Origin of the sequence: Saccharicrinis aurantiacus, assembly GCF_001660705.2 — a bacterium.
Lineage (GTDB): Bacteria > Bacteroidota > Bacteroidia > Bacteroidales > Marinilabiliaceae > Saccharicrinis > Saccharicrinis aurantiacus.
In genome coordinates, this window is sequence record NZ_LYBV02000031.1 from 1 (window position 1) to 57,671 (window position 57,671).

A 57,671-nucleotide genomic window follows, 5' to 3' on the forward strand; every position below is an offset into this window, starting at 1 on the left:
CTTTCTTTTCCGTAAAATCTAATAATTTCAATGAGGTCATTAAAAGTGCCTCTTTCAATGATTCTAATGGTAAGATACGCACTTGAAGCTTCCCAATCTATTAAGTCAAAATTAGTGTCCCAGAAAGCTCTTTTTGAAATATTGGGCTTGTCTTTTTTATCTTCCATGAGTATAAAAATACATGCGTTTGATGAGACTATAGTCAACTTAATTTTTCACGTAGTATCTAAAGCCTTTCTTTTTAATCTTTTCTTTCGATTTTTTTATCCACATAGGTTCGTTTTCCCAACCATTAGTAAAACCTAGAGCATTTTTATCGATAAGAGGATATTTGTTAAATAAGCTATGTAGTTTTTCTTGAAATGTATTATTCGTATTAATTGATTGCAGAAGATACTGGATCATACAAATTGCAAAGTAGGTTCTATTTTTAATTGACGACGTACTTCCTGTTCTGGTATCAGAAATCTCTAAATTTTCTATCCATGGGTACTTTGTTTTTCTGGGAAATTCTGCTTTAATAGATAACTTTTTATTGGTCTCAATAGTAGTTAAAACTATGCACTTTAGTGCATCTCGCTTTTAGCTTCTAAAAATGTATCTTTGTTATATGGTACAAAGAACTAATGGTCATACGGTTTCAGAAATGACTGCTCACATAGTTTGGTCAACAAAATATCGCTATAAAATACTTCAAGGTGACATCAAAGTTCGTTGTCGGTCATTGCTAATTCAAATCTGCGAGGCCGAAGATGTTATCATTCAAAAGGGAGTTGTCTCATCTGACCATATTCACATGCATATCAATTACCGTCCCTCTCAGAATATAAGTGAGTTGGTAAAAAAGTTCAAAGGAAGAACATCTAGAAAGCTACAGCAAGAGTTTCCAGCCTTAGGTAAAAAGTATTGGGGTCGTCACTTTTGGGCCATTGGTTTTGGGTGCTGGAGTTCAGGTAATATTACAGATGAAATGGTAGATGCATATTTGGAACATCACCGAAAACCAAATGATCAAGATGAATCCAATTTTATATTGGAATAGTTGAGAAACGAGCCAGAGAATGACTTTCAGTCATTCTGTTTAACGCAAACCTATGGACTTTCAGTCCATAGTGGTTTAGTCCATAATCGACTATGATGAGCACATGTATTCCTAAGATACACAAGTGAATGAAGCCAGGATTGAAAAACTTTATCGTTAAGACCATATGATTTGACAATATTTCGTTTTGTTTGTCCAGGTTTTATTATACTATATACCCAAGATAAGTTACCAAACGAACAAACTTCCAAAGTAATCCAACTTGGAGGAGATTCTTCAATATAGGTATTTTGGTATTCATCTAAAAATAATTCCTGACTCCTTTTGATTTCGCCAAATATTTTGCTTATGTAGAAGTATATTTTGAAAAACTAACGAAATTGTTTTTGTCAGATAACCAGAAGGTTCCCCAATTCAAAGAAGGTTCATAGGATAATGCTGCTCTAATGGATACTTCTATTTTCTCAATTTGATTTAGTAATAGCAACCTCAATTCTCTATCAAAGCAATATAATCTAAAAGCCTGATCGAAAGTGGCTCCATCTTTAAAAAGATGTTCTTTTTTAGGTTCTTTTAGAAGAGTATGCCAATATCCAGATAGTCTATAAATAGCTTAATTGTTGCAATAAGTGTAATGACTTTTCCTCGCATTCAACAATAAGATTTCGATCTTTTAATAAATTAAGTTGTTGGCTGTAAGTAAGAGGTTTTTTGTGTAGTTCCTTTTATCCATAAGGAGAATTTAGGGCAAAAAAAAACTTACCCTAAGCGCGCTTTTCAATGAAGGAAGCGGGGTAAGTATGTTGATGCAACATATAACGTATTATAGCGCAACTAATATACTTGTGATATATGTTATACAACATATATTTATGCGATGATTCAAAAACAAAAAAACTAGTTCTGTCGCATTAATCTGCCTACGGTTTCTTTAAATTCATTCATATTTCAAGTTTGCTAATCACAAACTAACAAAAATTTGCGATTAGCGAATGAAATTGTCTTAGTAAAAGATACAAATAATATATCTTAACTCATAGTGTAATTGGTATAAAATCAGTAATATGCTTATTATTTCGGATGTAAATGGGATACCAATCGCTTGTAGTGAACCTATCGCAGGTAATCACAATGATGCTTACGAACTTGTAGAAAACTTTGAAAATATGGCTCAATCGCTAAAGAAATCAAATATCTATATTGACGGTCTTTTCCTAAATGCAGATGCTGGTTTTGATACTAAGGCATTTAGAGAAAGCCTATGCAAATATGATATTACAGACAATATTGATAAAAACAAACGTAATGGATATGATGACGATCTATTGTTTGATAATATACTATACCTGAGACGATTTGTTATTGTAAGAACGAATGCTTGGTTAGATGCCTTTAAAGCTATATTAGTCAGGTTTGAAACAAAAAAATCTCATTGGAAATATCTTAATATCATAGTATTTTACGTGGTTTTACTTAGACAACTTTAAACAACTTCTACTAAATGATTTCCTTGTATTTCTATCATTGTAGAAAAACTAAACAGTCCTTCTTTACTAAAATTATCCACTATTAATTTGCTAGATTCCTCCTTGTATATATTGCAAAATACTTATGGTTAGGTGTTGTATACCTCTATAGCATTTCTAGCATGTATTTTACCAATTCTTATTAATTCTCTAGCTTTATTAAAATTGAATATACTATAACTACTTCCTGGTAGTTCAATAACTAAATCAGGTTTATACTTCTCAATATTTAATTGGATAATCTGTTGTACCATTACTGTTAAAGATTTCATTAATATATTTTGCTTACCTAGAGCAGAATTAATTTCAGAATACTTATTTATAGCACCAGCTATACAAGCTATAATAATATCACCTTCTGTTCGCTTAACATGATTAATAGGAAGAGGATTTATAATACCTCCATCTATTAATCTTTTAAAATTATATTCATAAGGTATAAAAATTAAAGGTAATGAAATTGATGCACGTATTGCATTATGTAAACTCCCCTCCTTAAAAACAAATTCTTTATTATTATTGATATCCGTCGTCACAATCGAAAGAGGTAAAGGTAAATCTTCAATAGCAACATCAGGAACAATTTTGCTAAAAATACGCATTACTTTGTTTCCTTTAATAATACCCTGTCGAGAAAAACTGAAATCAACTAGGTCCATAAATCGGTGCTTGTTTAGTACTAACATAAGTTCATTACAAGCTTCTATATTACCATAAGCGTATGCCGCGCCAATTAATGCACCCATTGAACTTCCTGCAATTGCACTTATCTTAAATCCTGCATTAACTATCTCCTCTATAGCTCCAATATGACCAAACCCTCTTACTCCTCCAGTAGAAAGTACTAAAGCAACTTTCTTTTTACTCATAATTAACTTATTTTTATTTAAATCCTGTATAGGCAACCTCTATAAATTAGGAGGAAACAACTTGTACATAATTGGTGTTACTATTCGTGAAAACATTGTTGAGGTAATTAACCCTCCAATAATTACTAATGCCAAGGGAGAATACAAAGGACTAAACTTTATAACTAAAGGTATTAACCCTACAATTGCTGTCACAGCTGTAAATAAAATAGGAACAAACCTTACTTCTCCTGCAAGCAATATAGCTTTATCTAAAGCATGACCTTCGCTTCTTAACTGATTTGTAAAATCTACCAATAAAATTGAGTTTTTAATTTCAATCCCTATCAACGCAATAAACCCAATTACAGCGACAAATGATAAAGGTAGATCAGCTATATACAAAAGAAAGATAGCTCCAATAATACCTAGTGGTATTACAGATAAAACAATAATTAAACTTCTAAAATCCCCAAACTCCAATATTAATATACCCAAAAATATAAATCCACATATTATAAGAATGGAACTAAACCCTTCAAATGAATCCTTAGTATTTTCAACCTCGCCGGCCATTTTAAAATGATAATTCTCGGGGAGTTCAAGTTTTTTTAAAGACGACTTTATAGTCTTATTTACATCATTTGGCATAAATCCATCATGAATATAAGCTGTAATAGTTGTAAATCTATTTTTATCTAAATGATTAATTACAGGAAAAGAACGAACTAATTCTATTTCACAAATTGCACTTAGTGGAATGAATTCACCATATCTAGTGCCAATATATATATTGGTTAAAGTTGAATATGTGGCTTTCTTTTCTTTTATTGAGCTAAGCCGTATCTTATATTCATACCCATCCTCCGCTGTAATTGTACCAAGAGTTAACCCAGATACAGCTAGGCGCAATGTTTTATTAATATCATATGTAGAAATACCCAACAGTGAAGCTACTTCCTTATTTACCTTGAATTGAATCTCAGTTTTTGATTCATTAATAGAGTTAATTACATGAGTAGTGCCCTTTACTTCACCTATAATTTGCTCAAAATTCATAGATATTTTTTTAAGACTATCTAGGTTATCTCCAAAAATTCGAACAGCAACTGGAGCTTCCAAAACTGAACCCTGCTCAAAATCCTTTACAGTAATATCTGCATTAGGAATACTGTCTAAATCTTTTTGTAATTGCTTTATAATTTGTGTTTTTCTTTTTGTGGAAACATCTTTGAGAAGCTGTACAAATATTTGGGAATAATTTTCTGCAGTTTCTAATTGCATTTCATTATAATATATTCGAGGATTTCCTCGTCCGATATTTGTAGAGTAATATTTAACTTCTTTATTACTCGATAATATATTCTCAACTTGACGTACAATCTGATCTGTTTCATTTATATTACTAGCTGATCCTGATTTTATATTGATAGAAAATTGTGGTTTCTCTGATTTTGGAAACAATCTAAAACCTATTTTATAAGCAAGAAATAGGGAACCTATAAAAAGTACACCTGTCAAAAGTAACACTCGGATAGGATGCTTAAGAGACTTCATTAATATTTTACTGTATGTAAAGTGAATCCCTTTTTCCATCAACTTGAGAAGCTTGTTAGATTTTGATTCGTCTTTACTTTTGAGAAGTAATGTTGACAGAAAAGGGACAATAGTCAATGAAACTAATAAAGAAGCAAAAACGGTGGACATAATTGCTATAGGTAAACTTTTAATAAATTCACCAGACTCACCAGGCATAAAAGTTAAAGGAACAAAACAAACTATCAAAATAGCAGTACACCCTATTATTGCTTTCGTAATCTGTTTTGTTGCTTTAATAGCCGCAACATCTTTGTTATAACCACCTCTTAACCAACGTTCTATATTCTCAACGACAATTATATTGTCATCTACAACGAGACCTAATGTCATAACAAAACCAACAATACTTAATTGATTTAAGGTGTAGCCAAAAAAACTTAGAAATGCTATACCAATTGAAAGAGAAATAGGGATAGAAAGCATTACTACAAATGATGCTCTAAAACCTAACGGTAACAATGTTATCATAACAAGTGAGATTGCAAAAATAAAATCAATTCCTAATCTATTCAATCTTTTAGAAACATTTTGTGCTTGATCAAAATTCTGAATAAGTTCTATATCTGGAGGTAACTTTTGTTTATAGTTAGATATAATATCATTATATTCTTCACTTACATCAATTATATTTTTATTGGCTTTTAAACCTGCTGTTAGAAAAACAGATCTTTCCCCATTATGCCTACATATATGCTTAGCTGGAGCATCCTCATATTTTATTGTTGCAACATCTTTTAATCTAATAAAATTTTCTTTTGAACTACTAATTATTACATTCTCTATATCCTCCATAGTATGGAGATTGCCAGATGATAAGACACTAAATTGATTCATTCCCATATTTACACTTCCTGCTGGAATGTTGATATTCTCAGATTGAACAATTTGAATTATCTGACTTATTTGCAGCTTAAGTTGGGTAATTAGCTTGTAATTAAGAGAGATATTTATTATTTGATTAGGAATACCCCAAACTTTAACATTTTTCAAACTCTTAATGTTATCTAATTCATTTTTAAGATCATCGGCATAGTTTCTAAGATCTCTAAATGACCTATCTTCTGACAGAAAAGCTAACTGAATTACATTAACATCAGAGGGTGCTACTTTCCTAATTTCAATATCATGAATATCTTGAGGAAGATCCTTCTTTAAGGCATCAATTTCGGTTATTAATTCCTGTTTTTTTTTATCATAATCAGCCTCAAAATTAAACTGAACTCTTATCAGGGCATGTCCATTATATATATTTGATCTAATTTGCTTTATCTCATCTAATTCATTGATGCGTTTTTCAATAGGTTCTACCACTAGTTTCTCCATATCAGTTGTAGAAGTGCCTGGATATAATATTACTATTGGGAATATTCTTGCCTGAAATTCAGGATCTTCAGATCTTGGCATGGTTAGTAAGGAGTTTATTCCTATAACTATAACCATAACAAGCATTAAAAGAGAAAATTGCCAGTATTTGACAGAAAAGTGGGTTATATTCATATGTGTTAATTTTTCCTTATATTACAATTAGTTTTACTAGCGTATTAAGATTCTGGAATTTTTATTTAAAAATGCACCTCCTCTTGCAACAATTCTATCATTGTTACATATTCCCTTTGTTATATATAGAGTATCATTTTTTATATAATCAATAGAAACTTTTAATTTTCTAATCTTTTTTGAATTATTGGGGTCTAAGGAATATAAGAATCCTGTCTTACCTTCACCCCCCATAAGTGCATCTGCAGAAACAGTATAATATTCTTTCTTTCGATTAGGAAATATTGTTAATTGTGCTTTAAAGCCATGGATTATCATTTCATTTTCAATTTCATCTAATACAACTTCAACTTTATATAAACCTGTAATTCTATCGGGGTAGGAACCAATCATATCAATTTTCCCTATAAAACTCTTATCTTCATATACATCAAATACAACCTTCACTGAATCATCATGCTGAATATTGATTATATCTTTCTCGCTTAAAAAAGTATGAATACATAATCTATCATCTTCAGATGCAAAAATAATTACAGGGGAAAAAGGAGAAATAACATCACCTTCTTCAACCATTTTCGTCACTATTTTCCCGTCATATGGTGCAATAATAAATGATTTTTTCATTTTTTTTTGTGCAATAAGAACATTCTGTTTTGATAAATCATTTAAGGATTTCATAGTTTCTAGATATTCACTGGTTATTGCAGAATCATTAATTAGAACCAACGCTCTTTCATAGTTATGTTTACTTTTATCATAATCTATCAAAGTCTTGTTTAGTTGATATTTCATCTCTTCTGAATTAATTCTAGCACATATACCACCATGTTTTATTAAGGTTCCTTCTTTATAAATTTCATCAATTTGTCCTCCTATCTGAAAGGAAAGTTTACTTTCTTTTTGAGCCATTACAGTTCCATATGATACAATTGGAAAAGACCTATTTACTTTTCTAATCTCGGATAGCTCAACCATAACACTGTCCTTTTCTTGTAAACTTTTATGCTTACATCCTATAACTAAAAAGAATAAGATTAAGATACTACATAACTTCATTACCATAAATTATAGCTTTTCTACCTTACTTAGGTATTCCGTATATTTAATTAATATTAAAAACTTAGATATTGAAAGACTTGTTTGTGCAGATATATATTTATTTTGCTTATCAATCATTTCAACCCAAAGCAGCTTACCACTTGAATATTGTGTTAATGCTATTTCGTAAGACTCTTTAGTATTCCTTAATAAGGCAAGAGTACTTTGATACTTCTGCAATAACATATGGAGTGACTCTTTGCTACTCATAATATCTAAATCCACTTTGTTTTTAATTGATATTAATTCATTATTGGCTTGTTCCTGCTCATACTTAGTGTATCGTATTTTTGAATTCTTTATATTTCCAGAATAGAGATTCCAAACTAAATTTAGTCTTGCAAAATTAAAGAACCTATCTTGATTAAATTGATACCCATACCCCTGAAATCCGATTCTATTTTCCAAATAAATCTTTGGTAAATAAGCATCTCTTTTATTCATTTCAATAATAATTCCCTTTAAATTAACAACCTCTCTCTGAAGTATAATATTTGAATTTTTTGCTGGCAAATATTCTGATTCAAGTTTAACTAAAGAATCAGGTTCAAAATTAAATAACGTACTATCTATTACAATAGGTTCAATTAGATCTCTATTAAGTAATTGGTTAAAATAAGCTCTGCACATATTAATATTTTCATCAACATCTGCCATACGATTCTTTATTAATTCAGACTCATAATCGACATCATTTATCGCTAGTTTTGTTTTGACACCTGCTTGATATTGTTTTAGTGTAATATGAGAAAGTTCCTTTAGTGTTGCCATATTTAGATTGAAGATATTTCTAGTTTGGATCAATAAGAGATATCTGTAATATGCAATGAAAATTTCTTGCTTAAGATTACATAAATAAGACTCATACTGAATGCCTTTTATTCTATTCTCACTTTCTAATATCTTATGCTTATAATGGATATTTGTATTTAACAAAGCTTGTTCTAGAAATAACTCATTATTTGCAAAATTATTAGGAACAAATTTTTCAACAACGTTATCAATATGAGGATATTTGTTTGTCCCTGTAATTTGATTCATCGCATCATACACAGGATTTATTAAATCTCCAGCAGGTACCACAATTTCTCGTCCTCCATATGATAATAAGTAGGAGCTTCTGAAGCTAATTTTAGGAAGATATAACCCCTTAGCCTGGTTAAGTCTCTCAACTGATTTCTTAATATCAATTTCTTTATTTTTTAAATCAACATTATTAGCAATAGCTAAACTATAGTAGTCGTTTAAAATATCCGATTTTTGAGCAGTAACATTACTATACAATAAATATAGCATTATAATAACTATACTCCTATGTCTAACAATTACTTTTTTAGGTAAAGCATCATTAATGATATCCATAATTTAGTTTTTTTGTAGTACCGGATATATATTGATCCAAAGTGATCGCACAGTTCATTTGATAATTTTTATCTTTTTTCCCCAACACATCAATCACGGCTCCTGACCTTCCACATTTACAATTAACACTATTACTTACAAGACCAATATCTTTCGTCTCTAAAAAACATGGATAGGTTAAGACGGTAGGGTCTAGTACACATATTGTTCCTTCTTTTCCTTCGTCTTTACATTTTCCTTTGCCATTAGCTGCCATAATATATGTATGTACATGTGATGGAACATGTTTTAAATTCTGATCACATTCAATAGATATTTTATTAGTTTCAATAAATCCATAAATATCACGGCACTGTTCCTTACCTGCATTCAGTGATCGCATGCATTTCCTTACGAAAGCATCTTTAAGTATAAGTTCTCCATTTGCTTTATTCCATCCACCTATCGTTACAACACGATCCTGACTTTTAAACATGTGAGTTCTATTATTTGCATTCAAGTATTCCATATAATAGTTTATAATAAATGGAGGCCCTACAAAATAAATCGGAAGTTTATCAATCCATTTATTTACAAATTCCTCTGTTTCCTTGAAACGAAAATCATTATTTTTATTCATTACAAAGAAGCGATCTGCATATATTGCACCAAGTACGCCTAAACCCCTCAGCATACCAAGGTTAGGGGCATCTACAATTGGAGGTGTAAAGTATACAACAATTGGAGACGCATCAAACCTGTTATCTAACATTTCAATAAAGAGTGAGGAAATACTTGATATTGCTAACTCATTTGTAAATGAATCTCGGTATGCTTTGGTATGTACTCCATTCGAACCTGTTACGTGAAATTCTACCTGTTTCGTTGATTTTGGGAGAGTCATTATTTCTTCCATACGTGAGTCAGAAAAATAATCTACAGGAATTAATGGAATATTATGAATATCATCATAACTAACAATATCCTCGGGACTAAATTTATTTGCTTCGCATAGACTTTTATAAAACTCATTTTGATGATAATGAAAATTAAATACCTTCCTTATAGCATCAAACTGAATTGCCTTTTGCTTTTCAACAGGATAATAAAAAGCATAAGTACATGTATTTACAGTCTTAGCTAACTCTTCAATTTCGTATTTAAATAGTAAATCTCTTAATTCTTTAGTAATCATGTTATTATATTCTTATTAATAGGATTAATTAACATCTTGAACCGCAGATACTTTAAATAATGCTTTTTACAAGATCCAAATTAACTAACTCATTAGGTATGTAACCTAATTGGTTCAAATGTTTAAAATTGATATTCTTTATATAATCTTTCAGAGGTTTAATTCCTCGAGCTTGTTCTCTAGGATCAAGTTAATACCACCCTACTCTCAATATGCTCTAATATCTTTTGATACTCTGTGTTTATAAAAAAATGTCCTCCTGAAAACTTTACATACTCACAGTCACAATTTGTATAATTACTCCATTTGAAGAACTCATTTTGATCTACACTATTATCGGCATCACCATAGAGAACACTTATATTACAGTTTGCCTTCCTATAATTAGGAACGTCATAAGTTTCATATATCTCAAAGTCTGCTCGCAATTGAGGTAACAAGTATGCAAGGATTTCCTTATTGTTATAAATCTCAGTAGGAATACCTTGATAGCTATATATCTTATCTATAAAATCTTTATCCGACAGATAACTTATACGTTCAAAATTAGAATTAGGGGCTTCACGTGCTATAATTACAATACGCTCTGGTTCTTTATAACCATTTGTCATCAGCCTATTATAAATTTCAAATGCAATCAATCCTCCCATACTAAAACCTAATAGTACGTATGGTTCTAAACCTATTTGAAGAGATACTATGGAGTACATATCTTCAATTAAAGATGAGAAATTAGGATAAAATGATTCATCAACCCTTGTAGTTCTACCTTTGAGTTCTATTGGAATGATTTCAATATTTGAATTAACATTTTTAGTCCATTTAGTAAACATATTAGCAGAGCCACCTGCACAAGGGAAACAAAATAGTTTAACTACCATCACTATCGCTTTCTATTATGATTACTACTAATTTCTTCAAATGAAATTGGGTTACTAGTTTTAAGTCCTATTTCCATGCTATGTAAGAATTTCTCACCATTCATAAGCTTAAAGTAATCTTTAATTTTATCAAAATCCATTTCTCCAATAGAGCAAATACCGAGACTATTTTCCTCACAAACTTGAGTAATTGTGCCAATCATTATGCCGGAATCAATTATAGCATAATAATATCCATGTCCTCCATAAATAGGCATACTAACTGTAGGGTTGAATAAATAGTAAGCAGTAATGGCAGAACTCTTAAATATCTCTTTATTCTTGTAAAGTGATGACTTTTCATCAATCACACACGAATTAACTAACTTTAAAGAGTGAGTAGGCGGATGATAATAGTATAAACCTTCCTTAAGGTTTTCCACTCTATCTTTTTTTACATTCAGATAAACATCTATCGGATATAAACCACCAGCACTGGCATAATTATAAGTGTACTTTTCCCCAATATTATTTTGTTTAAATGTTGCAAGTATCTTTGATAACGCATCAAACGATATTAATTGCGATTCATCAAAATTTCTATATGATCTACGTTTTGATATACCATTTAAGGATCTCTGCTTTAATGGTATATTTTTATTACCATCTACAACTGTCCTTTCCATTATATGTTTCTTGAATACACTATATTTATGAGGATTAATTAATAATTCTTGGTCTAGAGTATCCCTTGAGAATCCTCTTAAAGGTTTGAATAGATCACTCCAATTTGGTAATTCGTTTATCAGTATACCCACAGATATAAATGTATCTATCAGCTCACTCACCTTGTCTGTATCCTCAGAGTTAAAGTTATTGCATAAGTCATCAATACATATACCTTCCTGTGTTAGGAAATAGAACTCTGGAAACAGATTAATTCCCTGAAAATAGGAATTATTAATATATAGTTTATTATTATCTTTTCTCCATTGACAAGTAGGGTTCCAGAAGTATATCATATTTACTGGATCTTTTGTTGATGAACAACCTTTTACTCCATGACCAATATTTGTTTTTATATAATTAGTGATTCCGGATATTGTAGGATTTTTGTAAAAATATTCAACTGGTAATTTTATATTATACACATTTTCAACTCCCACAATAACGCGATAGGCTTGCAGTGAATCACCTCCCAAATCAAAAAAGGATTCGTCTGTATCAAAATCACTAGTTTCTAATAACTCACTCCATATCTCAATAAGCTTATTTTCAGTAGATCCGAGATTTCGTAAAGTAGCACCTTGTTTTTTTTCTTTTGTGATATTAATTTTTGGCAACCTATTTTTATCAACCTTTTGGTTTTGAGTTAACGGCAATTCTTCTAAAAAAAGATACGAAAGAGGAATCATATATTGAGGTAGTCTTTTAGAAAGATTAGTGTTAAGATATTCTTGACTGACCTCTATTTTTTCATTCTCATCCTTAACGATATAAGCTGCAATAGCTTTATGTCCAGATGTTTGTTCAAAAACAACGGCTATGGCCTCCAACACACCTACTATATTTCTTAATATTGATTCTATTTCACCCAATTCAATACGATGCCCCTTTATCTTTACTTGACTATCTTTCCTTCCTTTAAATTCAATCCATCCTTTATTATGCATAATCCCATAATCACCTGTTCTATATAAGTTTCCTAAAGTAGGGTGTTTAATAAATGCATATTCTGTCTTTTCCTTTTCACCTATATAACCCTCAGTAACACCTGTACCTCCAATGAATATCTCAGCCTCACACCCTAAAGGAGCTATATCAAGATTTCTATCTAAAACATACATTTGTTGATTACTTAATGGATAGCCATAAGGTATGCTTTTCCACATTGGATCAACACAATCTATAGGATAGTAAATAGACCAAATAGCACCCTCTGTTGCACCTCCAAGGCTATATTGCTTTGAATTCGGGAAATAATTTCTTAATTTGCTAGGTAAGCTCGTTGGAATCCAATCTCCACTTAATAATATATTTCTCATAGATTCATATTGTACAAATCTTTTTTCGCTATCAATCAAATGCTGAACTAAAAGATTCACAACAGATGGTACTGAGTTCCAGAAGGTTATCTGGTATTTTGATAAGATATTTGTGATATTCTCTACATCAAGAATATTAGAAACCATATATAATGTTGCTCCAACACTAAAAGTCCCGAAAATATCATAAATAGATAGATCAAATCCCATAGAAGAAAGACCAATTACTCTATCATTAGAATCAATACTAAATCTTTGATTAATATCTAATATAGTGTTTACAGCAGATTTATGACTAACCATCACGCCTTTGGGATTTCCTGTAGAACCTGATGTGAAAATAATATAAGCCAATTTACTTGATTGTGAATAAGCCTCTTTCATAACTCCATGAAATCTGTCAATATTATGCTCTGCATAATATGTTAGATATAAGCATACATCAATATTGCACTTATCAAGAATATATTCAATTCGTTCCTCAGGTAATGAAGGCTCAATTGGAACATAAGCTGCCCCTGCTTTTAGAATACCTAACACATTAATCATTGTATCACAATGTCGATTAACTTTTACACCGACACAATCTCCTGACTTAACCCCTATGTCAATCAGGTGATTAGCTAGCTTATTGCTTCTGTCTTCAAGCTCAGCATATGTATATTTAGTTTCAGAACAAACGATACAGATCTTATCAGGAAACTTAACAACTTGCTCTGAAAATAATTGATTCAATGTCTTATCTGGGAGTTTCAATTTTGTGCTATTGTATTTTTCTATAAAATCAATATCTTTCTTAGGTACCGTTGGTTTAATAATTTCTTTTGTTTCTATAAAATTATATATTAAAGATTTATAGTTTTCGAACATATTGGTAATAGTTCTTTCATCAAACAGATTATCAACATAATCCCATATAACTGACATCTTATTTTCAATATTTGAGACCTGATTATCTAATAATACCTGCGGAGTTTGACTTAAACCATAAACAAACTTACCTAGACCTTCATTCTTATTTAATTCGTCAATAGCTTTATCATATAGCATACTAGTAAAGACAACAGGCGTTAATGCTTTTGTTCCTAGGTTCCGTTTCTTTGATATTTCTCTTAAGAGACTTACCCCATCATAATGTCTATGACTCAGCAATCTTATTATCTCAGTTTGGTAATGTTTTAATTTTTCTCGTGTAGAACCTTTAAAGTTTTTATCAAATTCCATTAATAAAACAGAAGTAAAATCACCCATTATCTTATCGACATTTTCATGAAATGGATATCGATTAAAAACGGTTATATTGATAGTATATCTCAAGTTAGATGACCAAAGATTTAGCACTTCTGCATAAAGAACACAGAGTACTGTAGTTGGCGTAACATTTAGCAACTTTGATACATCCTTAAATTTACCCCATTCTTCTTCGGTGAAAATATATTGCAATCTTTTAAAAGTAGGCTTAGATATATCAGAAATGGATTTTTTTAATGGTATATCAGGCCCTAAAGAAAGAGTATCAATCCGTTTTAAATGAAAGGCTTTCGCTCTTTCATATTTTTTTGATAGCTGTAACTCCTCATAGGTTGATATATATTCTTTAAATGAATAATCTAACTTAGGAAGACTATCATCATCATGATAATATTTCAAGAGCTCTGACTCGAACAACCGAAGACTAAATCCATCTCCTATTAACATATCATAATTAAAAAATATATAATTTTTAGTTGCTGACAATTTAAGTGCCTTCAGTTCAAAAAGAGGCCATATTGTTGGATCAAATACCCTGTGAGATAACTTATCTCTTTCTTCCTTTATAAGATATTCTTGATTCTCAGTATCAAATGTACTTACATCCACATACTCTATATGATATTTAGGGTAGTCCTCTTTTACAACCTGTTGTTGAGTATCTAATATAAATACAGTGCGGAGGATTGGGTGGCGAGCTATTATTCTATTTAGAGCACAGTTAAGCTTTGTAATATCTAAAGAGCTTTCAATTTCAGAGTAAAGGTGTGTCCCAACTCCTCCAAGTTCCATATTTTCATTACGCCCAATGAGATATGCATTCTGAATCTCTGTAACTCCAAATGGGCTAGGTGTATTTTGTGTCATAAACAGTATATTACTTTAATTTATTTTTAATTAAAGCTGCTAATAATTCAACCGTATTAGCAGCTGTAACATCTTCTAGTGGAATTTCAATACTATACAGCTCTTCTATTTCTTGACATATTTCCATAATACTTAATGAATCTGCTCCAAGTTCCATTAAATCTGTAGTAATATCAATTGTATCTTCTCCCAATATTGTACAACAAATTTCAGAAAACTTAAGTTCTAGATCTGAATAATGGTCATTGGCTCTTCCTCTAACATTGAGAATTGTTCCATCTAATAAATCTAATTTCATGTCTTTAATATTAATAGTTAAAATTTAAATTATTATTACGCTTAACAATCCACTAAATAAGCGAATTATTCACTTAGTATATGCAGATCTTAACAATAGATTCTATTAATCTATTGTTAAGTAATGCTGATGTAGTAAATCATAGGTAATCAAGTAAAATTACATATTATCATAAATAATGTACTAATCATTAGCAATGGTGATATATTACCCTAATTTTTGAAAAGTTGCCAAGTTTTAAATACATAATATTAATGCTCAAAGTAACACGTAAAATATGCTAGCCAACAACCTTCTGATAATATGCCTACAGCTATAAAACCACACTACATACTAAAATATAGGATATTGGCGTGTCTTAAAAGCTAATGTAATCTTAGTGGTATAGTTAATCTTAGTGGTTTAGTTAATTTTAGAGTTTAAGTTAATTTTAGAGTTTAAGTTAAAAGATGTTTCATAAAATTTTTATAAAAAAATGAGAATCCAAATTTAACAATAAAAATATATAAAACAATATAAAATAGATAAATATCATTGTATTTGTAATAAAACACATTTACTCTTAATAAGTATGTTGTTTAACCTAACTATGATTATTCTAACGTAAACTCACACATATGTAGGTCTATGGGTATCACTCTAACTAGTACTTTCCGTGGTTTGTTACGCTTTGTTTTACCATCAGGGACAAACAGCGATGAAGCGATCATGGGTAATCCATCCACGAAAATAATAACAGGTCATGAGACACTTAATAGCGAAGAAAAAGGAGTCTCCAGTTATATAATTGGTGAGAATAGTAGTTTAACCCTCTTACCAGGATTCGAATTTATTGCTGATTCGAATAAAAGTTTGCATATTACCAAAGGAGCTATAGAGAATACACCAGGTACTTTTGCTAATACATCCGACCCAATAAAACTAATGTATTCTTATAAGTACGATGTGCGTAAACGTATAACAGAAAAAAAGAAACCAGGATCAGACCCTGTGTATATTGTGTATGATAACAGAGACCGATTGGTGGCCACTCAAGATGGAGAAATGCGCGACCCCAATGGTGATGGAAATACTGACGATGCACAAGGGCTTTTTACCAAGTACGATGCCATTAATAGGCCAGTGATTACGGGTATTCTCGATAATGGTATCGCAACTCAAGCAGCAATGCAAACAGTTATTGATGATTTTTATGACGATAGTTCTAATCTGTTTTTTGAACAACGAAACACAAGTAATACTACCTTAAACTATACTAGCAATAGTTTTCCTAATGAGGGGGTTACAGCAGATAACTATTTAACTATTACTTTTTACGACATTTATGGCTTTGCCAATTTTAAGCCGTTTATAAGTAGTGGTAAAGAAAATATCAGCGGCGAAAATAGCGCTTTTGTAAGTGTAAAAGGCCAAGTAACTGGAACCAAAACAAAGGTATTAGATGCTTACGAACATACTGCCGATGCACAATGGATTACGAGCACAAACTATTACGACGACAATTACAGAGTAATACAAGCTATATCTGATTTATACAACCATGATAATGTAGGCGATAATTATAGTATTACTTGTTTTAATTACGATTTTGTGGGTAAAGTAAATAAAACCTATCAAAAGCAGGTGTTTGAAGGAAGCATAAAAACTGTAGAAGAACGTTTTGAATATGACTATGCCGGACGACTACTTGAAAATTGGCATAGTTACGATGGTAACCCTGAAGTATTGATTACACATAATAGCTATAACGAAATCGGTGAGTTAATTACCAAGCGAATGGGCGGTAGTACTGATGTAGCATGTAAGCAAGCAATGGATTACAAGTACAATATTAGAGGTTGGTTAACACAAATTAATGATCCTGATGATATTAGTGATTTAAAGCGTCAGTTTGGAATGAGACTTCATTATAACAGTCAGATTACGGAATAAATAATTCAAAGCAATTTAATGGGAATATAAGTGCCATTGAGTGGCGGAACCCTGGTAATTTGTGAACATTTAATTCAATATGATGAAATAATAGAAGTTTATATTAAAGGAATATTTAACCTCCAGTATTAATATTCTCAATCTGTTTAAAAAGCCCTAGAATAATTTCCGTGGCACCTTCTTCTGAAACATAAGGTAATGCACTTTCTATACCCTCTGTCAGATTAGGATTCATCAACAAATTAGTACATTCATTCTTCAAATAACTTTGTACAGTTTGACTTGAATTTAGGATATCAACGATTAGTTCACTGCAATTCTCCAAGATGTAAATAATGTCTTCAAAGTCATGGCTTTGTCGCAAATCATCTCCACCCCTTCCTTTGTGCGCCTCAAATTTAGCAGCTAAATAGTATGTAGCGGAAAATATAAAAACTTCAGTCCCATTAGGTAGTGACTGTGCTATTTTATTCTCAATATCCTCGTCGTACCATCTATTGGTAAATCCAAGTACGTCAGAATCAGAAGGCATAATATCTACTAGAATATTCTTGTACACCCATCGGCAAATTGGAGCTCCTTTTGAATTATCATTTTTAAAACCTTTAGCTCTTAAATTATCTTCTAATTTTGCATGTGCGGTTCTTGAACTTAATTCAATTACACAATCAACATCTAGTGTTGGTCTTATTTCTGATAATTCAGGATTACTTGCATATAACTCAGCAACGGCAACACCAACAAATACCACTTCATTTTTCAAGTCGTCTAAACCTATGGCTACGTCTTGTAGCATTTGAATGTTTCTACTAAGCATGCTTTAATCGTTTTTCAAGTTCTTCTTTGGCAATGTTTACTTCTCTTACTCTTCCTACACGTATAGTATCCACAAGTGCTAACAGTTCATAAAATAATTTATCATCCAATACTATCCGAGGTATTGATTTAAATAGAGGTTCTATAGCCTGTCCTCTATGTGTGCCTTTTGCATTAGCCCATACATAAATATGATTTCCGCTAGATATGTGTTCGCTAATGGGTGGGGCAGAATGAGCGGTTGGAACTCCTTTAACAATGGCTCCTGGTTGAGTTGGAAATACATACCTTAAACCATAGCAGAGAAACTCAAAGAAAGAATTGATATTAACTTTGCGTTTTTTTGAGTCAATTAACCCTGCTACCTTACATCTATTTAAAACTTCGGATATCTCAGAAGGGCTTATCTTGAGAGATTGTGCTAAATCTGAATTGTACCAATCGTCATGTTCTAAAGCAATTATTTTTAATAACACTACGATATCTTGCGGGCGCATCCCATTATGTTTTTTCATATCATGTATTTTTGATTCGCGATTCGCGAATTGCAAATATATGATATTTAAACTGAAAAAAAATTTGTTATAAATGTCCAGAGCTGAAAGTTTGCCGTAACCCTGCTTTTCCTTGTACATACAATCAGTATCAAGGTTGATTATATTTGTGTTTGATACAATTATTTTTTCACAATTCTCTACTGTAATAGGGGTATGACCATGGATAATGGTTTTACCCAATAATACAGGGTTATTATATGTGCTTTTTCGACTCCAAAGTAACTGATGAGTATCCTCAAAAGGATTGATGATATTATCATTCAGTCCAGCATGAACGAATATAAAATCATCTTCAATATGATAATACTTTAATGATTTTATAAAATCAATATAAATAGTATCAAATTCATCTGGTTCATTAACCCCAAAGCTTTGAAGGGTTGTATCTCCACCATTGTAATTCCATGTATCCTTCTGCTTAGAATCAGTCAGTGCTTTAAGTAGTTGCTCTTCATGATTTCCAATAAGTGGTACAATATTAAATCCATCAGAAATTAACTGCATAATATAATCGAGTACCTCTTTACTTTGTGATCCACGATCTATATAGTCACCAAGTAGCACTAATTTATCATGCTGCGTTAGTTTAAGCCTATCTTCAATTAAGATACAAAGCTCTTTGTAACACCCGTGAATGTCTCTTATACTTATTAATCTAATTATCATCGCTTAACAAGTCATTTAATGATTTAAGGCTTTTTGATCTTTCTTTTGTTATCATTTCTTTAATTATTTTCATAATTACTCAAGGTCATTAGAAAAGGTAGCTATTTGTTTCTCATCAAATCCGGCGAAAGTCATTTCATACATGACATGACAAATAACATCTAACTCTGTAAAGGTTTGTAATACCTTATCTGATATTTTCATGCCAAGTACTTCATTCCACTTACGAATCATTAATGAATAAGTAGATTCAGGATCTCCACCTAATTTATAGCTATTCACATGTACATATTCGATGTCATATACTTTATCGTAGATCGTCTCTAATTTAAGCACCATATTTGTATCTGAAGGGGGCATTGTTTTAACGGTATTAAAAACCTCCTTATATCCATCAATGCTTTTCTTCTGGTCTGCATATAGTTCGATAAATCTTTGTTCAACATTAACCCATTCTATTTCTGATAATAATTCTGGTAATTTCATGACTTCATTTTCTTATGATTAAACATCGATACAGGCATTGTTTCTATAACTATGATTCTCTCCAATATGAACATATCCAAGTTGGTTAGTTACTAGCTTTGTTTTACCAATCTGTTTTTCCTCCATATTAAAATGGTTGTGCCCGTATATCCAATAATCGTTACTCCAGTCTTCGATTAATGAAAACTGTTCAGATACAAATGCCGAACTAATATCTGAATTTTTGTACTGATCAGGATTGCATAGTAAACTTGGTACATGGTGACTAAAATTACCTTTTTATTCATTTTTGAAGAAGTAATTGCTGAACTCAGAAATTGTAGGCTGACTTTATGTAAAGCGTTAAATATATTGGTATTTAACTTCTTACTTCTGTACTTTATTTTATGAAAGTCATTTATATTACTCTCTACTATTAATGATTTAGAAATTGGTATTTCTGACCACAATGTGCTAAAAAATAAACCTACATCATCGAGAGTAACCACCTTATTATTTACCAAAAATACATTGTCTCGAATTGGCTCATAAACTTCGTTGTCTAATAGCCTTAGATCTTTTCCTGAATAGAATTCATGATTGCCAGGAACATAATAAACTGCTTTAAAGTGTTCCGAAATGTAATCAAAGAAAGAGTACTTGAAGTGTTTCTTACCCCAATAAGTGATATCTCCAGCCAATACTAATATTTCTCCAATTGGTTTTATGGGATTCTTATCAAGGAAAAGTCTATTTTGAACAAACTCCAAGTGAATATCAGAGCAATATTGAATAAGCATAAGGGAAAAACATTTGTTAAGTCTTAAACTTACTCATTATTTGGTAATGATTTATTACTTTTGAGGCTGAAGTATTAGATTAATTTGTTGCGTCACTGACGCTTCTCCGTAGATAAAATCGCCAATTTTAATTGAGAGAGAAGTCAGAAAGTGAATGCACCCTGATATGGGTGTGTTCCTTTCGCTTATATAATTCTCTCAGGTGTTTGGCGATACCTATCTGCGATTATATATAGCAAAGGTTCACGCCCACCTTCATTTTATAGCGGTTCGTGAGCCAAACAAACGAGCCTATGAATAAGTACCCTCTTGTTGAACCACAGATCAATGCTTACTTGAATAATCTTACAAAGAATAGTATTCAAGAAGTTGTTGAGTTATTTCATGGAAAAGGACTTAAGATAAATGAGATCATTGAGCAGTTTAACCTTGAGAAGATTGCAGCAAATACTTTTGTGAGAAAATTACCTTCAATTCAGTGTTATGATATTATTTGTCCCGACTGTCAGGTAGTATCATGGATTGATAATCGATCTCGCCAAGTTAAATCAAAGCCATATTGTCCAATATGTAAAGAGGTATTGATATGTGATTTTGATCCTATATCACATCAAAGAAAACTGGCGATACAAAAAGAACATGAAATCTTGGAAAGAAAAATGAATCCAGATTATTATGATCATGAAGTTAGTATTTCCAGATCTCAGTATGAGAAATTAACTCTTTTTCAGAAAGTATTTTTAGGTAGTATAATACAAGCTATAATTGAAGATGATTTATCTACAGTAAAAGGTAAATTATTAAAGGAGTTTAAAATATTTCCAATTGATGCAATACTAAACAATAACTTAAGCGACTTAGGGATATCGGAAAGTCTGGATTATACTGATTATAAATACAACATTGATATTTCTGTTACAAAGGAATTACTGAATTGCAACAATAAACTAGAAGCTAGTTTAAAAGAGCAATTTATTTTATGGAAAGAAATCGCAATGGCTGAGTCCAAAGAGTATTTAATTGGTGAAATGCAGCATAATAATTTCCGTTACCACCACGACAATAAGTTTAACGAGATTTTTAATAATCTACTTCAAGAACATTCTGTATCTCAAACTTTTCACCTTATAAATAAATCCGTAACAGATGCATGTAAGCTTTATGCTCAAAAAGGGAATCGATATTTAGCCGAAAATTCAATTATTGGAGCATGTTCAAGAATGGCTGACTATTATCCTACAAGAGGATGGCCTATTGTAAAATATGAACGCAGATGGAATTTTCAATCATTGATGAGCCAATATTTTTTTAATAAGCTTCTGAAGATTGGGAATGAGGGATTTAATCACCCTCCTTCACTTGAATTACTTATACATAATAAACTAAATAAATAGAAAAATGACAAAACAAAAACTAACCAAAGTCTTAATTAAGCTATTCTTAATTTTTCCACTTCTATTGAATGCACAGAAGTATACCAAATCTAATGAACCATTTACTGCATCTAATGGTAAAGTTTATCATATAGGTGATACTATTGTAATTACATCGCCTTGTGATTTTGGAAATATGTTTCGATACTATTATTTCGACAAAAAGTTCACTCCGCAAAGAGCTTATTACACAATGGAAAAGGTTAATAAGGGTCAAGAAGTGGATAATCGTTATGCGAAACATATTATTAAACAATTTCGTGTATATGAAGATGGAAGAACGATAGCTGTTACCAATAAAACATTTGGTTATGGTGTAGATCTGAGCAAAGGGATAGAAATGGGAGAAGTAGCCACCGATGAATTAATGCAGTTATATCATAAACCTGATATTCTTAATAATGAAAGTGCCTTCTTAATTACTATGGAAGATGAAATTACTAGTAATAATGTCAAGGAATATCTATATCGTTTTGAGAAAGATATTTATAAGCAAAATTATCAGGATGAATTTTCTTTTAATGAGTTGCTTTCAACAAAGAAAAAAGAGCTTGTTACTAAGGCTGAGAATTATAAGTTGAATAAAGCTTTCTTCTCATATACTAAGCAAAATTTTGGAAGCTATGATTTTGATACAAATTCTTTTCCAATTATTTGGGAAGGTAATTCGACTAGAATAATTAGCGATTCGGGTGAAACAAGTGTTGCCAAATATATTAATAATGAGCAGATAGATTTTTCAGTTGTGCGATTATACTTCGAGAATATTGAAGAATTTTCTAGCTTCCCTTTACCTCAAGAAAGAGCTAAGTTTTTAATAGATCATAGAAAACAACCTAGTGGTAAGGTGAGTAGGGATTTATATGTTGGAGTTCAATTTATAGTAAAAGAAATAGCCGGTTCTGAATGGATAAAAAATAAATATTTCTCAGATGGTACCGAAAAATTTTTAATTTGTGAAATTACACGAATAGATTTGTTTGAAGATAAGGATTTTGCGGTAAATTATCTTTCAACCGTTAAAAAGTAACTTGAAAATAGGTAAGGAGATATTCTCTGTTGAGTTTAACTTAAGGGAGGCCTTAGCCTCCCTTAATTAAATACATTATAATGAAAAAATATATCGTTCAATTAGAAATTCTAGAGAGTGGAGATGGTTTAATAAAACTTTCTGATGAAGTTGTTGCAGCATTTCATTTAAAGGCTGGAGATAAGCTTGAGTTATTAACACAAAAAGACGGAGTTTCTCTTGTTGTACCAACAAGAGGAGAATTTCAGCTTAACAAACTTTTGGAAGGAATTAATGAAGATAATCTTCATGGAGAGATTGATCTTGGTGATCCTGTAGGAGATGAGATTATTTAATTAGAGACCAAGTTTAAAAAATCTAAATGGTTATAATTTAGTCAACTCTCTAATGGGCGTTGAATATAGGCCAAAATTCACTGATCTCTGAATTCCCCGAAAGGAACAAATGAGATGAATGGAACAGATGGGAAGTATTAAACAAATGGTACGTTAGGAACGAAATGAAACAAAGTATTAATAAGTGTATAATGGCCATATTATGAAGAATATCTGTCAAAGAATAACTCTGTTCCATTTTGGAACAGAGTTATAGCAGTTTGTTATAATAAACAATTAGCAAGCTCTTTCTTTTTCTCAGAAGGAATAATACTCTTAATATAATTTTGGGTTGTTATTATGCTTTTATGTCCTAGCATTTCTCTTAATTGCTCTATTGATCCTCCACTAGTAATAATAACATAGGCAAAAGTATGACGAGCAACATAAGTTGTAACATCCTTTTTAATTCCTACTTTTCTGCAAACATTCCGCATGTGAGTATTTGTAGTAGCTGTAAATTGTTTTAATTTCTTTTTTCTTTCATTAGCAGATGATTCATTATTAATGAATGGGAAGATATAATTATCAGGATTCTTATTCTGATTGCCCCAACGATCTATCACTTCTCTCATAAAATTATTAATCCGAACGTCAATAATTATAGGATCATCTTTCGTAGTTCGATTAGTCTTTTCTCGTTTAAATGTGAAGTAATCATTTTCTAGCTGTTTATATTTTAAACTTAGAATATCCTTAAAATTCATTCCGTTTGCATAATAACTGAATAACCAAAAGTCTCGTGAACGCATTTCAGTACTATTGTCCAATGCCTTGTAATCATCAATTAATCTTTTTTCTTTTAAGACAAGAAAAATCTTCCCTTTCTTGCCTGTTGGGATTTTATATTCTTTTCTAGTAAATGGATATTGCTCCTTTAATATTACTTTATCATTAATTGCTTGGTTCATGAGAGCTCTTAATGGTCTAAGGTATATCCCAACTGTAGTAATACTTTTACCGTTAGAAAGCATCCATTTTTCGTAATTATTAAGGAAATTTTGTGTTACATCTTCAAAATATAACCGTTTCTTAAATTTCATCAGTGAGGATTTAGAGTCCTTGTAGTTGTCTCTAGTACCAATTCTCTCTTCGCTTGCTAAAAGCTCTATTTGTCGATCATAAGCTTCGTATACATCCATTGAATTGTCTGGTGAATTGAAAAATAAATCTTCAAACTGATGAAAAGAAAAAGAAGGAATCGAATTTCCAACTTTCTCAGCTTCTTCAACTATATCTAATAATCTTTTGAGCATTTTCTTTAGTTTTCCCTTTACGTTTATTGAATGCATGGTTTCGTATTCTTCCTTGCTTAGGTCAATAGAGGTTCCGTAATATTGTCTTTTTCTATTATAAGTTACTCTTAGTTTAATAGGATATTTACCGTTCTTTTTCTCTCTTTTAGGATCTAGCCAATAGGCAAAAGTTGCTTTTTTTTTCATCAGTAAATTTATTTCGTACACAATTCAATACACAAAATATAAAAACTATTATAAAATTTGAAAATATTAAAAGAATTATATTTATTTGTAAAGCACTATATAAGCGTATCATGAAAGAGATTGCAATGAGTATAAAAATAAATAAAAATCATGTAAGCCTGACTCATAATCAGGTGGTCCCTGGTTCGAGCCCAGGTGGGCCCACTGGAAATAAAGCACTTACAATTAATTTTGTAGGTGCTTTTTTATTTTGTTCATATTTTCTTACACTCCTTTTGTTTACTTCTCATAACAACATGTTGTTCCTCATGGCTTTAAGTATAACCCAAGTAAATGTCATAAGTTCTAATTTATATTATTGTACTTTTACGGATTATTATAAAAAAGAGAATGAATTGTTATGTCAAAAATTGAAGCATTAGGCCTGATCGGGAAAACGAATATGGTGCATTTAAAAACACTTGATCCAAAACCAGGTGTGGAGATATATGCAAAATTGGAGTATATGAATCCTACGGGCAGTACTAAAGATCGTATTATTGCTTACATGGTTCAAAAAGGGATTGAAGAAGGCAAAATTAATAAGAATACTACGCTTGTTGAGGGGAGTTCTGGCAATACAGGTGCTTCTGTAGCTATGATTGCATCAAGCATGGGATTGAAATCAATTATTTTTGTTCCGGATAAATGTAGTGAAGAAAAGATTGCAATAATAAGATCATATGGTGCCGAAGTTATTGTTAAGCCTGAATTGACATACGGAAAATTCCCAGCTCTTAAGGCGGCTGAAAGTCCAGACTACTATCACGTCGATCAATATAACAACATTAATAACCCAGAGGCCCATTACATGAGCTTAGGAAAGGAAATATGGGATGATATGGATGGGAATATTGATGCTTTCGTAGCTTCTGCTTCAACGGGTGGAACCATATCAGGAGTTGCAAAACGATTAAAAGAAAACAATCCGAATATAAACGTTGTTTTGGCCGATCCGGAAGGCTCTGTTTACAAACCATACTTTGAGGGTAAAGAGGATTACTTGTCGTATATAACTCCATTTCATGTTGAAGGAGCTGGTAAAACTAAAATCTGTGCAACCATGGATTTTAACTTGGTAGACGAAGCCATTGCTTTTAATGATGAGAAAGCCATTTCTATGGTACAGCGACTTGCTCGTGAAGAAGGCCTGATGGTAGGAGGATCAAGCGGCGGTAATGTATGGGCGGCTCTAGAAGTTGCCAAAAGAATGGAAGGCCCTGCTAAAATTGTAACTGTACTGCCCGATAGTGGTTTTAAATACCTGAGTAAAATCTTTAATCCAACGTGGTTGAAGGAAAAAGGTTTTGGACATTTGGTTAATTAATTTAGCATAACTAAATTTTATACTACCTGATGTATCAATGTAGACTCACAGGATAAAAGCACTTACAATTAAGTTTGTAGGTGCTTTTTTTATACCTATAATTTTCTTTCTATTCTAATTTCTTAATCATCATAATTATATAATAATATTAGTTATTTTTGTCAAATTATCTCAAACAAATATTCCCATAACAGTTATGATTAAGAATTCATTAAGAAGTTGGAGTTTATTATTATTAATAAGCCTTATAGTATCAGCATGTAACCACAAAAAAGGAACAAAAGATAAGCCTGATGTTGCAGTAACATACTCAGAAGAACAAGCCAAAGAAGTAAGCTTTGTAACTAGTGGAGATATTCATTTTGACGAAAGTATTATGGTTATTTTTAATAATGCAATTGTTGATGATAGCCAGGTTGGTAAGGCAGTAAAGGAAGCCATTAGTTTTTCCCCTTCAATTCAAGGGCAAGCCATTTGGAAAAGCAACTCTGTTCTTCAGTTTGTTCCAGAGAAACCTTTGGCATTGCTTACCAATTATCTCGGTACATTGCATTTTAAAAAGTTATCAGAAAAGTATAAAACAAAAGAAGTAGATGACTTAGACTTTGCATTTAATATTTTGGGAAGAGATATTAGTTCTTTCAATGGATCTTTAGAATTGAAAAATAATAATAGTCCTAAGGAGTTAGTATATAGAGGGAAAATAGTATTCTCTGAAAAAACGAAACTAGAAGCTATTGAAAAAGCTGCTAAAATAAAAGGAGGTAAGGCAACAATTGTATGGAGCCAAGTTGATGATTATAACTTTCAGTTTACTACTAGTGAGATTATACGTTCCGATAAAAGTCAGGATTTTAAATTTGAAATACGCAAAGAAGCGCTAGAGCTAGAGCACGATTATACTGAATCATTTGTAGTTTCTCCCTTAAAAAGTATGGAAGCAAATAGCTTCAAGGTTGATGAAGACGGTCGCAACCCAAGAGTAAGGGTTGTATTTTCTGATGACTTAAACATGGAGCAAAACATTGAAGGTTTAATTTCAGTTAAGCCATCACTTGAGTTTAGTGTTAAAAAGCTTGGGAAGACTGCTATTTTAGATGGTAACTTTAAGTTCGGAACAAAGTATACCATTACCATAAATAAAGGAATTAGTAGCAGGTGGGGCACTAAAACACAAAATAAAGTAGTAAAAGAAGTAGCTTTTAAAGATATTCCACCTCAACTTGAATTTGCTTCAAACGGTATTATCCTTCCAAGCTCTAATAATAAGAAAGTACAGTTCTACACTACTAATATTAGCCGCGTTCACCTTCAGGTAAAAAAAGTATTTACTGATAGGGTTTCTGACTTTGCAAGGTCGCAACAATTACAAAGTTCACGTACTCGTAATAATGGTTTTAAAAATAATTACGAGAGTAATGTAGGGGTAATTGTTAAAAGTAAAACCATTGAAATAGGCTCAACGCAAAACGAATGGCTATTAAATGAGTTTGATTTAACAGAGCTGTTTGAGAAGTATGATGACGGATTATTTCTAATCCGAATTAATTATACACCCGAAGATATGATGAAAACCCCTGAAGAGGATTTGTTGCATTATGTTTCGCAAAAAGGTCAGATTTATAAACCAGTTTTTTTAAGTGATTTGGGTATGACAGTTAAACATACCGAAAATGGAGCCAAGGTGTTTGTAACTGATATTATCACAGGTAAACTTTTATCGGGTGTGCGTGTATCACTGCTTAATTGGAGCGCAAGGGTTGAAACAAGTGCTACCACGAATAGCTCAGGAGTGGCTTCTTTTAGCAATAATAATTACTATTATTATGTAAAAGCTGAATACAAGAATCAATTAACCTTTTTGAATAAAAGCGAAATGGCTTGGAGTAACTCTGGCTTTAATATCGGAGGCGTACATTCAAGCAGAAATAATACCAAAGGTTTCATTTATATGGAGCGCGGTGTTTACCGACCTGGTGATTCAATTAATATATCTTTTATCGCTAAAAATAACGATTTCACTTTCCCACGTAATCATCCCGTTAGCATTACAATTCGAGACCCACAATACAATACCGTTTTTGAACATACCGAAATAAATGGAGTGGATGGTATGTACGTTTTTAATTTTAAAACCGAAGATAATGCACCAACAGGGTCGTACAATGTTAGGATTAATGCTGGCGGTTCAAATTTTCATAAAGAACTGAAGATTGAAACTGTAGTTGCTGAGCAGCTAAAGGTTTCAGTTGAGCCAAGTAAGCGACAGTTTATATGGACTGATAAGCTGATTGATTTTGATATACGAGCCAAATACCTTTTTGGTGCGCCTGCCTCTAATTTAAAAGCAGAGGCAACAATTGAAGTATTGCCTTACGAAATAAAATTTCCTAAGTATAAAGAGTTTTCGTTTACACGTGAAGATGCAGACTTTAATGCCAGTACACATAGCGTATTAAAATCTGAATTAGATGCTGAAGGAAACCTGAATACTTCATGGTTTGTACCACCATTAGGGCAAGTTCCATCAGCTTTAAAGCTAAAAATATCAGCAAAAGTATTAGAGAAAGGCGGCCAACCTAACGAAGGGTGGAATTTTGCTAAAATGCATGTATATCCCAATTATGTTGGGATAAAAGATCCTAGCGGTTACGGTTATTATAAAACCGGAGCAACGGTAAAATTCCCAGTTGTTTTGCTTAATATAAAAGGGGAACCTGTTGAAGGAAAAGCCGTCCAATACAAAGTTTATCGAAACGATAAGCGTTGGTGGTATCAGTATGATAGCCGTAACAGTTATCGATTAAAATATAAAGAGGATAACCAAACTTACCTTGAAACAGAGGGTGCAGTTACATCTGAGGATGGAGTGGCTTACATTAATTTTGAGCCTTCAGAAAATGGTGAGTATTTAATTGAGGTGAGCGATGGGGGTAACGGACACTCAGCGGCCATGTTCTTTAGTGCTTATCGATATGGAAGTTCGGGTAGCAGCGATAGTAACGAAGGTTCCTTAGCTTTAAAAGCTGATAAGGATAAGTACAGCCCCAACGAAACGGCCAAAATTAAACTGCCTAATCCAAAGCGAGGTAACATATTAGTTACCCTAGAACAGGGCAATAAAATGTTAGATTGGTTTTGGGTTGATCCTTCAAAAACGAGCGATGATAATTTGATTATTGATATTCCGCTTAACAAAAATATGCTGCCAAATGTATATGTAACAGTTTCTGTTCTGCAGCCGCATGATCAAACCATTAATGATAGACCAATACGTATGTTTGGTATAATCCCCTTGTATGTTGAGGATGAGAATACCAAGTTAAATTATTTGATTAAAACAAAGGAAAACCTCGTGCCAAATGAGGACTTTACAATTGATATAAGTACCGAAAACGGAAAGCAATCGCAGTTTACAATTGCCGTTGTTGATGAGGGATTATTGAGTTTAACCCAATTCCGAACGCCGAGTCCTTGGCGTGAGTTTTATAAAAAGATTGGTCTTTTTGTGCAGAGTTACGATATCTTCTCGCAAGTAATCAGTGCTAATAAAGCCGATGTATTCCAAACTTTTTCAATTGGTGGTGCCGAAGAATTGGATTACCGCGAGTCGCAGGTTGACCCGATTGATGGTAAAAAACGTTTTGAACCAGTTAGTATGTTCAAGGGGCCAATAAAGACTGATAGTAATGGTAAAGCAAGAGTTTCTTTTCATATGCCAAATTATAACGGAGCGGTTCGTGTAATGGTTGTGGGTTCCCAGAATAGTAGTTTTGGTAGTGCCGATAAAACCATTCCGGTTCGATCTGATATTATTATGCAGCCAAGTATTCCACGAGTTCTTAATCCGGGCGATGAATTTATTTTGCCGGTGGCCTTATTCAATATGAATAAGAAAATAACTCAAGCTGATTTTACAATTACAACAGAAGGACCGCTAGAAATAATCGGTAGTAATAAATATACTACTGATTTCTCGCAAGCTTCAGAAGCTGATATTGAGTTTAAAGTACGTGTAAAAAAGGCTGTTGGTCAAGCTAAAATTTTAATTAAAGGTCAATCCGGAACAATTCAGGTTGAGAGTGGAACTAATATTAAGGTTGTACCAAGTGCCACTCGCATCTACGATAAGGAAACACATAAAATTACCAAGGGCAGTCAGATTGAATTTAACGTACCTAAAGTTGGTATGGAAGGAACCAATAATGCTTCATTAGACTTAAGTGTTTTTCCTAATATGGATTTTAACCATCGATTGAAGTGGCTAATTCGTTATCCTTATGGATGTGTAGAACAAACAACTTCTGCCGTATTCCCGCAGCTAATGCTTAAGTCGATGGGATATTTCAATGCAGATGAGATGAAAGATATAGACACCAATATAAATGAAGGTATCAATCGTCTTCAAAGCTTTAGTCTTTCTAATGGAGGATTTTCGTATTGGCCAGGAGGAACTTCGATTTCATTTTGGGGAACTAATTACGTTACTCACTTTTTGGTAGAGGCCAAGAAGATGGGTTATGCAGTACCGAACCATTTATATAATAGTGGGGTAGAGTGTCTGCAAAAATATGCTAAACGTCATACCGGTAATTTAATGACTCGTGTTAATCGCGTATTCATTCTGGCTTTAGCCGATAAAACGGTGATGTCTGAAATGAATCTTCTTATGGAAAATGAGCTCAGCAAAATGACTCGAACTCAAAAGTGGATGTTAGCTACGGCATATCATTTATATGGAAATAAGGATATTCCTCAGCAAATTTTAGTTAGTGCAGATGATGTATTAAAAGTTTATAAACCGAACTCATATAGTTATGGCTCAAAGCATCGTGATGACGCCATTATTTTGTATTGTGCTACACTGATGAAAAAAATGAATGATGCCGAATTGGTAGCTAAAACTATCACAAAAAAGTTATCAACATTAGATTATTTGAGCACGCAAAGTTCGGGTTACATGTTACTGTCTTTAGGTAAGTATTTTAAGGCTGTAGGTATCGATGCAGGTAATGGGCAGATATTAAAAGGAAGTATTACATTGGCAAATGGTGAGAAGATGAGCTTTAGTAAAGCTGGAAGTTACTCTGTAAAAATACCTGATAACTTCGGGAAACCTTTGAAAGTGGAGTTAGCCGATGGTTCCGAACTTAATCAGGCTTATGCTTCTTTATCATGGAATGGAGTTCCGTTTGAGGACGAAATAATTGCCAGTGCAAAGAACCTTAAACTTGAGGTGAAATGGTATAATGAAAATGGTGCTGAAATCAATCCTCAAAAACTAAAACAAGGAGCTGTGTTTTATGGTCGTTTTAGTGTTCAAAATACCAGTGCTGTTAGTTCGGTAAATGAGTTGGCTTTAGTGCAATTAATTCCTTCGGGATGGGCTATCGAAAATACCCGATTGAATGGTACTTTATTACCATCTTGGGTTCGTAATTGGAATATAAATAAAGAAGACTACTTGGACATAAGAGACGATAGAGTGATGTGGTTTTTCGATTTAAAAGATAAAAAGAAGCTCGATTTTGTGGTTAAGTTAAACTGTATTCATGCAGGTGAGTTTGCATTGCCGGCCACATTAACAGAAGCGATGTATAATAATGATTTTAAAGCAACAACTGAAGGTGTTAAAGTGCATGTTGAATCATTTAAATAGACGATTAATAATAAGGTGGTTGGGTGTTTTATGCCCAACTATCTTTTTTTTATACCTATTGATACCATTCTCTTCATCCATATTTAAAGAGGAGTATAGTACCGCTGTTAAAGCGGAAGATGGTAGCCTTTTACATGTTTTTATTAATGATAATGAGCAGTGGTATTTTTCGCCGGATACCATGCTTGTTCCTGAAAAATTAAAAGCAGCTGTTATTGCTTTTGAGGATGAGGATTTCTACACGCATTGGGGAATTAATGTTGGTGCTATTTTACGGGCCACCTGGCAAAACATAAAAAGCGGAAGAGTTATTAGTGGAGCTAGTACTATACCAATGCAAATAGCTCGTATGTCGAGGCCAAAGAAGCGGACATACCTTAATAAAGTGTATGAAATATTATTTGCCATAAAGCTTAATCTACACTTTTCAAAACAAGAACTTTTAAAGATGTACCTTGATCATGCGCCCTATGGTGGCAATGTTATTGGGTACCGAACTGCAGCATTTAAGTTTTATGATAAAGATGCTGATATGCTAACATGGGGACAGGCAGCTACATTGGCAGTGCTGCCCAATGCACCCGGTATTATTTATCCTTCAAGTACTGATCAATCCTTACGCAATAAGCGCAATCGCCTATTAAAAAAGATGTTTGATAAGGAATACATTACCGAGCAAAACTATAATTTGGCACTCTTAGAGGAGGTGCCAGATCGTTTTATTCCTTTTCAATCTCACGCTCCTCACCTAGCCCGTCAATTAAAATCCGACCATCCTAATAAATGGATTTTAAGTACTACTATTGATGCAAAAATTCAAAAGCAATGCAATCAGTTGGCCACAAGGTATAAGCAGATTTATGCTTCTTACGATGTAAATAACCTTTCTATTTTAGTTGCCGATACCAAAACTGGTGCAATAAAAGCTTATGTTGGTTCACCTGATTTTTTCGATTACCAACACAATGGTCAGGTAGATGGAGTTATTGCACCACGATCTTCAGGATCAATATTAAAGCCTTTTTTGTATGCGCTTAGTATTGATGAGGGTATTATATTACCGCAAAGTTATATACGCGATTTGCCCACTTATTTCGATGGCTTCTCTCCCAGAAATGCCAATCGCGAATATCAAGGTGTGGTAACAGCGCATGAATCACTTGTAAAGTCCTTAAATATTCCTGCCGTACGCTTACTCAATTATTATGGGGTATATCAATTTTATAGTTTCCTTAAGTTGGCGGGTGTAAGTACTTTATTTCGATCTTCTGATGAATATGGCTTGCCTATTATTTTAGGAGGGGCTGAAGTTAAAATGTGGGATATGGTTGCTTTATATCGTGGCTTAGCAAATAATGGTGTGTTTACTGAGAATTATATTTTGCAAGGTCAGCAAGCAGAACAATCCAGTGCACAACTCATTAGTAATGGTAGTTGCAGCTTAACTTTAGATATGCTTAAGGATTTAAAACGACCTGGAAGTGAGTATTTTTGGGAACGTTTTAATAGTTCTCGACCAATTGCTTGGAAAACAGGGACTAGTTTTGGTCATAAAGATGCTTGGGCAGTTGGTCTTACACCAGATTATACTATTGCAGTTTGGTGCGGTAATTTTAATGGCGATGGAAATAAGAATATCGGTGGAGCCCAAACAGCCGGACCTATTCTATTTGATGTTTTACAAGCTTTACCATACAAATCGTCAGAAAAATGGTTTGAGAAAAATGAGATGGATTACAAGCCTATGCGTGTTTGTGCCTTATCAGGTTTCCGTGCCACAGAGGCATGCACAGAGGTGGATACGCTCTTAGTTCCTGAAGAAATGAAACCTTTGAGAACCTGCGATTATCACCTGCTTAAATATTTTTCAGAGGATAAAAAGTATCAATGTTGTTCGCATTGCTGGGATAAAGTGGGTAGTTTACGAGTAGCCACAACCAATTACCCGCCAGACATTGCTTATTATCTGCGAAAAAAGGGAAAATATATTCCGCCTCACGTAAGTCATTATCCAAAATGCTCAGCCTACTCTACAGAACAGTCATTAAAGTTTATTTATCCAAACCTTAATGCGAAGCTATTTTTACCAAGAGACTTTAATGGTGAAATGCAATCAGTGGTCTGTAAAGCCGCGCATAGTAATCAGAATGTAAAAATATATTGGTATTTGAACGAGCACTATTTAGGCGAAACCAATGGCGATCATAAAATGGCTGTTTGCTTTAACAAGGGCTGGAATACAATTACCATTATTGACGAGTACGGTTCTAAAGAGAATCAGAAGGTGTTTACCACACTAAAAAATTAATGTTAAGTGAGATGTTAATATCCGGTTTTTAGGGTCAATTACTTTAAAAATCCTTAAAAAAAACGTTTGTAAATTTAATTAACGAACAATTTCTTTAATTGGAGGTTTTATTGTTTTTATCGGGAATTATTGACCTATTATTACTAAGGATGGAGAACACATTTAACTTACCAAAAAATGGTAAAGAACGTATCATTATTATTGGAGCAGGGTTTGCTGGATTAAAATTAGCCAGAAAATTATCAGCCTCTAAATATCAAGTTGTTGTTATTGATAAACGAAATTTTCATCAGTTTCAACCATTGTTTTACCAAGTTGCTACTTCAGGCCTTGAGCCGAGTAACATTTCCTTTCCCGTTCGAAAAGTATTTCAAGACCACTCTAATCTTCACTTTAGATCAACGGAACTTTTAGAGATTAAGCACGAAGAAAAAGTAATAGTTACAAAATCGGGCGTTTTAAGCTATGATAGATTAGTAATTGCAACGGGAGTTGATACAAATTATTTTGGCAATAAAAATATTGAGGAGCATAGTATTTCAATGAAAACTACAGCTCAAGCCATTAATCTTAGAAATAGGATTCTCGAAAGTTTTGAGGCCGCTATTTTAACGGATGATAAAAAAGAGCAATCGAAATTACTTTCTGTAGTTGTAGTTGGTGGCGGCCCCACTGGCGTAGAGTTATCAGGTGCCATTGCTGAGATCAAAAATTTTGTTTTACAAAAAGATTATCCTGAATTAGATTTCAGTAGAATGAAAATCCGTTTGTACGAAGCGGCCCCTCGCCTATTGCATGTAATGAGCGAAAAGGCTTCAGCAGATGCTTTAAGATTCCTTGAAAAGATGGGTGTAGAGGTCCATTTAAATACCATGATAAAAGATTATGATGGTGATGATATGACCTTAGCCGATGGGACTACTTTTAAAGTTCAAAATTTAGTGTGGACTGCTGGTGTTGGTGGTAAAAAGTTAGTGGGTTTGCCTGAAGAAGTTTATGTAAGAGGTACACGACTTAAAGTAGATCGTAATAATCAGATAATTGGTCTCAAGGATGTATACGCCGTTGGCGATATCTGTTCTATGGAAACAGAAAAATGGCCTAATGGACACCCTCAGGTCGCACAAGTAGCTATACAGCAGGCTATGTTATTAGCAAAAAATCTTATAAAAGAACAAGATACTCCTTTCGAATATAAGGATAAAGGATCAATGGCTACAATTGGACGAAATATGGCTGTTGTTGATTTGCCTGGTTTCAGCTTTTCAGGAACTATAGCTTGGTTTCTGTGGTTGGTAGTTCACCTTATGGCCATTGTTGGGGTGAAAAACCGTTTGTTTATCTTCATTAACTGGGCACAGGGCTATTTTAGTCGAGATCAGTCTTTAAGAATATTAATTCGTCCTTTTAAAAAGGGGTAAAAGCTATAAACAAAAAAGGGAGCCAATTGAGCTCCCTTTTATTATTTAGTATGTTTTAGACCGCTTTTAAACGAGCTAAACTTTCTTTGTCGATTCTCTCTTTCGCATAATCTAGCGAAATTACAATTTCCTTATTGTCTTTCGATGGCGCTTCAAACATCATGTCCATCATAATAGTTTCGCAAATAGAACGTAATCCACGAGCACCTAGCTTAAATTCAACGGCTTTATCAACAATGTAATCTAATGTTTCATCATCAAAATTTAATGTAATACCATCTATATCAAAAAGCTTCTCGTACTGTTTGATAATTGAGTTTTTAGGCTCTCTTAAAATTCTGCGAAGAATCTCTTTATTAAGAGGATTCAAATAAGTAAGAACAGGTAAACGACCAATAATTTCAGGTATTAAACCAAAAGATTTTAAATCTTGAGGAGCAATATATTGTAATAAATTAGTCTGATCTACTTTATCTTTAGCTTTACTTGCACCATAACCAACAACTTGAGTATTTAAGCGATGGCCAATTTTACGTTCAATACCATCAAAAGCACCTCCACAAACAAAAAGGATATTCTTAGTGTCAACCGGAATCATTTTCTGATCAGGGTGCTTTCTTCCTCCTTGAGGTGGAACATTAACAATAGACCCTTCTAATAGCTTTAAAAGACCTTGCTGAACACCTTCTCCTGATACATCACGTGTGATACTTGGATTATCTCCTTTACGAGCAATTTTATCTATCTCATCAATAAATACAATTCCTTTTTCAGCAGCTTCAACATTATAATCAGCAGCTTGTAAAAGGCGTGTTAAAATACTTTCAATATCTTCACCAACATAACCCGCTTCAGTTAAAACTGTTGCATCAACAATGGTAAACGGAACGTGTAACATACGAGCAATTGTTTTTGCCAATAATGTTTTTCCAGTACCAGTTTCTCCAACTAAAATGATATTTGATTTTTCAATTTCGATATCATCTTTGGTTGATCTTTGTTGTAATCGTTTATAGTGATTGTATACAGCAACCGAAAGAAACTTTTTAGCTTCATCCTGACCAATTATATATTGATCGAGAAACTTTTTAATTTCAATTGGTTTTAATAATGTAATTTCATCAACACTGAACTCTCCTTTTTTCTTGAGTTCTTCATCAAGTATACCTGTGGCTTGCTCAACGCAACTATCGCAAATATGACCAGAGATACCTGCAATTAATAAATTGGTATCTTTTCTCTCTCTACCACAAAATGAACACTTATCCATATTTCTAATCTTGCTAAAAAAGCAGAGTGAGAATAATCACACCCTGCTTTTTGTATTTTGTAGAAAACTAAATTATTTAGCTCCTCTTGTTAATACTTCATCAATCATGCCATACTCTTTAGCTTCAGCAGCTGTCATCCAGTAATCACGATCTGAATCTTTTTCAACCTTTTTAAGCGTTGTACCCGAATGGCTTGAAATAATAGTATATAATTCTTTCTTCAACTTTTGAATTTCTCGAGCTGTAATTTCAATATCAGAAGCCTGACCTTGTGCTCCACCCATTGGTTGGTGAATCATTACACGCGAGTGTTTTAAGGCAGATCTTTTCCCCTCAGCACCGGCAGTTAATAAAACTGCAGCCATTGAAGCAGCCATGCCTGTACACATTGTAGCAACATCTGAAGAGATGTACTGCATAGTATCGTAAATACCTAAACCAGCATAAACACTTCCGCCTGGAGAGTTAAGGTAAATAGAGATATCCTTTGAAGGATCTGCCGACTCAAGATATAATAACTGCGCTTGAATAATATTAGCTACATAATCATCGATAGGAAGACCTAAAAATATGATTCTATCCATCATTAAACGAGAGAATACATCCATTGATGCTACGTTTAATTGACGTTCTTCAATAATAGTTGGTGAAATGTAACTGCTCGAAATAGAAGTATATTTATCAAGTGCTAAACTGTTTATGCCCATGTGTTTTGTGGCATACTTCTGAAAATCTTTTGGGTCTATCATAATTTTATATTTTTTCAAATAATGTTCTGAAAAAGCTAAATTATAAAATATTACTCTTGAACGACACTTTTCTAAACATTTATTAATAAAAAAGAGCCTCAAATGTTATTTGAGACTCTCATTATCAAAAAGGTATATGTAGAATTTCTACTAGTTTTCGAAGAATTTGTTGAATTCTTCTCTGCTAACTTCTTTGTCTTCTGTTTTAACAGCTTCTTTAATAAAAGCCATTACTTTTTCTTGAACTGCAGTTTCAGTCATGTTTCTGCGTTGTTCTTCTTGCTTTAACATGTCTTTTGCATAGCTCTCAACGTGCTCATCAGGAATATTAGAAAGACCATATTGCATGAATTGCATTTTAGCTGATTTTTTAGCTACCTCAACAACGTCATCTTCTTCAATTTTGATTTCGTTAACTTTAACGATCTCATTTTTGATTAATTGCCATTTTAAATCTTCAAGATATTTTGGCATATCTTCGTCAATTGTTTCGGCTTTAAATTGGTCGTTGTCAGCGTTAATAGTTAAAATCCATCTTTTAAGGAATGCCTCAGGAAGAGAGATTTCAATTTTATCCATTAACTTATCTTTAGCATCGATAGAGAATTTGTAATCACTCTCGAAGCTTAATGATTTTTGTAAGTCTTCTTTAATTTTAGCTTTAAACTCCTCTTCGTTAGTAGCTACATCTTTACCTAAAACTTGGTCGAATAACTCTTGGTTTAATTCTGGCTCTTGGTAATTTGTAATTTCTTTAACTGTGAATTGGAATTCACCTTTAATTTTCTCAGCTTCTGCTTTTTCTATTTTTAATAAGAAAGCAACATCATCAGCAGAGTTTAAAGATGTTTTTGGGTTGAATACTAAAACGTCATCAACTTTAGAACCAGTAAAGATTCCTTTCGCTTTTTTAGTTTTCAAGTTATCAACAGAAACGATTGTATCTTCAGCTTTAACACCTTCTTCAAGAACGTTTCCATCAGCATCTAACTGAATGATATCTCCTTTAACTAATGATTTTTCATCAGCAGCATCAATTTGCTCACTTGTAGCAAAACGACCTGTTGCATTTTTTACTTGTGCTTCTAAAACTTCATCAGTTACAGCAATAGTGTAATATGGTAACTTTTCTTTTTTAGATAGTTTAACTTCAAACTCAGGAGCTAAAGCAACATCAAAAGCAAAAGTGAAAGCTTCTTGAGTAGCAAAATCAATAGTTTCTTGTGCTTCACTTGGAAGTGGCTCACCTAAAACGTTTAATTTGCTTTCGTATAAATATTTTGAAATCTCTTCTGAAACAATTTTATTTACCTGCTCAGCTAATACATGGTTACCATACATCTTTTTAACCATTCCCATAGGTACTTTTCCTGGACGGAAACCTGGAACAGATGCTTTTTTACGGTAATCTTTAAGTACGTCGTTTACACGGTTCTCGTAATCTTCTTTCTCAACAGTAAGTTTTACTACTGCATTTAAATCGTCAATGTTTTCTTTTGAGATATTCATGTTTTCAATGATTTTTTAAACTACCAAAAGTAATTAAAAGCCTTAACTATTTGTATGGCTTTGTTTTAAACAATTATATTAAACTAATAGCAACAAATTACAAACTAGTTTAATTTAAAAAAACCGTCAAACTATCGAACGAATCGTAAGTAAGACGGTTTTTATATTTTGTTTGTGTGCGGATGAAGGGACTCGAACCCCCACGCCTCTCGGCACTAGATCCTAAGTCTAGCGCGGCTACCAATTACGCCACATCCGCGATAATTTTGCGATGCAAAGATAGCTCATTTTATTTTTAATTTCCAAACGTAAAACAAAAAAAATGATATTTTTTTTTAATGTGCTTTTTATTAACCACTTACATCAAAGGTTCTTCTTTTCAACTCAAAGTCGTCACCTAAATACAGTCTTCTTACTTCCGGATCTTCGGCCAATTCATACGCTGTTCCAGATCTAAATAAGGCACCTTCAATTTGTAAATAAGCTCTATCTGTAATTGAAAGTGTTTCGTGTACGTTGTGATCAGTTATAAGTATTCCGATGTTTTTATATTTCAGCTTCGCAACAATTTCTTGTATATCGGCAACAGCAATTGGATCAACCCCAGCAAATGGTTCATCTAAAAGTATAAATTTAGGATTAATGGCTAGAGCTCTTGCAATCTCTGTTCTTCTTCTTTCTCCCCCTGATAGTTGTATACCTAATGATTTTCTAATCTTTTGTAAGCCAAATTCATTGAGAAGTTCCTCTAAACGCTCCTTTTGGTATTCTTTTTCAAACTTGGTCATTTCAAGAACGGCTTTAATGTTATCCTCAACACTAAGTTGTCGGAAAACCGAAGCTTCTTGAGCTAAGTAGCCTATACCGCGCTGTGCTCTTTTGTAAACGGGTTCTTTGGTTATATCTATATCATTTAAATATATATTTCCAGAGTTTGGAGTAACTAAGCCTACAACCATATAAAAACTAGTTGTCTTACCAGCACCATTGGGTCCCAATAAGCCCACAATCTCTCCCTGCTCAACTCTAATTGTAGTACCTTTAACTACTGTACGGTTTTTATATTTTTTAACCAGTTTATCGGTATGTAGAACTAACTTTTCTTCTGACATAAGTAACTAATTTGTGCTTAGTGTTTATTTATATACTTCAAGTTCTGCTTTTGCGCGCTTTTTTTCAATACGTTTGGCAATTATTATGCCTGCTTCGTATAAAATGATTAAAGGCACACAAACTAATATCTGACTTATTACATCAGGAGGTGTTATTATGGCAGCTAAAAGTAAACTAGCAATAATTGAATGTTTACGATATTTCTTTAGTGAGGTAGAGGTTACTATTCCTACCCTAGCTAAGAAATATATAAGTATAGGTAACTCAAAAATAACTCCTCCTGCTAAAACGATTGAACTGATGGTAGAGATGTACGATCCTAAGTTTAGAATATTGTCTACCTTATCACTTACTTGATAATTAGATAGGAATTGAATGGATAGCGGACAAATAATATAGTATGCAAATAAAATACCCACAGAAAATAAAATAGAAGCAAAAAAGATAGCTCCCCTAGAGTGTTTTTGTTCTTCTTGTAAAAGAGCGGGTTTTATAAAACGCCAAAACTCCCAAAATACATATGGAAATGCCGCAACTAATCCTGCAATGAAGGATACTTTAATGTGAGTTGTAAACTGACCTGACATTAAAATATTCTGAAAAGAGATTTTACTCTGATTAATACAAAGTGCTGGTAAATTATATAAATCAGCAGCTCTACATAATAATCGATTGGTAAAAAAGTCTGGATTGCTTGGACCAAAAATTATGGTGTCAAATAGTATATCTTTGTATAAGAATGCAGCAACACCAACTACTGCAATTGCAATAAATGAACGTACAATATGCCATCTTAACTCTTCTAAATGTTCAAGAAAAGACATTTCATTAGTTTCTTGTTCTGCCATTTTTAAAAATCCTTAACGTAGTTTTTTGTTATTTGTTAATCTTTTTAGCGTATTTTTATTGTAGTGCGAATATAGCACCGATATTTTATAATCCCAATAATAGGATTATTAGCGGTTTGATCGAATCAAATTTCTAAAAAAGTGTTTATTTATTGGAGCTTTATAGTTGACAAAAGTCCTTAATTAATCTACAAATACGCTTAATTTACTGATAAATCTTGCTTTGTAGGTAAAAAAAATTATTTTTGTTAGCCTTGATTATTTTGAGGGTTATTACGTAACGTTTTTCTTGTTATACGTAAAAATAAGAGAAGCCTTATAATTGAAGTTATGGGAAAGAAAATAGATCTTTCGGCTCACCTAAAAAGGTATTTTGGATTTGATACTTTTAAGGGGAACCAAGAAGAAGTTATAGAAAATGTGTTGAAGGGTAATGATACTTTTGTATTGATGCCAACTGGTGGAGGTAAATCTTTATGTTATCAATTGCCATCGTTAATATTGTCGGGAACAGCTATTATTATATCTCCCCTTATTGCCTTGATGAAGAATCAAGTAGATGCAATTAGAAATATTAGTGGTGATGATTCTGTTGCACACTACTTAAACTCGTCATTAACAAAAACGGCAATAACAAAAGTAAAGGAAGACATTGTAGATGGTAAAACAAAGCTGCTATATGTTGCACCTGAATCTTTAACGAAAGAAGAAAACATTGAGTTTCTAAAGAGTGTTGAGATTTCATTTTATGCTGTTGATGAAGCGCACTGTATTTCTGAATGGGGACACGATTTCAGACCAGAATATAGAAGAATAAGACCAATAATTGAAGAAATTGGTACAAAACCTCTAATGGCTTTAACGGCTACAGCAACGCCTAAAGTACAAAGTGATATTCAAAAGAGTCTTGGGATGGTAAAAAGTATGGTTTTTAAATCATCTTTTAATCGACCGAACTTATATTATGATGTAAGAGCGAAGAAAGATGCTACCAAGCAAATCATCAAGATATTAAAAGAGAATGTTGGTAAATCAGGTATTATTTACTGTCTGAGTAGGAAGAAGGTTGAGGAATTGGCCGAGGTTCTGCAGGTAAATGGTATTAAGGCGCGTCCTTACCATGCAGGAATGGATGCAGCTACAAGAGCAGGTAACCAGGATGCTTTTTTAATGGAAGATTGTGATGTTATTGTTGCAACAATTGCCTTTGGAATGGGAATTGATAAACCCGATGTTCGTTTGGTGATGCATTATGATATTCCTAAAAGTTTAGAGGGCTATTATCAAGAAACAGGTCGCGCTGGTAGAGATGGTGGTGAAGGCAGGTGTATAACTTTCTATAGTTATAAGGATATACAAAAGCTTGAAAAGTTCATGCAAGGGAAGCCTATTGCGGAGCAAGAAATTGGTAAGCAGTTGTTATTAGAAACGGTGTCTTACGCAGAATCTTCAATTTGTAGAAGGAAAATACTACTTCATTATTTTGGAGAGAAGCATGATGAAGATTGTTGTGACACGTGTGATAACTGCGTACACCCTAAAGAGCAGCACGAGGGACAAGATAATGTTGCATTGATGATAAAAACGATTCTTGAACTGAAAGAGCGTTTTAAAGCCGACTATATTTCTCCATTCTTAGCAGGTAAATCTAACTCTGTTATTAAAACTTATAAGCACGATGAGCATGAGCTTTTTGGAGCAGGAAAAGAAAAAGATGAGAAGTATTGGAATGCTGTAATTCGTCAATTACTTGTTCCAGGATTATTGGTTAAGGAAATAGAGAATTACGGAATTTTAAAAGTAAGTGATTTAGGAAAAGAGTTTTTAGCAAAACCGCGTTCTTTTTTCATTACGCAAGAGCATGATTTTGAATCAGTAGATATTGAGGAAAAATCGGGCGGAGGCACTGCATCTGTAGATCCTCAACTTTTAAGCATGTTAAAAGATTTACGTAAAAAAATATCAAAACGTAAAAATTTACCTCCATTTGTAATCTTTCAGGATCCTTCACTTGAGGCAATGGCAATTCATTATCCAATATCATTGGAGGAGCTTAATAATATACCAGGTGTAGGTTCAGGTAAAGCCAAACGTTTTGGAAAAGAGTTTGTAGATCTTATTAAGAAACATGTTGATGATAATGAGATTGAACGTCCTGTGGATTTGGTTGTTAAGTCGGTGGCTAATAAATCCAAGAATAAAATCTCAATTATTCAAAGTATAGATCGTCAAATCAACCTTACAGATATAGCCAGTTCTCAGGGTATTGATATGGAGGAGTTCATCACAGAATTGGAATCTATTGTTTATTCAGGAACCAGAGTTAATATTGATTATTATATCGATCAGGTAATGGATGAAGATACTAAAGATGATATTTTTGATTATTTTAAAGAAGATGCAGAATCTGATGATATAGGAAGTGCTCTGGAGGAGCTTGGCGAAGAATACTATTCGGAGGAAAATGTTAGATTAGTTAGAATTAAATTCCTATCAGAAGTAGGAAACTAAAATATATACTGTAATTGAATTTTTAAATTGGTTCTGGAATTGCCTTCAATGGTATTATCTCCAGAGCCAATTTCATTTTTATGGCTATACCATGTTTTGCTATATTTTAGCCAAATCCTTAATGGAGGGATTACTTTCCATCTTAATTGTGTATAAAAACGAGTTCCTTCGTTTTGAAATGCGGGTGTATAGAAGTTATATAATAAGTCGTTTTCGTAGGTATATATTCTTGAGTAATAATCATCCGTATCAAAAACTGTATATCTTAGCCACAAACTTATTTTATCTTCAATCCACGAATGTTTATAATCGATATAGGATAAATAGCCTGAGCTAACATCATTATTCTCATAAAATGAGTTTTCAAATCTAAACTGAATTCTCGATACCTCGGAACTATTGTAAGTAGCATGTAGTCTTATCTTTTTTTGGTTGGTGTTGTGGATAGTGAAAGTTGGATTGCCATCTATTCTATTATTTTTAGCTTTCTCTTTTTCTTTATAGCGCACGTATATACTAAATTGCCTAGCAAATTGGTAATTTATATTTACCATATAGTCATACCCGTTTGAAGGGGCGCTAGTTTGATATTCAAGCCACTCACTCTTGAAGAAATCAAAATATCCTGATAGTTCAATGTTTTTAAACGGGTAAGTAACCATACCTAAATATATACCACTTTCTCCTGCAGGAGTGCTATATTCACCAAACGAATTTGTATAAAGTGAATAATACTTCTTACTTATGTGCCGATGAAGTAGAGATAATGAGATATTATTTTGAGGTGAAAATATTAAGCCATTCGACAACGCTACATTATATTCAGAGGTACTTGCAACCTCACCAAATAGTAGCAGTTTATTCACACTATATTTATAGTTAAGCCAATAATTACTCATTTTAACTTTCGGCGTAGTAAAAAGTTTGTAAGCGTTGTTTTGTATGATTGTATCAGCATCAAACTCGTTGTAATAGCCGCCTATACCAATATTCAATGCCCTGTAATAATAGTTTACATTTGCTCCGATTGTTTTTTGGAGTAGGTTATTTCTTTTTGATAGCTCACTATCTGTTCTGTGATAACCAGTTTCAGGCATTGAGTTAATTATTTTATTACTGTCAGGGTCTAACTCGATATTAGCATCTCTATTCTTGTAATTTGAGAAAATAGTAAGTTCTAAATCGCTAATAGAGAATGTAGCTGCCGCTCCTCTAAAAAAACTATATTCGTTTGCTGAAGTATATTTTGCAATGGTTTTACCTCTCTTGTTAATATTTAAAGGTTCAGCACTTTTACCCATTGCAGTGCTTGTCCATAAAGCTAAGCCTTGACCTATATTTGCACTGTAGTCGCCAATAATAAAAGTTTTCAGCCATTTCTTGCCTGAGTAAAGTACATGCCCTGAATAAAAGTCAATATAATTAGGGTGTGATTTAAATATTCCCTCTCCAGGGTCCTTATCTAAAGTTATACCTGCATACCAATTAGCACCATATTGTAACTGTAGGCGCGAGTATAAATGGTGTTTGTCACCCAAGTATTTACTTGCTATACTATCATTTCCGTAAGCTGATGCATTATCTAAATCAAACATATCTCTCATGATGAGTTGTCCCTTAAAGTATTTTTTTGAGGAATATTGACTTCCTTCTTCTTCAAACCGAATGAAATTTTGCAGCACTTTTAAGGTTTCTATTGGCATATCCTTAACTCCCTGAAGTTGATATATACTTTTTATAGAGCCTTGATTCTGTGTGAAATCAAATAAGTTCTGAACTTGTAAGGGACTTAAAAAGATAAGTTGATCAAGATCTTCTTTGCTAGCACTATTGATTTGAATAGGGTTGTGAATAATATCGAGCAAATCCTCGAACGCCTGATTGTTAGGTCCAATTAGTTCACTATTTTGTGATGTTGATTCAAGTAAATCTGAAACAATCTGCTCAGGATTTCTCTGAGATTGCGAGAAAGAATAACTCACAAATAGTATGTTAATTAATAAGAGGCATAATTTCTGTTTACTCATCTTTATGCCAATTAAAAGTTAAGCCAATACTAGATGTCATTCCTAAAGCCTCATGAAAACTAGCCGCATAATCAACAATAAATTGTTTTAGTTTAAGCCCTAAGCCAAAACTATATAAAATTGGTTTGCCTGATATTCCTCCTTTAAACCACAAAAAGTTTTGATAGTTATATTCTAATCCAAATTTTGATATTACCCCATAATCACTTTGTTTTTCAAACTCATAACTTAATGAGAACTGGTCTGAGGCAAGCCAACTTATACCTAAAGCGTAATAAGATGGGATGTGAACTTCTTCAGTATTGATTGTTAGGCTTGCTTGTTCAGGATTTGTAATTGAGGCTCCTATTTTAAGGTGCTTTATTGGTTGGAATTGTAGGCCAATTGATGAGTAAAGTTGGCCGCCATTCCCTGATTGCGAACTGAAGTAGTTTGCATAATTCAATTGAAAACCTGCAGCTACTTTCTCGGTTATCGATTTCGAATAGCTTAAGCTTATGTTTTGTTCTTTATATAAACTAAATCCAAACGATTGATAAGAGGCTCCAATATTTCCAATTTTAGTAGGTAAAGTACTCGCAATTTTTTGCGAGCTTAATTCTTTAATCCCATAAGGCATAGAATAGGAAATACCTGAACTAACTTTGTTAAAGTTTGCATTTCCTGCTGGATTCTGAAATGCGCTCCATACATCAGAGCGTGTTGAATAAATGCCAGCTAGAGCATTTGATACAGGAGAATTATGTAAGCTATTTTGGCAAAATGTATTGCACGAGTATAGCAATACTATTATAATAGCAGCTAGGTTTTGGGACATAAAAAAGAGGTATTCTTAAGGTTAATTACACCTTAAAATACCTCTTTTAAATCTATTTACAAAATATTCAGAGTAACTCTAAGTATTTTGGAACATCGTAAAATTACCGACTAGTTTGTTTTGAAGTCGTATTTAACAGTACTTAGCTCTTGGTTAGCTTTCACAATTTTTGTTTTAAGCTCTTCTTTAAAACCAGCTAATCTTTCAGCTAATTCGCGATCGGCTAATGAAATCATTTGAGCAGCTAAAATACCTGCATTTTGAGCACCATTAATACCTACTGTTGCAACCGGAATTCCTGGAGGCATCTGTACAATTGCTAATAAGGCATCTAAACCATCTAAAGAAGCTTTAATTGGTACACCAATAATTGGAAGTTTAGTCATTGAAGCTATAACTCCAGGTAAGTGTGCTGCCATACCAGCTGCTGCAATAATTACTTTAATACCTCTCTCTTCTGCACCTTTTGCAAATGTTTCAACAGCTTCAGGTGTTCTGTGTGCTGAAAGCGCATTGATTTCAAAAGGAATTTTTAAATCATTTAGTACTTGTGCTGCCTTTTCCATAACTGGAAGATCAGAAGTACTTCCCATAATAATACTAACTACTGCTTGCATTCTTATAAAAAATTAAAAATTAGTTTAAACTGACGCAAAATTAACAAGTTATAGAACTAAATTGTTTTATCAGAGGTATTTTTTTGTACTTTTGCGCCACAATAATAAAATAGCCGTTTGATGGAGACTATTAAGATATTAGATAGGGAGTTTAAAAAGTCGATTCCGTTTGAGACGATTGATAAGGCAATTGATAAGATTGCCAAGGGGTTAAATGAAGATGTAGCGGATAAAGATCCATTGCTAATTTGCATATTAAATGGTTCATTTATGTTTGCAGCTGATGTGATGAAAAAGTTGAGTTTTCCTTGTCAGATTAGTTTTGTTAAAATGGCTTCGTATGAAGGTACTGGTTCTACAGGTAAAATTAAGGAGTTAATTGGTTTAACCGAAAATTTAGAAGGCCGCACGGTTGTAATACTTGAAGATATTATTGACACAGGTTTTACTATTGAAAAGGTGCAGAAGCAAATGCTTTCTCATGGTGTAGCCGATTTAAAAATAGCCACATTATTATATAAGCCAGAGGCATGTAAAGTTGATGTAAAAATTGATTATACAGGTCTTGAAATACCAAATGATTTTATCGTAGGTTATGGTTTAGATTATGATGGATATGGTAGAAACCTTGCTGATATTTATACTGTAGTAGAATAAAAAATAAATACTAACTAATATGTTGAATGTTGTAATTTTTGGCCCTCCAGGGTCAGGTAAAGGGACTCAGAGTGAGAATATTATTGAAAAGTTTAATTTAGCACACATCTCTACCGGAGATTTATTAAGAGCTGAAATAAGCGGTCATACACAACTTGGGACTATTGCAAAAAGTTTTATCGATAAAGGTGAGTTAGTACCTGATGAAACAATTATTGGAATGATTGATAATAAAATTGAATCTTTAGTGGGTGCTAAAGGTGTTATTTTCGACGGTTTTCCTCGTACAGTTGCTCAAGCAGAAGCTCTTGAAGAGTTATTAGCAGAGCACAATTCTAAGGTTTCAGTAATGGTTAACCTTGAGGTACCAAAAGAAGAATTGGTAGAGCGTTTATTAAAGCGTGGAGAAACTTCAGGTCGTTCTGATGATAATTTAGAGACTATTGAGAAGCGTATTTCAGTTTATGAATCACAAACTTCTCCGGTTATCGACTTTTATAAAGCTAAAAAAGTTTACAAAGCAATCCAAGGTGTTGGTTCTGTTGATGGAATATTTGAATCTATCTCAGCTGCAATCGAAGGAGCTAAGTAATAAAGATATTTTTGATTTTAAGCCACGGGTAGTGTAACTTACCGTGGCTTTTTGTATTTAATACTTCATGGTTATTTATATATTCACATAAGTAACCTATAAAATAATAATTATGGCCAGTAGTAATTTTGTTGATTACGTAAAAATCTTTTGTCGTTCAGGTAAAGGTGGTGCAGGATCTATGCACATGCGTCGCGAGAAGTTTGAACCTAAAGGTGGACCTGATGGTGGTGATGGTGGACGTGGTGGCCATGTTATTATCCGTGGAAGTAGAAACCATTGGACACTTCTTCACTTAAAATATAAACGTCATGTATTTGCAGGACATGGTATGAGTGGCGGTGGCCAAGGTAGTTCTGGTTCTCAAGGAGAAGATAGAGTAATTTATGTTCCGTTTGGAACAATTGCCAAAGATGCTGAAACAGGCGAACAAATCTGCGAAATTACCAATGATGAGCAAGAATTTATTCTTGTAAAAGGCGGCCTTGGTGGAAGAGGAAATATGCACTTTAAAACCTCAACCAATCAAACACCTAGATATGCGCAACCGGGTCAGGATTTAACTGAAGTGGCTGTTGTTTTAGAGCTTAAGGTATTGGCCGATGTTGGTTTGGTAGGATTCCCAAATGCGGGAAAATCGACCTTATTATCTGTTGTGTCAGCCGCTAAGCCCGAAATTGCAGATTATGCTTTTACCACTCTTGTGCCTAATTTAGGTATTGTTGGCTATCGCGATAATAAATCGTTTGCTATGGCCGATATCCCAGGTATTATTGAGGGAGCTAGTGAAGGAAAAGGATTAGGTTTAAGATTCTTACGTCATATTGAGCGAAATTCGATATTACTATTTATGGTTCCTGCGGATGCAGACGATATTCAAAAGGAATACCAGATTCTATTGAATGAATTAAAGTGCTATAATCCTGAATTGTTGGATAAAGAACGTTTGTTAGCTATTTCAAAGTGCGATATGCTTGATGATGAGCTGATGGAAGAAATTAAAACTGATTTACCTGACATTCCATATACTTTTATATCTTCGGTCGCCAATATTGGTATTACTGAACTAAAAGACATGGTATGGAAAGCACTAGAAGAGTCGAATCAAGATTTGATGAACTCATAGTCCTATACAAAAGTAAGGCACAAGAATACACAAATAAGCTGTCAAAAATAAAAACTAGCCTAGGCCAAATTGCATGGCTTAGGTTACTTACCTTCATTTTATTAATTGCAGCTCCTATCCTACTTTTTCCAATTTCTGCTTGGGCAGGAGGTTTATCAATAGTTATTTGTATTTCGTTATTCGTATTATTGATAAAGAAATTTAATGCCTTAAAAACTCGCAAAAGTGAGTGCGAAGCCATTAAAGAATTAAACGAGAACGAAATAAAAGCCCAACAATACAACTGGGATTGTTTTAATGATGGAAAACAATTCTTAGATCCAGAGCACAATTATTCCTATGATATTGATTTGTTTGGGAAGGGATCTTTTTTCCAATATATTAATAGAACCATTACAATTGGCGGAGAAGAGTATTTAGCGAAACACATTTCCACTGAAGAATTAGATGCTTCAGAAATAAGCCAAAATCAGAATAACTTTAGCGAATTAGCAAAAAAGTTCGATTTCCGTCAGGCTTTCTACGGAAAGGGTAAAATTGTTGATGAGAAAGTAAAGGATGCTTCTGTCATAAAAGATTTAAAAGCTTATAAGAATCTATTTTTAGATAAATCGAGTTTATTTAAGTCTCTCATCTATGTTCTACCCGCTTTATTATTTGCATCTATAATTGCCTCATTTTATGAGGCGAAGTTTGTATCACTAATAAGCATATTGCTATTGGTTAATCTATCCATAGTTGGGTTTTACTTTAAAAAAGTGAACTACTTGCATAACAAGTTCTCTGTTTTATGTGTACAGTTAAATAAGTATGGAATTTTAGCTCAACTAATCCAGAGTGAGAAATTTGAAACGGAGAGTTTGCTTAATATTCAAAATCAACTTTTTAAGGATGGTAAAAATGCAGCTGAAGTAATTCAGATTTTCACGAAAGATTTATCACAGTTTGATCAACGATCTGGTATGATTGGTGGCTTCATTTTAAATGGATTGCTTTTATGGGATTTAAAATACGTACTTAAAATTGAGAAATGGATACAGCAATATCATTTGTCCTTAGATGAATGGTTAGATGTAATATATAAAATTGATGCCTACAATTCTATGGCTGGTTTTGTGTATAATCATCCTGGCTTCATATTTCCTGAAATGAGTTCGAGTAAAGTCTTTGAGGTTGAAGAATTAGGTCATCCGCTTATCGATAGAAAAGAGCGAGTAGATAATAATTATGCATTTAACAACTCTATTTTTGCACTTATCACAGGAGCAAATATGTCGGGAAAAAGTACTTTTTTAAGAACGGTGGCTTTAAATAGGGTAATTGCTCAATCGGGTATGACAGTTTGTGCTAAGAAAATGGTTTTTAAACCAATGCTCCTCATCACAAACATGCGAACTTCAGATAACCTCATGAAGCACGAATCGTACTTCTTTGCCGAGTTAAAACGTCTCAAGTTTATTATAGATGCCTTATACGCAGGCAATGAAATTTTTGTAATTCTAGATGAGATTTTGAAGGGAACCAACTCGAAGGATAAAACCTATGGATCGATGGAATTAATAAGACACTTATTGAAATTAAATGTGCATGGTATGATTGCCACTCATGATTTGGAATTAGGTATTTTAGAAGAGGAAAGCAAAGGAAAGGTTAACAATATTTGTTTTGAAGTTGAGAATACTAATAATGAATTAAAGTTCGATTATAAACTATACAAAGGGGTAACCCAAAATCATAATGCTACCTTTTTAATGAAACAAATGAAGATTATCGTAAATGACTGATAATTTGTAAAATAATAGACCCAAGAATTTGTTTTAATAATAATTTTCCTTTTTTTTGAGGATAGATAATTCTACATGCCCTACTATCAGTGGGTATTAGAACTATTTTACCGTTATTTATGTATTCACGGTTCACAAAATTTGCAGAAAGCGGATTCATTTCATGAGTTCGCTTTTATTTTACACTCCTCCCTCGCCAATTTGTATGGCCAAAAGCTGCCCAAATAACTGTTGCCCCAATATATACCGGATAAATGAGAAATGTTAAGAGGAAATACATACTCTTATTTTTCAGCTTAAAGAAACGCAGCCCTTTTGATATTATATTTGCATCTACCAATACTTTCAAGCCCCAAGCAAACAGAATGCACTTAGAATAGGCAGGATAAACACTGATTAGTAGTACTGAGCTTATTACTGCTAGGTTAGAAAGGAATACAATCCACGCGGTTATTAGGGTAAAATAATCGGTGTATCCTTTACTTTTTGATGCCCAACGTACTCTTTGGTTTAAAAACGATAGTGTGTTATTTTCAGGCTCAGTTTGTACCACTGCCTTATCATCTTTTAGGAAAGTTACTTTCCCTCCTTCACTCTTTATTGCATGTAGTAGAAATACATCATCACCAGATAAAAACTCTTCTTTTAGTTTATCCTTTACTTTAAGATATGCCTCCTTTTTGTATGCTAAATTGGCTCCGTTACACATGATTGGCCGGTTTATTCCAATTGCACCAGCAGTACTTGTTATTAGGCTAATAAAATCTACACTTTGAAAGTAAGAGAGGAATGAACTTTGGTCTTTGATAAAGACCGGGGCGACAATCATATCTGGTTTCTTTGTATGAAAGCATGACCCTATACTTAATAACCAGTCTTCATGAGGTGTACAGTCGGCGTCACTGAGTACAATGTTCTCATATTTAGCCAAAGAAATACCTTTAGCAATGGCAGCTTTCTTGCCTCTTCCCTCATTCGAAGTGAGGATAATTTGTAATTGAAATCCTTTTTTAAATTTTGGAGTTCCTTATATGTGTTATCCGTAGAGTGATCATCTATGAAAATGAATTCGATTTTATTTTTCGGGTAATCTAATTGGTTCAGTTTTTTGAACAATTTATTTACATTGTCTTCCTCGTTTCTTAAGGCTATAATACACGTTAAATAAGGTAAGTCTTGCCTATCACAAACAGGCGTTGCTGTGCACTTATTCCAGCCTCTTGTAAATGCAAGTATAAGTGAGCAATAGGATATAATTACTATTAAGCCTATTATAGCGAGTATAAATTCCATTAAAAATGCGTTAACATAAAAAATCCCAAACTAATTAGCTTGGGATTGGAAATATTATTTTAGTAATTTTTATTTCATTTTAAAAATCCAGCAACTCATTTGTTCCTTATCCATAACAGCTTGTTGCGTTTTTTCCATCGCTCCGTATTTCTTACTGTTGTCGATACTTACAAAATATTTGCCCTTGTAATCAAAATATTGTGCCTTATCATAGCCCTTGTTATGCAGAGATATTACCATATTTTCAGCATTTTTTTCAACTTTAAAACTACCAACAATCAGGTGGTATTTATTTGAAATTGAAAGCTTCTCTTCTTCAGCTCGTCTAAGGGAATCAGCAACAAAAGCTTCCCGCTCCTTTTGCAATCGTAAAGCCTCTTGTTGTTTAATTTTTGCCGAATCTACTTTCTGTACCATTGGTTTTTTAGTAGGTTCTATGGTTTGTTTTGGTTTTGATTGAAATAAGAAAAAGGCAATAACTGCTAATGCCACTACTCCTGCTATTATTAAAAAGGTCTTTCTTTCCTTACGCTTCTTTTCTTTCATCGCTAATATAACCGATGAACTAGCGTTGCTTTCCTTTTTGGGACTAGCCTTTTGTGTTGCCTTAACAGGTGGTGTTGTAACAACTTTGCTTTCTTTCTTAACAGGAGGTTTTTCTTCTTTTATTTCTTCTTCTGAATCATCAATAGTGAGAACCGGCTCTTTAACCACCACTTCTTCTTTTACTTCTTCCTCTATTTTGCTAGAAACTTCTGTATTCTCGTTTTCAACAGGTTCATTGTCCTTTTGAATATCTAACAAGTTCGTATTATTGTTATCAACAGAAGTTTCTTCCTTAATTTCATTATTTAGCGAAGCATTTGTTTCTTGTTGAAAACGCAATATTCCAGAATCATCCTTTTTAAAGGTACCCAACTTATCAAAAGTAAATACCCCTTTATCGTCAAGTTCTTTTTTTACTTTATTTACGTAATCATAAACCTGATCAGTGGCTGTAATAGTATCAATTCCCTTTTTTTCAGCAATAAAATTAACAAGGAGTCCATCGTTGAAGCTTAGGAAATTGTTGAACAAAATATTAACACCATTATCTCTGGATATAATAAAAGCACCAAAATTAGGAATGATAACTCTGTTGTTGTCTTCGATTAAATCTAAAATGTAATTTTCCATTTTATATGAAAAGGATTTGAGAATATTAAAAGTGGCAATAAATATAAGTAGTTTTCTATTAACATTTTAATTCTGTTCAGAATATTACATTGATTGGGTTCTTTTGTGGATGTTTATATAATATCTTCTTACTAGTGTGGCAGTTCCTATTAGTGTTGGTAGTGCCTGATTTATAATCCATACTAGAAACACAGCCATTAAAATATCAGGATTGAAAATATTATTGCTAAATACAAATATTGCCACTGAACCTCTAATGCCCATATCAACCAATAAGTGCGATGGGAATAATGTTATTAGTAGATAGTAGATGAATATTTGGCTAAAGTCAATATCAGTGCATCCGAATAAATACAAACACATGTAAAGCTGAAAACAAAATGTAAAATACCTGAGGCATCCATACCCAAAGGCCTTTAAAGTATTTGATACCGATAGCTTTGTAATGCTTTGTTTTATTTGAAATAAAAAGTCTTTAAACCTACTATTTTTGAGGAGTGCTTTGGTGAGAATGTAAATCACCAATAAGGTAATCGGTATTATTGAGTATATCCATTTATTCTGGATGCCTAGATTTAGGAGTTTAGAGTGCGAAAGTAATCCTATAATGCCACATAAAAGAATGGTAATGTTCTGCAGCAAACTACCAAAATAGCTCATTATAATTGCATCCTTGCGATAAGGTTTATCAAGGAAGGCAATTTTACCAAACGGCTCGCCTGCCTTAAAGGGAGTTACTATACCTGAGGTAAATCCTGCAAAAACCATTTTTAAGGCATCACGATGTTTTACAAGTGTGATGGGTTTTAGAAGCGTTTGCCATTTCTTTGCTTCAAAAAATAGGTTAAGGATTAATAGCAGCAGAAGAATGCTGATATTTAAGATTAACTGACTTGAATTTATTGTAACTGAATGCCAATTATCAAACACATAAAGTTTGTAGGCTATGTACGAATAAGAGCTTATTAATAATAAAAGGAGTGCTAATCTTTTGAGCCAATTAGGCACTTGCATTTTCTCTTTTACGATTAATTATCGGAAGTACAATTAACGAAACAATACCAAGTATCACAATCATAGCATTAAGCGAGCTCCAAACAATTAGTGCAAAAGCTCCGCCTTCAACCTTGGCAACGCCATACATTTGCAGACTAGCAATTACCATAAAATGCCACGGACCCATACCACCCTGAACAGGTGCTACCATGCCCAAGCTTCCCAAAACAAAAACGGATAATCCAGCAAGTGGTGTTAAATGTGAAGTGAAATCGAAGGCATAAAAGTTTAAGTAAATCATAAAGAAATACATAACCCATATAAAAACAGAGTGGGCAATAAAACGACCTTTATTCTTAATGTTTTTAATAGCCATGAAACCTTCTGCAAATTTACTCCAAAGGCCTTTTAATTTCTGATAAGGACTTGTTTGTGCAAACCATTTTCTGAATACTCTAAATAAAAGAACAATGGTTAAAAGGATAACATAGGTCCATATTGAAGCAAATATATTTGCAAAGCCAGATAAATCGGTATTTCTCGATAGAAAGTCAGTAACAATATTAAACTGAAGTGCTAACACCAATACCAAACAAACCAAAAGTGATATTACATCAATCAGTCGCTCTACCACAACAGTACCAACTAATTTACTCATCGATATTTTCTCGTAACGGGCTAATACCCCACATCGAGATATCTCTCCCATTCTTGGTATCAGTAAGTTGGCAAAGTAGCCAATCATTACAGCAATAAATGTATTGGTAGTATCTGTACGTTTGGCAATGGGTTCAATAATCATTTGCCAACGTATTGTGCGACTAATGTGACTAAGTAAACCAGCAAAAAGAGCTATTACCAACCACCACACTTTTATGCCGCCACTTAATGCATCTTTAATCTCTTGCATATCGTAACTGCGATATACAAACCACATTAAAAAACCACCAATGGCAAAATAAATGGCAAACTTTAAAATATTTATAAGAGTCTTCTTCAATTTTCTATTATCTTAAAAAGGTCAACTTCGCATCTAGTATAAAGGTAAATGTGAATTTAATATTTACCTTTGCGCTGAATTTGCGGGTGCAATGTTACAAAGATATTAGCGTTTGTGCAAAATCAATTGAAGTTGTATAGGTTAAAGCGGGTTAAATGAAGAATGTAAAGGCAAAAAAGCATCTTGGACAGCACTTTTTGAATGATGAAAAAATTGCACTCAACATTGTTGAAGGATTAAATTCATCTGTTAAAAAGGTGGTAGAGATTGGCCCAGGCATGGGGGTTTTAACCAAGTATCTTATTCAAAACAAGGATATTGATCTTAGTGTTATTGAAATTGACACCGAATCGGTAGCCTACTTAAACGAAAATTACCCTCAATTAGCCGGGAAAATTATTTCAGGAGATTTTCTTAAAATGGACTTCTCAGAGTTTAATGGAGAAGCATTCAATATCATTGGTAATTTCCCCTATAATATATCTAGCCAAATCTTTTTTAAGGTACTCGAACACCGCGATCAGGTTCCACAAATAGTCGGAATGTTACAAAAAGAGGTGGCTGAGCGTTTGGCATCTCCTCCGGGAAGTAAAGTGTACGGAATTTTAAGCGTATTTTTGCAAGCCTATTACGATGTAGAATACCTTTTCACAGTTAACGAGGATGTATTTACTCCTCCCCCTAAAGTAAAATCTGGTGTAATCCGTGTAACTCGCAATAATGTTGACAAGCTTAATTGCGATGAAAAATTGTTTTTTAAAGTGGTAAAGGCTTCCTTTAACCAACGCCGAAAAACAATTAGCAACTCTCTTAAAGCTATTCCTTTTAATCGCGATCATATTAAAGAATTAGATTTGTTTACAAAAAGGCCTGAACAATTGTCGGTAGAACAATTTGTTGAGTTAACTAATTTTGTAGAGAAATATAGAGTATAAAACCATCAGAAACCATTGGGTTTCGCTCCAAAAGAGTAAAACATGGCTAAGTTTGAATTAACCAGAGAGTATGTTACTAACATACGTAAGCTTATTGAAAATAAAGACGAGAAAGAAACCTTTGAGTTAATTCAAGATCTTTACCCCGTTGATATAGCAGAACTATTTGATGAGCTAAGCATTGAAGAAGCAAAGTTTATCTATCTCTTGGTTGATGATGAAACAGCAGCCGATGTTCTTACCGAACTTGAAGAAGACGACCGTCGTCGCTTTTTAGCAGCTTTGCCCAGTGAGGTTATTGCCAAGCGATTCATTGAAAAAATGGACTCCGATGATGCAGCCGATGTCATTGGTGAAATGGACGACGACCGCCAGCAAGAAGTACTATCGCACATTGCCGATGTAAAATCAGCCGGTGATATTGTTGACCTACTGAACTACGACGAAGATAGTGCCGGTGGTTTAATGGCCAAGGAGTACATTAAGGTAAAAGAAAGCTGGAGCCTTTCAACATGCCTGCGTAGTATGCGCCGCCAAGGCGAAGAAATTGATGAAGTATATTATGTATACGTTGTTGATAACGATGGCGTATTAAAAGGAACACTCTCCTTAAAACGACTTTTATTAAGTCCTGTTGATAAACTCGTAAAAGACATTTATAATCACGATGCCATATCTGTGAAAACAGAAGTACCTGCCGAAGAGGTGAGTCAGATTATGGAAAAGTATGATTTGGTGGCCCTACCTGTGGTTGATAGTATCGATCGGCTTGTGGGTCGCATCACCATCGATGATGTTGTAGACCGTATTAGAGACGAGGCCGAAAAAGATTACCAATTAGCATCCGGTATTACCGACGATGTTGAATCATCCGATAGCGTTTGGATGCATACCCGCGCACGTATGCCGTG

At 33.1% G+C, this 57,671-nt stretch carries 44 protein-coding genes, 1 tRNA gene and 1 pseudogene (1 of these 46 running past the window's edge); 17 read left to right on the forward strand and 29 right to left on the reverse strand.

Annotated elements, in window-relative coordinates; translation table 11 throughout:
• Positions 1 to 167: DUF6922 domain-containing protein (locus A8B35_RS23905; protein ID WP_394365407.1), on the reverse strand; the 167-nt coding region annotated here is incomplete at its 3' end.
• Positions 168 to 610: 443 nt separating this feature from the next.
• Between A8B35_RS23905 and tnpA the strand changes: the two genes are divergently transcribed.
• Positions 611 to 1,042 carry an IS200/IS605 family transposase gene (gene tnpA, locus A8B35_RS14005; protein ID WP_075603187.1) on the forward strand — a complete coding sequence of 144 codons (432 nt, stop codon included), beginning with the start codon at positions 611 to 613 and terminating at the stop codon, positions 1,040 to 1,042.
• A gap of 50 nt (positions 1,043 to 1,092) precedes the next feature.
• On the opposite strand, the gene A8B35_RS23910 is transcribed toward tnpA, so the two are convergent.
• Positions 1,093 to 1,404: an Abi family protein gene (locus A8B35_RS23910; protein ID WP_083634457.1), complete on the reverse strand. Its 312-nt coding sequence runs from the start codon at positions 1,402 to 1,404 to the stop codon at positions 1,093 to 1,095.
• Positions 1,389 to 1,652 (reverse strand): Abi family protein, encoded by a 264-nt coding sequence (locus A8B35_RS23915; RefSeq protein WP_083634458.1) that lies wholly within the window; start codon positions 1,650 to 1,652, stop codon positions 1,389 to 1,391. The genes A8B35_RS23910 and A8B35_RS23915 overlap by 16 nt, the downstream gene beginning before the upstream one ends.
• A 454-nt stretch (positions 1,653 to 2,106) precedes the next feature.
• On the opposite strand from A8B35_RS23915, the gene A8B35_RS14020 reads away from it, so the two are divergent.
• A complete protein-coding gene (locus tag A8B35_RS14020; RefSeq protein ID WP_075603189.1) occupies positions 2,107 to 2,529 on the forward strand; it encodes a hypothetical protein in 423 nt (140 codons plus the stop codon).
• A gap of 128 nt (positions 2,530 to 2,657) precedes the next feature.
• Here A8B35_RS14020 and A8B35_RS14025 read toward each other — a convergent pair whose 3' ends face one another.
• From A8B35_RS14025 to A8B35_RS14060, 8 genes are all read right to left on the reverse strand, one after another.
• Entirely contained in the window at positions 2,658 to 3,437 is a 780-nt protein-coding gene (locus A8B35_RS14025) for a patatin-like phospholipase family protein (RefSeq protein ID WP_075603190.1), read from the reverse strand.
• Positions 3,438 to 3,476: 39 nt separating this feature from the next.
• Complete coding sequence (locus A8B35_RS14030) at positions 3,477 to 6,512, reverse strand: efflux RND transporter permease subunit (protein WP_075603191.1); 3,036 nt, start codon at positions 6,510 to 6,512, stop codon at positions 3,477 to 3,479.
• A gap of 36 nt (positions 6,513 to 6,548) precedes the next feature.
• Positions 6,549 to 7,571 carry an efflux RND transporter periplasmic adaptor subunit gene (locus A8B35_RS14035; protein WP_171973214.1) on the reverse strand — a complete coding sequence of 341 codons (1,023 nt, stop codon included), beginning with the start codon at positions 7,569 to 7,571 and terminating at the stop codon, positions 6,549 to 6,551.
• Between the two features lie 9 nt (positions 7,572 to 7,580).
• On the reverse strand, positions 7,581 to 8,975 hold the full coding sequence (locus A8B35_RS14040; RefSeq protein ID WP_075603193.1) for a TolC family protein: 1,395 nt from the start codon (positions 8,973 to 8,975) through the stop codon (positions 7,581 to 7,583).
• Positions 8,962 to 10,149 carry a LuxE/PaaK family acyltransferase gene (locus A8B35_RS14045; RefSeq protein ID WP_075603194.1) on the reverse strand — a complete coding sequence of 396 codons (1,188 nt, stop codon included), beginning with the start codon at positions 10,147 to 10,149 and terminating at the stop codon, positions 8,962 to 8,964. Before A8B35_RS14045 ends, A8B35_RS14040 begins: the two co-directional genes overlap by 14 nt.
• A 185-nt stretch (positions 10,150 to 10,334) precedes the next feature.
• On the reverse strand, positions 10,335 to 11,030 hold the full coding sequence (locus A8B35_RS14050; protein ID WP_075603195.1) for a thioesterase II family protein: 696 nt from the start codon (positions 11,028 to 11,030) through the stop codon (positions 10,335 to 10,337).
• A 2-nt stretch (positions 11,031 to 11,032) separates the two neighbouring features.
• Positions 11,033 to 15,172, reverse strand: a complete 4,140-nt coding sequence (locus A8B35_RS14055) for a non-ribosomal peptide synthetase (RefSeq protein WP_075603196.1) — start codon at positions 15,170 to 15,172, stop codon at positions 11,033 to 11,035.
• A 10-nt stretch (positions 15,173 to 15,182) separates the two neighbouring features.
• Positions 15,183 to 15,470, reverse strand: coding sequence for an acyl carrier protein (locus tag A8B35_RS14060; protein ID WP_075603197.1), 288 nt, complete (start codon positions 15,468 to 15,470; stop codon positions 15,183 to 15,185).
• Positions 15,471 to 16,097: 627 nt separating this feature from the next.
• Here A8B35_RS14060 and A8B35_RS14065 point away from each other — a divergent pair.
• Complete coding sequence (locus tag A8B35_RS14065) at positions 16,098 to 17,402, forward strand: RHS repeat domain-containing protein (RefSeq protein WP_075603198.1); 1,305 nt, start codon at positions 16,098 to 16,100, stop codon at positions 17,400 to 17,402.
• A gap of 115 nt (positions 17,403 to 17,517) precedes the next feature.
• Here the strand turns inward: A8B35_RS14065 and A8B35_RS14070 are convergent, their stop codons facing one another.
• From A8B35_RS14070 to A8B35_RS14090, 4 genes are all read right to left on the reverse strand, one after another.
• Complete coding sequence (locus tag A8B35_RS14070; RefSeq protein ID WP_075603199.1) at positions 17,518 to 18,219, reverse strand: hypothetical protein; 702 nt, start codon at positions 18,217 to 18,219, stop codon at positions 17,518 to 17,520.
• Positions 18,212 to 19,441 (reverse strand): metallophosphoesterase, encoded by a 1,230-nt coding sequence (locus A8B35_RS23030; RefSeq protein ID WP_083634459.1) that lies wholly within the window; start codon positions 19,439 to 19,441, stop codon positions 18,212 to 18,214. Before A8B35_RS23030 ends, A8B35_RS14070 begins: the two co-directional genes overlap by 8 nt.
• A 75-nt stretch (positions 19,442 to 19,516) precedes the next feature.
• Complete coding sequence (locus A8B35_RS14085; RefSeq protein WP_075603200.1) at positions 19,517 to 19,927, reverse strand: DUF6557 family protein; 411 nt, start codon at positions 19,925 to 19,927, stop codon at positions 19,517 to 19,519.
• Positions 19,928 to 20,103: 176 nt separating this feature from the next.
• Positions 20,104 to 20,706 carry a metallophosphoesterase gene (locus A8B35_RS14090; protein WP_083634460.1) on the reverse strand — a complete coding sequence of 201 codons (603 nt, stop codon included), beginning with the start codon at positions 20,704 to 20,706 and terminating at the stop codon, positions 20,104 to 20,106.
• A gap of 293 nt (positions 20,707 to 20,999) precedes the next feature.
• Here A8B35_RS14090 and A8B35_RS14095 point away from each other — a divergent pair, with 293 nt between their 5' ends.
• The 3 genes from A8B35_RS14095 to A8B35_RS14105 all read left to right on the forward strand — a co-directional run bounded on the left by A8B35_RS14095 (position 21,000) and on the right by A8B35_RS14105 (position 23,504).
• Entirely contained in the window at positions 21,000 to 22,100 is a 1,101-nt protein-coding gene (locus A8B35_RS14095; RefSeq protein WP_075603201.1) for a hypothetical protein, read from the forward strand.
• A gap of 4 nt (positions 22,101 to 22,104) precedes the next feature.
• Positions 22,105 to 23,169, forward strand: coding sequence for a DUF4852 domain-containing protein (locus tag A8B35_RS14100; RefSeq protein ID WP_075603202.1), 1,065 nt, complete (start codon positions 22,105 to 22,107; stop codon positions 23,167 to 23,169).
• Between the two features lie 80 nt (positions 23,170 to 23,249).
• Complete coding sequence (locus A8B35_RS14105) at positions 23,250 to 23,504, forward strand: AbrB/MazE/SpoVT family DNA-binding domain-containing protein (protein WP_075603203.1); 255 nt, start codon at positions 23,250 to 23,252, stop codon at positions 23,502 to 23,504.
• Between the two features lie 263 nt (positions 23,505 to 23,767).
• Here A8B35_RS14105 and A8B35_RS14110 read toward each other — a convergent pair whose 3' ends face one another.
• On the reverse strand, positions 23,768 to 24,985 hold the full coding sequence (locus A8B35_RS14110; protein ID WP_075603204.1) for a site-specific integrase: 1,218 nt from the start codon (positions 24,983 to 24,985) through the stop codon (positions 23,768 to 23,770).
• A gap of 400 nt (positions 24,986 to 25,385) precedes the next feature.
• Here A8B35_RS14110 and A8B35_RS14120 point away from each other — a divergent pair, with 400 nt between their 5' ends.
• The 4 genes from A8B35_RS14120 (at position 25,386) to A8B35_RS14135 (ending at position 35,739) form a co-directional block, all read left to right on the forward strand.
• On the forward strand, positions 25,386 to 26,351 hold the full coding sequence (locus A8B35_RS14120; RefSeq protein WP_075603206.1) for a PLP-dependent cysteine synthase family protein: 966 nt from the start codon (positions 25,386 to 25,388) through the stop codon (positions 26,349 to 26,351).
• 196 nt (positions 26,352 to 26,547) lie between these two features.
• Entirely contained in the window at positions 26,548 to 32,010 is a 5,463-nt protein-coding gene (locus tag A8B35_RS14125; protein ID WP_075603207.1) for an alpha-2-macroglobulin family protein, read from the forward strand.
• Entirely contained in the window at positions 31,991 to 34,318 is a 2,328-nt protein-coding gene (gene pbpC / locus A8B35_RS14130) for a penicillin-binding protein 1C (protein WP_075603208.1), read from the forward strand. Before A8B35_RS14125 ends, pbpC begins: the two co-directional genes overlap by 20 nt.
• A 149-nt stretch (positions 34,319 to 34,467) precedes the next feature.
• Positions 34,468 to 35,739, forward strand: a complete 1,272-nt coding sequence (locus A8B35_RS14135; protein WP_075603428.1) for an NAD(P)/FAD-dependent oxidoreductase — start codon at positions 34,468 to 34,470, stop codon at positions 35,737 to 35,739.
• Between the two features lie 55 nt (positions 35,740 to 35,794).
• Here A8B35_RS14135 and clpX read toward each other — a convergent pair whose 3' ends face one another.
• From clpX to tatC, 6 genes are all read right to left on the reverse strand, one after another.
• Positions 35,795 to 37,009: an ATP-dependent Clp protease ATP-binding subunit ClpX gene (gene clpX, locus A8B35_RS14140; RefSeq protein WP_075603209.1), complete on the reverse strand. Its 1,215-nt coding sequence runs from the start codon at positions 37,007 to 37,009 to the stop codon at positions 35,795 to 35,797.
• Between the two features lie 72 nt (positions 37,010 to 37,081).
• On the reverse strand, positions 37,082 to 37,759 hold the full coding sequence (gene clpP / locus A8B35_RS14145) for an ATP-dependent Clp endopeptidase proteolytic subunit ClpP (RefSeq protein WP_075603210.1): 678 nt from the start codon (positions 37,757 to 37,759) through the stop codon (positions 37,082 to 37,084).
• A 150-nt stretch (positions 37,760 to 37,909) separates the two neighbouring features.
• Positions 37,910 to 39,268 (reverse strand): trigger factor, encoded by a 1,359-nt coding sequence (gene tig / locus A8B35_RS14150; RefSeq protein ID WP_075603211.1) that lies wholly within the window; start codon positions 39,266 to 39,268, stop codon positions 37,910 to 37,912.
• A 177-nt stretch (positions 39,269 to 39,445) separates the two neighbouring features.
• Positions 39,446 to 39,527 (reverse strand) — tRNA-Leu (locus tag A8B35_RS14155).
• Between the two features lie 91 nt (positions 39,528 to 39,618).
• Positions 39,619 to 40,380, reverse strand: coding sequence for an LPS export ABC transporter ATP-binding protein (lptB, locus tag A8B35_RS14160; RefSeq protein WP_075603212.1), 762 nt, complete (start codon positions 40,378 to 40,380; stop codon positions 39,619 to 39,621).
• Between the two features lie 24 nt (positions 40,381 to 40,404).
• On the reverse strand, positions 40,405 to 41,229 hold the full coding sequence (tatC, locus tag A8B35_RS14165; RefSeq protein ID WP_075603213.1) for a twin-arginine translocase subunit TatC: 825 nt from the start codon (positions 41,227 to 41,229) through the stop codon (positions 40,405 to 40,407).
• A 330-nt stretch (positions 41,230 to 41,559) separates the two neighbouring features.
• On the opposite strand from tatC, the gene recQ reads away from it, so the two are divergent.
• Positions 41,560 to 43,740 carry a DNA helicase RecQ gene (gene recQ / locus A8B35_RS14170; protein WP_075603214.1) on the forward strand — a complete coding sequence of 727 codons (2,181 nt, stop codon included), beginning with the start codon at positions 41,560 to 41,562 and terminating at the stop codon, positions 43,738 to 43,740.
• Here recQ and A8B35_RS14175 read toward each other — a convergent pair.
• The 3 genes from A8B35_RS14175 to purE all read right to left on the reverse strand — a co-directional run bounded on the left by A8B35_RS14175 (position 43,737) and on the right by purE (position 47,201).
• Positions 43,737 to 45,767, reverse strand: coding sequence for a ComEA family DNA-binding protein (locus A8B35_RS14175; RefSeq protein ID WP_075603215.1), 2,031 nt, complete (start codon positions 45,765 to 45,767; stop codon positions 43,737 to 43,739). The genes recQ and A8B35_RS14175 overlap by 4 nt on opposite strands.
• Positions 45,760 to 46,584, reverse strand: a complete 825-nt coding sequence (locus A8B35_RS14180) for a PorV/PorQ family protein (RefSeq protein WP_075603216.1) — start codon at positions 46,582 to 46,584, stop codon at positions 45,760 to 45,762. The genes A8B35_RS14175 and A8B35_RS14180 overlap by 8 nt, the downstream gene beginning before the upstream one ends.
• Positions 46,585 to 46,694: 110 nt before the next feature.
• Positions 46,695 to 47,201: a 5-(carboxyamino)imidazole ribonucleotide mutase gene (gene purE / locus A8B35_RS14185; protein WP_075603217.1), complete on the reverse strand. Its 507-nt coding sequence runs from the start codon at positions 47,199 to 47,201 to the stop codon at positions 46,695 to 46,697.
• A gap of 120 nt (positions 47,202 to 47,321) precedes the next feature.
• Here purE and hpt point away from each other — a divergent pair, with 120 nt between their 5' ends.
• The 4 genes from hpt to A8B35_RS14205 all read left to right on the forward strand — a co-directional run bounded on the left by hpt (position 47,322) and on the right by A8B35_RS14205 (position 51,360).
• Positions 47,322 to 47,858, forward strand: a complete 537-nt coding sequence (gene hpt / locus A8B35_RS14190) for a hypoxanthine phosphoribosyltransferase (RefSeq protein WP_075603218.1) — start codon at positions 47,322 to 47,324, stop codon at positions 47,856 to 47,858.
• A 19-nt stretch (positions 47,859 to 47,877) separates the two neighbouring features.
• A complete protein-coding gene (locus A8B35_RS14195; protein WP_075603219.1) occupies positions 47,878 to 48,450 on the forward strand; it encodes an adenylate kinase in 573 nt (190 codons plus the stop codon).
• Between the two features lie 112 nt (positions 48,451 to 48,562).
• Positions 48,563 to 49,576, forward strand: a complete 1,014-nt coding sequence (obgE, locus tag A8B35_RS14200; protein ID WP_075603220.1) for a GTPase ObgE — start codon at positions 48,563 to 48,565, stop codon at positions 49,574 to 49,576.
• Positions 49,531 to 51,360 (forward strand): MutS-related protein, encoded by a 1,830-nt coding sequence (locus tag A8B35_RS14205; RefSeq protein ID WP_075603221.1) that lies wholly within the window; start codon positions 49,531 to 49,533, stop codon positions 51,358 to 51,360. Before obgE ends, A8B35_RS14205 begins: the two co-directional genes overlap by 46 nt.
• A gap of 175 nt (positions 51,361 to 51,535) precedes the next feature.
• On the opposite strand, the pseudogene A8B35_RS14210 reads toward A8B35_RS14205, so the two are convergent.
• The 4 genes and pseudogenes from A8B35_RS14210 to A8B35_RS14230 form a co-directional block, all read right to left on the reverse strand.
• A pseudogene (locus A8B35_RS14210) lies at positions 51,536 to 52,653 on the reverse strand (glycosyltransferase).
• Between the two features lie 69 nt (positions 52,654 to 52,722).
• Complete coding sequence (locus A8B35_RS14220) at positions 52,723 to 53,829, reverse strand: SPOR domain-containing protein (RefSeq protein ID WP_075603224.1); 1,107 nt, start codon at positions 53,827 to 53,829, stop codon at positions 52,723 to 52,725.
• 84 nt (positions 53,830 to 53,913) lie between these two features.
• Positions 53,914 to 54,843 (reverse strand): lysylphosphatidylglycerol synthase domain-containing protein, encoded by a 930-nt coding sequence (locus A8B35_RS14225; RefSeq protein ID WP_075603225.1) that lies wholly within the window; start codon positions 54,841 to 54,843, stop codon positions 53,914 to 53,916.
• Entirely contained in the window at positions 54,830 to 55,825 is a 996-nt protein-coding gene (locus A8B35_RS14230; RefSeq protein WP_075603226.1) for a lysylphosphatidylglycerol synthase transmembrane domain-containing protein, read from the reverse strand. Before A8B35_RS14230 ends, A8B35_RS14225 begins: the two co-directional genes overlap by 14 nt.
• A 155-nt stretch (positions 55,826 to 55,980) precedes the next feature.
• Between A8B35_RS14230 and rsmA the strand changes: the two genes are divergently transcribed.
• Together rsmA and mgtE are read left to right on the forward strand one after the other, a co-directional pair.
• Positions 55,981 to 56,760 (forward strand): 16S rRNA (adenine(1518)-N(6)/adenine(1519)-N(6))-dimethyltransferase RsmA, encoded by a 780-nt coding sequence (gene rsmA / locus A8B35_RS14235; protein ID WP_075603227.1) that lies wholly within the window; start codon positions 55,981 to 55,983, stop codon positions 56,758 to 56,760.
• Between the two features lie 42 nt (positions 56,761 to 56,802).
• A protein-coding gene (gene mgtE / locus A8B35_RS14240; protein ID WP_075603228.1) for a magnesium transporter crosses the window boundary here: on the forward strand, positions 56,803 to 57,671 show its 5' portion. It continues 496 nt past the right edge of the window; the window shows 869 of its 1,365 coding nt (coding positions 1-869); the start codon lies at positions 56,803 to 56,805; the stop codon falls past the right edge of the window.

What these genes read in the sequence shown, in the direction of transcription:
- tnpA (WP_075603187.1), top strand. Translation starts at nt 611, where the DNA reads ATGGTACAAAGAACTAATGGTCATACGGTTTCAGAAATGACTGCTCAC.
- A8B35_RS14020 (WP_075603189.1), top strand. Translation starts at nt 2,107, where the DNA reads ATGCTTATTATTTCGGATGTAAATGGGATACCAATCGCTTGTAGTGAA.
- A8B35_RS14025 (WP_075603190.1), bottom strand. Translation starts at nt 3,437, where the DNA reads ATGAGTAAAAAGAAAGTTGCTTTAGTACTTTCTACTGGAGGAGTAAGA.
- A8B35_RS14030 (WP_075603191.1), bottom strand. Translation starts at nt 6,512, where the DNA reads ATGAATATAACCCACTTTTCTGTCAAATACTGGCAATTTTCTCTTTTA.
- A8B35_RS14035 (WP_171973214.1), bottom strand. Translation starts at nt 7,571, where the DNA reads ATGAAGTTATGTAGTATCTTAATCTTATTCTTTTTAGTTATAGGATGT.
- A8B35_RS14040 (WP_075603193.1), bottom strand. Translation starts at nt 8,975, where the DNA reads ATGGATATCATTAATGATGCTTTACCTAAAAAAGTAATTGTTAGACAT.
- A8B35_RS14045 (WP_075603194.1), bottom strand. Translation starts at nt 10,149, where the DNA reads ATGATTACTAAAGAATTAAGAGATTTACTATTTAAATACGAAATTGAA.
- A8B35_RS14050 (WP_075603195.1), bottom strand. Translation starts at nt 11,030, where the DNA reads ATGGTAGTTAAACTATTTTGTTTCCCTTGTGCAGGTGGCTCTGCTAAT.
- A8B35_RS14055 (WP_075603196.1), bottom strand. Translation starts at nt 15,172, where the DNA reads ATGACACAAAATACACCTAGCCCATTTGGAGTTACAGAGATTCAGAAT.
- A8B35_RS14060 (WP_075603197.1), bottom strand. Translation starts at nt 15,470, where the DNA reads ATGAAATTAGATTTATTAGATGGAACAATTCTCAATGTTAGAGGAAGA.
- A8B35_RS14065 (WP_075603198.1), top strand. Translation starts at nt 16,098, where the DNA reads ATGGGTATCACTCTAACTAGTACTTTCCGTGGTTTGTTACGCTTTGTT.
- A8B35_RS14070 (WP_075603199.1), bottom strand. Translation starts at nt 18,219, where the DNA reads ATGCTTAGTAGAAACATTCAAATGCTACAAGACGTAGCCATAGGTTTA.
- A8B35_RS23030 (WP_083634459.1), bottom strand. Translation starts at nt 19,441, where the DNA reads ATGATAATTAGATTAATAAGTATAAGAGACATTCACGGGTGTTACAAA.
- A8B35_RS14085 (WP_075603200.1), bottom strand. Translation starts at nt 19,927, where the DNA reads ATGAAATTACCAGAATTATTATCAGAAATAGAATGGGTTAATGTTGAA.
- A8B35_RS14090 (WP_083634460.1), bottom strand. Translation starts at nt 20,706, where the DNA reads ATGCTTATTCAATATTGCTCTGATATTCACTTGGAGTTTGTTCAAAAT.
- A8B35_RS14095 (WP_075603201.1), top strand. Translation starts at nt 21,000, where the DNA reads ATGAATAAGTACCCTCTTGTTGAACCACAGATCAATGCTTACTTGAAT.
- A8B35_RS14100 (WP_075603202.1), top strand. Translation starts at nt 22,105, where the DNA reads ATGACAAAACAAAAACTAACCAAAGTCTTAATTAAGCTATTCTTAATT.
- A8B35_RS14105 (WP_075603203.1), top strand. Translation starts at nt 23,250, where the DNA reads ATGAAAAAATATATCGTTCAATTAGAAATTCTAGAGAGTGGAGATGGT.
- A8B35_RS14110 (WP_075603204.1), bottom strand. Translation starts at nt 24,985, where the DNA reads ATGAAAAAAAAAGCAACTTTTGCCTATTGGCTAGATCCTAAAAGAGAG.
- A8B35_RS14120 (WP_075603206.1), top strand. Translation starts at nt 25,386, where the DNA reads ATGTCAAAAATTGAAGCATTAGGCCTGATCGGGAAAACGAATATGGTG.
- A8B35_RS14125 (WP_075603207.1), top strand. Translation starts at nt 26,548, where the DNA reads ATGATTAAGAATTCATTAAGAAGTTGGAGTTTATTATTATTAATAAGC.
- pbpC (WP_075603208.1), top strand. Translation starts at nt 31,991, where the DNA reads ATGTTGAATCATTTAAATAGACGATTAATAATAAGGTGGTTGGGTGTT.
- A8B35_RS14135 (WP_075603428.1), top strand. Translation starts at nt 34,468, where the DNA reads ATGGAGAACACATTTAACTTACCAAAAAATGGTAAAGAACGTATCATT.
- clpX (WP_075603209.1), bottom strand. Translation starts at nt 37,009, where the DNA reads ATGGATAAGTGTTCATTTTGTGGTAGAGAGAGAAAAGATACCAATTTA.
- clpP (WP_075603210.1), bottom strand. Translation starts at nt 37,759, where the DNA reads ATGATAGACCCAAAAGATTTTCAGAAGTATGCCACAAAACACATGGGC.
- tig (WP_075603211.1), bottom strand. Translation starts at nt 39,268, where the DNA reads ATGAATATCTCAAAAGAAAACATTGACGATTTAAATGCAGTAGTAAAA.
- lptB (WP_075603212.1), bottom strand. Translation starts at nt 40,380, where the DNA reads ATGTCAGAAGAAAAGTTAGTTCTACATACCGATAAACTGGTTAAAAAA.
- tatC (WP_075603213.1), bottom strand. Translation starts at nt 41,229, where the DNA reads ATGGCAGAACAAGAAACTAATGAAATGTCTTTTCTTGAACATTTAGAA.
- recQ (WP_075603214.1), top strand. Translation starts at nt 41,560, where the DNA reads ATGGGAAAGAAAATAGATCTTTCGGCTCACCTAAAAAGGTATTTTGGA.
- A8B35_RS14175 (WP_075603215.1), bottom strand. Translation starts at nt 45,767, where the DNA reads ATGAGTAAACAGAAATTATGCCTCTTATTAATTAACATACTATTTGTG.
- A8B35_RS14180 (WP_075603216.1), bottom strand. Translation starts at nt 46,584, where the DNA reads ATGTCCCAAAACCTAGCTGCTATTATAATAGTATTGCTATACTCGTGC.
- purE (WP_075603217.1), bottom strand. Translation starts at nt 47,201, where the DNA reads ATGCAAGCAGTAGTTAGTATTATTATGGGAAGTACTTCTGATCTTCCA.
- hpt (WP_075603218.1), top strand. Translation starts at nt 47,322, where the DNA reads ATGGAGACTATTAAGATATTAGATAGGGAGTTTAAAAAGTCGATTCCG.
- A8B35_RS14195 (WP_075603219.1), top strand. Translation starts at nt 47,878, where the DNA reads ATGTTGAATGTTGTAATTTTTGGCCCTCCAGGGTCAGGTAAAGGGACT.
- obgE (WP_075603220.1), top strand. Translation starts at nt 48,563, where the DNA reads ATGGCCAGTAGTAATTTTGTTGATTACGTAAAAATCTTTTGTCGTTCA.
- A8B35_RS14205 (WP_075603221.1), top strand. Translation starts at nt 49,531, where the DNA reads ATGGAAAGCACTAGAAGAGTCGAATCAAGATTTGATGAACTCATAGTC.
- A8B35_RS14220 (WP_075603224.1), bottom strand. Translation starts at nt 53,829, where the DNA reads ATGGAAAATTACATTTTAGATTTAATCGAAGACAACAACAGAGTTATC.
- A8B35_RS14225 (WP_075603225.1), bottom strand. Translation starts at nt 54,843, where the DNA reads ATGCAAGTGCCTAATTGGCTCAAAAGATTAGCACTCCTTTTATTATTA.
- rsmA (WP_075603227.1), top strand. Translation starts at nt 55,981, where the DNA reads ATGAAGAATGTAAAGGCAAAAAAGCATCTTGGACAGCACTTTTTGAAT.